At 47.8% G+C, this 57,671-nt stretch carries 44 protein-coding genes (1 of these 44 only partly in view); 9 read left to right on the top strand and 35 right to left on the bottom strand.

Going from position 1 to position 57,671, the window contains the following annotated elements; genetic code table 11:
- The 4 genes from G358_RS0111220 to xylA form a co-directional block, all read right to left on the bottom strand.
- Positions 1-829, bottom strand: partial view of an ABC transporter permease gene (locus tag G358_RS0111220; protein WP_019637316.1) — the 5' end (the start) only. 1,592 nt of this gene lie to the left of the window's left edge; only the first 829 of its 2,421 coding nucleotides appear in the window; it begins with the start codon at positions 827-829; the stop codon falls past the left edge of the window.
- 3 nt (positions 830-832) lie between these two features.
- Positions 833-1,609 (bottom strand): ABC transporter ATP-binding protein, encoded by a 777-nt coding sequence (locus G358_RS0111215; RefSeq protein ID WP_019637315.1) that lies wholly within the window; start codon positions 1,607-1,609, stop codon positions 833-835.
- Positions 1,610-2,021: 412 nt separating this feature from the next.
- Positions 2,022-3,521, bottom strand: a complete 1,500-nt coding sequence (xylB, locus tag G358_RS0111210) for a xylulokinase (RefSeq protein ID WP_019637314.1) — start codon at positions 3,519-3,521, stop codon at positions 2,022-2,024.
- Positions 3,522-3,935: 414 nt separating this feature from the next.
- Positions 3,936-5,252: a xylose isomerase gene (xylA, locus tag G358_RS0111205; protein WP_019637313.1), complete on the bottom strand. Its 1,317-nt coding sequence runs from the start codon at positions 5,250-5,252 to the stop codon at positions 3,936-3,938.
- Positions 5,253-5,478: 226 nt separating this feature from the next.
- On the opposite strand from xylA, the gene G358_RS0111200 reads away from it, so the two are divergent.
- Complete coding sequence (locus G358_RS0111200) at positions 5,479-6,678, top strand: ROK family transcriptional regulator (protein WP_019637312.1); 1,200 nt, start codon at positions 5,479-5,481, stop codon at positions 6,676-6,678.
- A 167-nt stretch (positions 6,679-6,845) separates the two neighbouring features.
- Here the strand turns inward: G358_RS0111200 and G358_RS0111195 are convergent, their stop codons facing one another.
- The 8 genes from G358_RS0111195 to G358_RS33040 form a co-directional block, all read right to left on the bottom strand.
- On the bottom strand, positions 6,846-8,144 hold the full coding sequence (locus G358_RS0111195; RefSeq protein ID WP_240480006.1) for an ABC transporter substrate-binding protein: 1,299 nt from the start codon (positions 8,142-8,144) through the stop codon (positions 6,846-6,848).
- Positions 8,145-8,222: 78 nt separating this feature from the next.
- Positions 8,223-10,436, bottom strand: coding sequence for an alpha-galactosidase (locus G358_RS0111190; protein ID WP_019637310.1), 2,214 nt, complete (start codon positions 10,434-10,436; stop codon positions 8,223-8,225).
- A 31-nt stretch (positions 10,437-10,467) separates the two neighbouring features.
- On the bottom strand, positions 10,468-11,295 hold the full coding sequence (locus tag G358_RS0111185; RefSeq protein ID WP_019637309.1) for a carbohydrate ABC transporter permease: 828 nt from the start codon (positions 11,293-11,295) through the stop codon (positions 10,468-10,470).
- Positions 11,296-11,311: 16 nt separating this feature from the next.
- Positions 11,312-12,223 (bottom strand): carbohydrate ABC transporter permease, encoded by a 912-nt coding sequence (locus G358_RS0111180; RefSeq protein ID WP_019637308.1) that lies wholly within the window; start codon positions 12,221-12,223, stop codon positions 11,312-11,314.
- 86 nt (positions 12,224-12,309) lie between these two features.
- Entirely contained in the window at positions 12,310-13,596 is a 1,287-nt protein-coding gene (locus tag G358_RS0111175; RefSeq protein WP_019637307.1) for an ABC transporter substrate-binding protein, read from the bottom strand.
- Positions 13,597-13,783: 187 nt separating this feature from the next.
- Positions 13,784-15,379: a response regulator transcription factor gene (locus tag G358_RS0111170; RefSeq protein ID WP_019637306.1), complete on the bottom strand. Its 1,596-nt coding sequence runs from the start codon at positions 15,377-15,379 to the stop codon at positions 13,784-13,786.
- Positions 15,351-17,183 carry a cache domain-containing sensor histidine kinase gene (locus G358_RS0111165; RefSeq protein WP_019637305.1) on the bottom strand — a complete coding sequence of 611 codons (1,833 nt, stop codon included), beginning with the start codon at positions 17,181-17,183 and terminating at the stop codon, positions 15,351-15,353. Before G358_RS0111165 ends, G358_RS0111170 begins: the two co-directional genes overlap by 29 nt.
- Positions 17,184-17,186: 3 nt before the next feature.
- Positions 17,187-17,357: a hypothetical protein gene (locus G358_RS33040; protein WP_019637304.1), complete on the bottom strand. Its 171-nt coding sequence runs from the start codon at positions 17,355-17,357 to the stop codon at positions 17,187-17,189.
- A 237-nt stretch (positions 17,358-17,594) separates the two neighbouring features.
- Here G358_RS33040 and G358_RS0111155 point away from each other — a divergent pair, with 237 nt between their 5' ends.
- The 3 genes from G358_RS0111155 to G358_RS0111145 are packed head-to-tail and all read left to right on the top strand — an operon-like array spanning position 17,595 to position 20,339.
- Positions 17,595-18,143: a sigma-70 family RNA polymerase sigma factor gene (locus tag G358_RS0111155; RefSeq protein WP_019637303.1), complete on the top strand. Its 549-nt coding sequence runs from the start codon at positions 17,595-17,597 to the stop codon at positions 18,141-18,143.
- Positions 18,130-19,335, top strand: a complete 1,206-nt coding sequence (locus G358_RS0111150) for a DUF4179 domain-containing protein (protein ID WP_019637302.1) — start codon at positions 18,130-18,132, stop codon at positions 19,333-19,335. Before G358_RS0111155 ends, G358_RS0111150 begins: the two co-directional genes overlap by 14 nt.
- A gap of 26 nt (positions 19,336-19,361) precedes the next feature.
- Entirely contained in the window at positions 19,362-20,339 is a 978-nt protein-coding gene (locus G358_RS0111145; protein WP_019637301.1) for a DUF4179 domain-containing protein, read from the top strand.
- A gap of 121 nt (positions 20,340-20,460) precedes the next feature.
- Here the strand turns inward: G358_RS0111145 and G358_RS0111140 are convergent, their stop codons facing one another.
- The 9 genes from G358_RS0111140 to G358_RS0111100 form a co-directional block, all read right to left on the bottom strand.
- Positions 20,461-22,710: a glycoside hydrolase family 95 protein gene (locus G358_RS0111140; protein ID WP_019637300.1), complete on the bottom strand. Its 2,250-nt coding sequence runs from the start codon at positions 22,708-22,710 to the stop codon at positions 20,461-20,463.
- Positions 22,711-22,820: 110 nt separating this feature from the next.
- A complete protein-coding gene (locus tag G358_RS0111135) occupies positions 22,821-24,824 on the bottom strand; it encodes a beta-L-arabinofuranosidase domain-containing protein (RefSeq protein ID WP_240480005.1) in 2,004 nt (667 codons plus the stop codon).
- On the bottom strand, positions 24,724-25,452 hold the full coding sequence (locus G358_RS0111130; protein WP_019637298.1) for a response regulator transcription factor: 729 nt from the start codon (positions 25,450-25,452) through the stop codon (positions 24,724-24,726). The genes G358_RS0111135 and G358_RS0111130 overlap by 101 nt, the downstream gene beginning before the upstream one ends.
- Positions 25,427-27,190: a sensor histidine kinase gene (locus G358_RS0111125; RefSeq protein WP_019637297.1), complete on the bottom strand. Its 1,764-nt coding sequence runs from the start codon at positions 27,188-27,190 to the stop codon at positions 25,427-25,429. The genes G358_RS0111130 and G358_RS0111125 overlap by 26 nt, the downstream gene beginning before the upstream one ends.
- A 104-nt stretch (positions 27,191-27,294) precedes the next feature.
- Entirely contained in the window at positions 27,295-28,719 is a 1,425-nt protein-coding gene (locus G358_RS0111120) for a family 43 glycosylhydrolase (RefSeq protein WP_019637296.1), read from the bottom strand.
- A 100-nt stretch (positions 28,720-28,819) separates the two neighbouring features.
- Complete coding sequence (locus G358_RS0111115) at positions 28,820-30,385, bottom strand: extracellular solute-binding protein (RefSeq protein ID WP_019637295.1); 1,566 nt, start codon at positions 30,383-30,385, stop codon at positions 28,820-28,822.
- A gap of 64 nt (positions 30,386-30,449) precedes the next feature.
- On the bottom strand, positions 30,450-31,331 hold the full coding sequence (locus tag G358_RS0111110; protein WP_019637294.1) for a carbohydrate ABC transporter permease: 882 nt from the start codon (positions 31,329-31,331) through the stop codon (positions 30,450-30,452).
- Positions 31,332-31,348: 17 nt separating this feature from the next.
- Entirely contained in the window at positions 31,349-32,329 is a 981-nt protein-coding gene (locus tag G358_RS0111105; protein WP_019637293.1) for an ABC transporter permease, read from the bottom strand.
- 234 nt (positions 32,330-32,563) lie between these two features.
- A complete protein-coding gene (locus G358_RS0111100) occupies positions 32,564-34,996 on the bottom strand; it encodes a glycoside hydrolase family 31 protein (RefSeq protein ID WP_019637292.1) in 2,433 nt (810 codons plus the stop codon).
- 120 nt (positions 34,997-35,116) lie between these two features.
- On the opposite strand from G358_RS0111100, the gene G358_RS0111095 reads away from it, so the two are divergent.
- Complete coding sequence (locus G358_RS0111095) at positions 35,117-36,010, top strand: helix-turn-helix transcriptional regulator (protein WP_019637291.1); 894 nt, start codon at positions 35,117-35,119, stop codon at positions 36,008-36,010.
- 305 nt (positions 36,011-36,315) lie between these two features.
- Here G358_RS0111095 and G358_RS0111090 read toward each other — a convergent pair whose 3' ends face one another.
- The 12 genes from G358_RS0111090 to G358_RS31675 all read right to left on the bottom strand — a co-directional run bounded on the left by G358_RS0111090 (position 36,316) and on the right by G358_RS31675 (position 52,667).
- Positions 36,316-37,122, bottom strand: coding sequence for a Nif3-like dinuclear metal center hexameric protein (locus tag G358_RS0111090; protein ID WP_019637290.1), 807 nt, complete (start codon positions 37,120-37,122; stop codon positions 36,316-36,318).
- Positions 37,123-37,169: 47 nt separating this feature from the next.
- Positions 37,170-38,063, bottom strand: a complete 894-nt coding sequence (locus tag G358_RS0111085) for a carbohydrate ABC transporter permease (RefSeq protein WP_019637289.1) — start codon at positions 38,061-38,063, stop codon at positions 37,170-37,172.
- 10 nt (positions 38,064-38,073) lie between these two features.
- Entirely contained in the window at positions 38,074-39,000 is a 927-nt protein-coding gene (locus G358_RS0111080) for an ABC transporter permease (RefSeq protein ID WP_019637288.1), read from the bottom strand.
- A gap of 70 nt (positions 39,001-39,070) precedes the next feature.
- Positions 39,071-40,621 (bottom strand): ABC transporter substrate-binding protein, encoded by a 1,551-nt coding sequence (locus G358_RS0111075; RefSeq protein WP_019637287.1) that lies wholly within the window; start codon positions 40,619-40,621, stop codon positions 39,071-39,073.
- 110 nt (positions 40,622-40,731) lie between these two features.
- The gene (locus G358_RS0111070) at positions 40,732-42,318 is read right to left on the bottom strand and encodes a helix-turn-helix domain-containing protein (RefSeq protein WP_019637286.1); all 1,587 of its coding nucleotides are present in this window, start codon (positions 42,316-42,318) and stop codon (positions 40,732-40,734) included.
- A gap of 14 nt (positions 42,319-42,332) precedes the next feature.
- On the bottom strand, positions 42,333-44,057 hold the full coding sequence (locus tag G358_RS0111065) for a sensor histidine kinase (RefSeq protein WP_019637285.1): 1,725 nt from the start codon (positions 44,055-44,057) through the stop codon (positions 42,333-42,335).
- A 101-nt stretch (positions 44,058-44,158) separates the two neighbouring features.
- Positions 44,159-44,971 carry an alpha/beta hydrolase gene (locus tag G358_RS0111060; protein WP_019637284.1) on the bottom strand — a complete coding sequence of 271 codons (813 nt, stop codon included), beginning with the start codon at positions 44,969-44,971 and terminating at the stop codon, positions 44,159-44,161.
- 82 nt (positions 44,972-45,053) lie between these two features.
- Positions 45,054-46,523 (bottom strand): sucrose phosphorylase, encoded by a 1,470-nt coding sequence (gene gtfA, locus G358_RS0111055; protein ID WP_019637283.1) that lies wholly within the window; start codon positions 46,521-46,523, stop codon positions 45,054-45,056.
- Positions 46,524-46,534: 11 nt separating this feature from the next.
- Complete coding sequence (locus tag G358_RS0111050) at positions 46,535-47,494, bottom strand: carbohydrate kinase family protein (RefSeq protein WP_019637282.1); 960 nt, start codon at positions 47,492-47,494, stop codon at positions 46,535-46,537.
- A gap of 17 nt (positions 47,495-47,511) precedes the next feature.
- Positions 47,512-48,477 (bottom strand): alpha/beta hydrolase, encoded by a 966-nt coding sequence (locus G358_RS0111045; protein WP_019637281.1) that lies wholly within the window; start codon positions 48,475-48,477, stop codon positions 47,512-47,514.
- An 87-nt stretch (positions 48,478-48,564) separates the two neighbouring features.
- Entirely contained in the window at positions 48,565-49,563 is a 999-nt protein-coding gene (locus tag G358_RS0111040; protein WP_019637280.1) for a LacI family DNA-binding transcriptional regulator, read from the bottom strand.
- 335 nt (positions 49,564-49,898) lie between these two features.
- Positions 49,899-52,667, bottom strand: a complete 2,769-nt coding sequence (locus G358_RS31675) for a sensor domain-containing protein (protein ID WP_019637279.1) — start codon at positions 52,665-52,667, stop codon at positions 49,899-49,901.
- A gap of 298 nt (positions 52,668-52,965) precedes the next feature.
- Here G358_RS31675 and G358_RS0111030 point away from each other — a divergent pair, with 298 nt between their 5' ends.
- Both G358_RS0111030 and G358_RS0111025 read left to right on the top strand, forming a co-directional pair.
- A complete protein-coding gene (locus G358_RS0111030) occupies positions 52,966-53,250 on the top strand; it encodes an ArsR/SmtB family transcription factor (RefSeq protein ID WP_019637278.1) in 285 nt (94 codons plus the stop codon).
- A gap of 3 nt (positions 53,251-53,253) precedes the next feature.
- A complete protein-coding gene (locus G358_RS0111025) occupies positions 53,254-54,912 on the top strand; it encodes an FAD-dependent oxidoreductase (RefSeq protein ID WP_019637277.1) in 1,659 nt (552 codons plus the stop codon).
- A gap of 134 nt (positions 54,913-55,046) precedes the next feature.
- Here the strand turns inward: G358_RS0111025 and G358_RS0111020 are convergent, their stop codons facing one another.
- Positions 55,047-55,877 carry a formate/nitrite transporter family protein gene (locus tag G358_RS0111020; RefSeq protein ID WP_019637276.1) on the bottom strand — a complete coding sequence of 277 codons (831 nt, stop codon included), beginning with the start codon at positions 55,875-55,877 and terminating at the stop codon, positions 55,047-55,049.
- Between the two features lie 237 nt (positions 55,878-56,114).
- Here G358_RS0111020 and G358_RS33445 point away from each other — a divergent pair, with 237 nt between their 5' ends.
- Positions 56,115-56,267: a hypothetical protein gene (locus G358_RS33445; RefSeq protein ID WP_019637275.1), complete on the top strand. Its 153-nt coding sequence runs from the start codon at positions 56,115-56,117 to the stop codon at positions 56,265-56,267.
- A 182-nt stretch (positions 56,268-56,449) separates the two neighbouring features.
- Positions 56,450-57,292: a hypothetical protein gene (locus G358_RS29965; RefSeq protein ID WP_019637274.1), complete on the top strand. Its 843-nt coding sequence runs from the start codon at positions 56,450-56,452 to the stop codon at positions 57,290-57,292.
- 168 nt (positions 57,293-57,460) lie between these two features.
- Here G358_RS29965 and G358_RS0111005 read toward each other — a convergent pair whose 3' ends face one another.
- Positions 57,461-57,655: a DUF4177 domain-containing protein gene (locus G358_RS0111005; RefSeq protein WP_019637273.1), complete on the bottom strand. Its 195-nt coding sequence runs from the start codon at positions 57,653-57,655 to the stop codon at positions 57,461-57,463.
- Between the last annotated feature and the right edge of the window lie 16 nt (positions 57,656-57,671).

Raw genomic sequence — 57,671 nt, 5'->3', positions numbered from 1 at the left:
GCGTGTACAAGGCGACGGAGATCATAACGACAGCTAAAAATATCATAATAAAGCTGATGACTTTGTTTGCGATCATATAATAGGAGGAAATGCTCTCAAAATCTTTTACGGATTCCAAATAAGGCGTGCCCAAAAAGCTCTCGAAACGCTCCCAATAAGCCCGGTGCTGGCTATAATCCTCGAAGCGCAGCCCGGTCATATACTTATCATTGCCCTCCAAGGCTGCCAAGCGGCTATTATAATCCTGGCCATTCAGCCAAACTCTGCCGCTCGTTGCAAACGGCGAGCAGTACGATATATCCACAACGACTGCGGCGACGTTCAGTTGAAAGGTCTCTTGATCTGTCTTGAATTCAATCTGATCGCCGACTTCGATCTGATTGGAATAAGCCAGCGAGGTCGGAATCCAGGCGGTTCCCGGTGCCGGTGCCGGCGTCTCCTCCCCCTGTACAAACAGCAGCGTGTCCACCGGAAACGGACTGTTCGGTGTGTCCATCATATATAAGTCGAGGTTCGGTATTTCTTCTCCGTCATGGGCCATGCTGGAGAGATAGCGGTAACGCATCGCTTCCGAAACGGCAACCCCGGTTTGCTCTGTCCACCATTGATGGACCTGGTTCGGGTCATGAATGCCGTTTTCAAGCAGCAGGATTTGATGGGCCCCGTTGGCCTTGACATGCATATCCTCATATACGCGGTTCGTGTTGTTGATGACTAATACGGCCGTGGACAGAAGCAGCGCGGAGAGCATCATGATGAGAGCCATGAAGCCGTTCTGCACTTTTTTATTTTTCAGATTCGACCAGCATAGTTTCCATATAGGATACATCAATTACCTCTCCTTCCCCGACATGAACATGAAAATTTGGTTTTCTCTTGCTTTCAATTGTTCCGGTGCATATTTGCCCAGTTCCAGTATCCCGTCAATCTTCCCGTCCTTCACCAAAATCAGGCGGTCAGCCCGGCAAGCTGCTTTAATATCATGAGTGACCATGACGATCGATTGGGAGTTCCGGTTCATCTCGGTCAAAATGTCTAAAATGCCTGTTCCCTGCTCCTGACTGAGCGCTCCCGTCGGCTCATCGGCAAAAATAACCTCCGGCGAGTTAATCAGCGCCCGGGCAATGGCAGCCCGCTGCTGTTGTCCGCCAGATACTTGAGACGGCAGGCGATCGGCTTGTTGGTCAATGCCCATCATGGCCAGCAGGGTCATCGCCCGCTTATTGATTTTACTTTTGCTTCGTCCCGCGACATAGCCTGGAAAAGCGACGTTTTCAAACAAGGTGAAGTCCGGAATCAGATTGATGGACTGGTAGACATAACCAATTTTGTTGGAGCGAAAATCGGTCAGTTCTTTTTCCGAATATTCGTCAATTCGCTGTCCTTTGAAATACACCTCACCGGAAGTTAAGCTGTCCAGGCCGCTTAGCAAATAAAGCAATGTGGATTTACCCGATCCCGAGCTGCCCATAATGACGGTGAAATCCCCCTCATACAGCTCCAGGTTCACGCTTTTTGCTGCGTGGAATTGCTCGGCTCCTGTCGAATAGGACTTGCATAAATCAATCGCCTCGATCATAACCGTCTTGGCGGCGTTTGCTGTAATCATGTCTATTCCTCCCTCAAAATACAAATTGTATTTTTGTTATGTTTTTTGGTTTGGGTTGGTCTTGCTTGATCTGGCTTGTCATGGTTGGCTTGATCTGGTTTGGCTTTGATTTGATATTTATTTGTTCTGTCATCATTGCTTTGTTCAGTACTGTACAATGTTTAATAGCAGGATATACATATATTAACATCCACTATTGAATAATGCAAGATACCTGTTATTGTTCCTTATAGGGGTTCGTTTGAAGGGAGAACGAGACGAAAGGGGGCATGATAAAAAAAGCCAACCCGAATATTCCGGCTGACCTGACAGTACGAAAAAGCCGAGCAAAGGAAGACTTGGTCCCCCTGCTCGGCTGCTTATGCTGTGGCTATGCAGTTAGTGCTATTACCGCTTTACTGTATCGCTAATATTATTGCTCTCTGAACTCCTGCAAGCCCTCGTTTAAGGAGCGGGTTGCCGAGTATACTTGCTGGTACAGCTTGAACAACCGTGCATATTTCTCGACATTCGCCGCATTTGGCTCGTACGTGGCGCGGTAGCCGATGAATTGGTCTGCGCAATCCTTCAGGCTGTCAAACCAGCCACTGCCAACTGCTGCCATCATCGCTGCGCCCATGGCCGGGCCCTGCTCATTGTTCAATGCGACGACCGGCGTGCCGAAAATATCTGCCTGCATTTGCAGCCATACCGGATTCTTGGCGCCGCCGCCGATCGAGATAATGCGCTCCACGTTAATTCCCGCTTGACGGAACAGCTCCAGCGATTCTGCCAGCGAGAACGTGATGCCCTCCATCACGGCGCGAGCGAGGTGCTCGCGGCGATGTGTACCGGACAGCCCAATGAAGCTGCCGCGGATGACGCTGTCCGCATGCGGCGTACGCTCGCCGACCAGATACGGCGTGAACAACAACCCTTCCGCTCCCGGAGCGATATCAGCGACTGGCTTGAGCAGTTCGTCGAAGCTCAGCTCCGGAGCCAGTGAATCCTTGAACCAGCTCATGCTGTAACCCGCCGCCAGTGTAACTCCCATCGCATAAAACGCTCCCGGGTGCGAATGGTTAAAGAAGTGAACTTTACCGGCAAAGTCTTTATTTTTATCTTCCTCATACGACAAAATAACGCCGGACGTACCGATACTGCACAGCGCATCGCCCTGACGAACGATCCCGGCACCAACAGCGCCGCAAGCGTTGTCCGCTCCGCCGCCAAATACCTTCGTGCTCGTGGAAAGCCCTGTCAGTTCAGCAAATTCCGGCAGCAATGTTCCGGTTTCTTCGGTGCTGCCGACCAGTGGAGGCGCAAAATTACTGGACAGCCCGAATGCCTCCAGAATTTCCTCGCTCCATTTCGCTTCAGGCACGTTCAGCATTAGCGTACCCGCCGCATCGGACAGTTCCATGTGTACGTTCCCCGTCATGCGGTAACGCAAATAGTCCTTTGGCAGCACGAAGCGAGCCGCTTTGGCGAACAACTCCGGCTCGTTCTCCTGCACCCACAGGACTTTCGGCAGCGTGAAGCCTTCCAATGCAGCGTTTCTCGTAATGTCCAGCAGCTTGTCGCCGAGCTTCGCTTCAATCTTCCGGCATTGCTTTGTCGTACGGGTATCATTCCACAGAATGGCATGGCGCAGTACTTCATTCTTATCGTCCAGCAGTACAAGCCCGTGCATTTGGCCGGAGAACGAAACGCCTTCGATATCCTCTGCCGCAACACCGCTGCTCTTCATCAGCTCTTTGAGGCAAGCGATTGTGCCTTTTACCCATTCTTCAGGATCTTGCTCACTGTACCCGGGACGCTCATGAATAAGCGGATAAGCTGCTGTAGCTTCGCCCTTAATTTCACCGTCTTTACCGACCAGCAGCGTCTTGACCGAACTGGTTCCCAGATCAATACCGATTACATATTTCATCCGTGACTCTCCCTTCACCAATTAGAAGTTTTTCTTATAATAAGTGTTCAAAAAGTAAATGTTTCAGCACCGAAGCGTATGCTTCCGATGTGCGTTTTTTCAAAACGCCTTAGGTCGAATGAAGCTAGAGACTGAGGAGCGGAGCCGCACGTTTTCGAAGAAAACGACTCCGAAAGCATAGGCTTGGCAAAACCTACGTGAGCACCTAAAATGTTTCGAAGGAAACATGCTTCGAAAGCATAGGCTCAGCTCGGCTGAATTCAAGATTCGATGTCGAATGAACCACCTGTGCTACTTCGTGATCAAAGATTGACTTTTTGAACTACTTCTCATATTCAAAAGGGGACGTCCAGCGTCCCCTTTATTATACATCTTATTTCGTATTGCTCTTATTTCGTTGCGATCTTAGTGATCTTATTTCGTAGCGAAAATATATTCGTTCAAGCGAGCTTTAACCAATTCCAGATGGCTGGATTTGTTGCGGATCTCGCTGTTTTGCAGCGCGTAAGCTTCCAGCGTCTTGAAGTTGGCTTTACCGGATACGATGTCGGCTCCGATTCCGCTCTTGAAGCTAGCATAACGCTCATCCAGCAAGTTGTCGAAGAATTTCTCCTCGATCAGTTTAGCAGCTACTTTAAGTCCTTTTGCAAATGTATCCATACCTGCGATGTGAGAGTAGAACAAGTCTTCTGGCTCGAAGGAGCTTCTTCTTACTTTCGCGTCGAAGTTCACGCCGCCGGCGCCAAGTCCGCCGTTCTCAAGAATTTCGTACATAGCAAGCGTAACTGCATACAGATCTGTCGGGAATTCATCCGTATCCCAGCCAAGCAGCAAGTCGCCTTGGTTGGCATCGATGGAACCCAGCATGTTGTTGAGGCGTGCAACGCGCAGCTCATGCTCGAACGTATGTCCAGCCAGCGTCGCGTGGTTCGCTTCAAGGTTCAGCTTGAAGTGTTCATGCAAGCCGTATTTTTGCAGGAATGCGATTGTTGTAGCCGCATCGAAGTCGTATTGGTGCTTGGAAGGCTCTTTCGGCTTAGGCTCGATCAGGAATTGACCTGTGTAGCCGATTTCTTTTGCATAATCCAGAGCCATTTGGAAAAATCTTGCCAGGTTGTCAAGCTCAAGACCCATATCCGTATTCAATAGAGACTCGTAACCTTCACGGCCGCCCCAGAATACATAGTTTTCAGAACCAAGCTCAAGACCTGTTTCCAAACCTTTTTTCACTTGTGCAGCTGCATAAGCGAATACGTCAGCATTAGAAGTCGTTGCTGCGCCGTGAACAAAACGCGGGTTAGAGAACATGTTCGCTGTGTTCCAAAGCAATTTCGTGCCTGTAGCTTTCATGCCTACTTTGATCTTAGCAACGATAACGTCGAGGTTTTCGTTTGTCTCTTTCAGGTTTGCGCCTTCAGGAGCGATGTCGCGGTCATGGAACGCGAAGTAAGGAGCACCTAGCTTCTCCAGAAATTCGAAGTTTACTTCCACGCGGTCCTTCGCAAGATCTAGACCTGTGCGAGTTTCCCATGGACGGATCATAGTTGCTTGACCGAACGGATCGCTTCCGTCCATCGTCAGGGTGTGCCAGTAAGCAACCGCAAAACGCAGATGGTCCTTCATCGTTTTGCCAAGAACGACTTCGTTCTCGTTATAATGTTTGAATGCCAGCGGATTGTTGGAGCCTGAACCTTCGTACTGGATTTTGTTAATGTTCTTGAAATAACTCATACTTGAATTCCTCCCAGTCTGATTTGGAATTACTTGTGGAAAGTAAGCCTTTACATCGTGATGATTATTAGTAGCATGACCCAAATTTAGACGAGGCATGCTGCTTGATATCTTTATCCTAACACGGCCGACTTAGTTTGTCTAGTAAACTAACTAAGTTATTGATTTAGCATCACCGTTATGTGTATGATGTAGTTATCTTTTATGTAGAATCGAGGGTATCATCATGAAAATTACGGGCGATCAGCAACTGATCAAGAAAATGAACAAAACGCTCGTCCTGGACACGGTCCGCCAGCAGCAGCCCTTGTCCCGTGCCGATATCGCTGCTACGCTCGGCCTGAATAAAGCTACTGTATCTTCGCTCGTTTCCGAGCTGATTGAGAGCCAGCTGGTGACCGAGAGCGGACCTGGCGAATCGAGCGGCGGGCGGAAGCCTACGCTGCTGTTGTTCAATCGCGGCGCCGGATATGCCATCGGGATCGATATCCGCGTCAATGATCTGTTTGCGGTGCTCGTAGATCTGGAAGGGAACGTTATCCGGGAACGAACGGTTCCCCTGAAGGATTCGTCGCCCGATCATACGATGGACCAAATCCGCAAAATGATGCACTGGCTCAGCAAGAGGGCGCCTGAATCGCCTTACGGCATCGTTGGCATTGGAATCGGCGTTCCGGGTCTTGTCGATGAGAAAAGCCGGATCGTCTCTGCCCCGAACCTGGGCTGGAACAATGTCGCTGTGCAAAATTTGCTCATATCCGAATTTGGCGAGAATATTCATATAGACAATGAAGCCAACGCGGGAGCGATTGGCGAGAAGCTGTACGGAGCCGGACGCGATGCCGCCAATCTGATTTATATCAGCATCGGCGTCGGAATCGGCTCCGGCATGATCGTCGGCGGCGAACTGTACCGGGGCACGTCCAACTTCTCCGGCGAAGTAGGTCACATGACGGTGACCGAGAATGGCCCGCTCTGCCGCTGCGGAAACCGCGGCTGCTGGGAGACGCTCGCTTCGGAGAAGGCGCTGCTTGACCGTGCAGCCCAGCGCTGGAAGGATAGCTCGGCCGCTTCCGAAGAAGAGGGGCTGGATCGTCTGCTGAAACTAGCCCGAGCAGGCGACCTGGATGCGCTCTCCCTGCTGGAAGAGACAGGGAAGCACCTGGGTGTCGGCTTAGCCAACCTCGTCAACATTCTCAATCCTGAACTGATCGTGATCGGCAACCGCCTGTCCATGGCCGGAGATCTGCTTCAGGAGCCTATGCTGCACACGCTGGAGAGCCGCAGTCTCTCCTATCATATGAAGAAGACGCAGGTCGCCTTCGCCGAGCTGGGCATTCGCAGCACTGCCCTTGGCGCGGCCTCGATGCCAATCACTTCTTTTTTGGCCGATCCGGATGTCACTTCGCAGAAAACCCAGCCATAGATTCAAAAAGCCCTGACCAGGGCACAGATCCCGGTCAGGCTTTCTTTTTGGATTAATCCAAAGATCGATTTATTTTGTTGCCAAAATACCATGAAAATTTGCCATTAGCAGGTACGCCAGCTGCTTAATTAGCTGCAATGATTCGAAAAGAGCTCACCATCCTGTGGTCATCGAGCCTCATCTATCACCTGTTGTATTTCTTTCAAGGCATCTTCAAACGTATGAGTTCCTGTTAGATATTTATTTACGCCCTCCAAAATTTTCACTTGCAATGATTCAGTGGATACGGTGTGCGGCCAATATGTAGCAGCCTCCCCCCGCTCTACAGCCTCTGCTATTCTCTTCACAATGGGATGGTCTACTTTAGCGCCTGTAACTGATGGAACAGCTAATACTCCCTTAGCCAGCTTCTCCTGAGTCTCACGATTGTTCATAAACTCCACAAATTTCCGCGCCTCTTCAGGATGCTCCGTGTTGGCATGAATAACCCGGTACGTACCGATGTTGATATTTAAAACCGCCTTTTCATCACCAGGCACAACCATAAAATCGATTTCATAATTGGAATTTCGCTCCATAATACTTCGATAGGACCAGGTTCCAGTTACCATCATACCGGCTTTGCCTTGCACAATCAGATCCTTGGACTGCTCCTGCTTCATATTTAGCCAGTCTTCCGGCACAAATCCCCTGTCGATCAGCTCTTTATGCTTCCGAATGGCATCCACAAAAATAGGATCCGTAATCTGGATCTCCCCATTCTCCAGCTTGCGAGTCCATTGTGCATCCGCACCATTATTAGACATCATAGAGCCCCAAAAAAATTGCGCCGTGTGCCATTCCGCATCCATTGCTACAGGTATAATTCCTTCTTGCTTCAGTTTCTCACAGACAGTAATAAACTCAACCCAGGTTTGCGGAACCTGTAAGTTCAATTGCTCAAACAAAGTCTTATTGTAGAGAAGACCGTCACTCTGCATCACCTCTGGAACCGCATAAACCTTGCCATCAATCGTCACAGGCTCTAGCGTACCCGGCAAAAACTGCTGCAGAAAATCCTTATCCGTCAGCTCCATGTACAGGTTCGGATTCAACTGTCTAAATTCCTCGAACAAACTAGGGGACCACGTATCGAACACATCCAGCTTCTCTCCGCCCAACAAGCGGATTTTGATACCTGCTGTGTAGCCTGCGTTCTGAATATAATCAGCCTCTATATGAATATGAGGGTTCTGATCTTCAAACTCCTTAATCGCATCATAATACACCTTGCTTGCCTGAGCAGGGTCCAGCAAATAACTGGAATAACGAAGCGTCACCTGCTCATTAGCTGCTGCCTCACTGTATCCTGCCGGCTCCTGGGGAAGGCTGCTGCCAGAAGAAGCGCAGGCTGACAGTATTCCCCATAGTGCCAACACACCTACCATTCCTAGTCCTCGCAATGTCCACAGGCGTCGATGACCCATGCTCTCTATCACCTTCTCCATTTATATATCCCTGATATAGATTGAGTATAATCTATTTTTAGCGAAATACTATGAGATTTACGCTTCGACACGCTGCAAATGGAACAAGGTGGAGCTAAAGTCTGCACCGTTCGCGCACAGCTCATTTTTCTTGATGACAAGTCCGGCATACATCAGCTCATCCCCGTAATGCAGCCTGCCCGGATTGCCGTTGACCTGATACAGCGTGTCTGGCTGCAATCCCATCAGCTTCAGTCTCTTCCACCCCTCGTTCACACCGTTCAGAACCTGATAGTATCCTACTAGCGCTTCATTCATAGCCTTATCTACAACCATCCAGGCTGTTGCCTGTCCTTGGAAAGGACTTTTTAACCTATAAAAAAGGCCCTGATGAATCAGTCTGCGATGCCGTTTAGCCAGTTTGATTTGCTCAGCAACCACCTCTGCCTCCTCCGCTGTCAACAGATTCAAATCCAGCTCATAGCCAAACGCGCCAAAATAGGCAACATTGGCTCTGGTTTCCAACGGAGTAACTCTTCCAACCTGCTGATTAGGCACTTCAGATACATGAGCCCCCATACTGCTTAATGGATAGAGCATAGACGTGCCGTACTGGATTTTCAATCTTTCCATGGCATCCGTATCATCACTTGTCCACGTCTGCGGGGCATAATACAGAATACCCGGATCAAATCTCGCTCCACCGCTTGAGCACGATTCAAACAAGATGTGTGGAAATTCTGAGGTCAGTCTCTCGTACAGATCGTACACGCCCAATATATATTGATGGAATACCTTCCCTTGCTCTCCTGCGGATAAGCCCAGCGAATAACATTCCGTAATATAACGGTTCATATCCCACTTCACATAAGAAATGGCAGCCTCACGAAGAACCTTCGACATGGATGTATAAATATAATCCACTACTTCCTTGCGCGAGAAATCCAGTACAAATTGATTTCGCGATGGCGAGGCCGCGCGTTCGGGAGTATGCAAAATCCAGTCCGGGTGCATCCGATACAGATCGCTGTCCTTATTCACCATCTCTGGCTCAAACCAGAGACCGAATTTCATTCCCATCGCTTCTATTTTTGCCGCTAGCCCTCGAATACCACCCGGCAATTTCTGAGTATTGTCAACCCAATCGCCGAGACCAGCCCGATCGTGATTTCGAGCACCAAACCAGCCGTCGTCCAGCACGAACAACTCCACGCCAAGCTCTCTGGCTCTGCCTGCCAATTGTAAAATCTTAGCCTCATCAAAATCAAACGAGGTAGCCTCCCAGTTGTTAATGAGAATCGGACGTTCCCGGTCACGCCATTGTCCACGGGCAAGACGTGTTCGGAATAGCTGATGGAAGGTCTGGCTCATTCCGTTCAGACCTTGATTGGAATGAACCAGAACAGCCTCTGGAGTCTGAAAGACCTCGCCCGGAGCCAACGGCCATTCAAATTGATCAGGATGAATCCCTAGTAGAACTCTGGTTGCATCATGTGTATCCACCTCAACCTGCGCCAGGAAGTTTCCGCTATAGACGAGACTGAAGCCGTACACCTCTCCAGAAAACTCGTCAGTCCCTGGCCGCTTCAAGGCTAGAAATGGATTATGCTCAGCGCTGCTTGCTCCGCGCAGGCTGTAGATGCCCTGTACCCCCTGCTCCAGCTTGCGGATCTTCACATGGCGCTCCCGGCTCCATGCCCCTGCCAGATGAAGCATCTCGAACTCCGGATCAGGCAAATCCATGCAAGCACTTAAGGCGCGAGTTATATTCCAGGTAGATGTGCCACGATTGCGGAACAGCACATGCCGAGTGATAACGGGCAAATGACTGAATATTGTATAGCTGAGTATTAATTCTGCATCAATTACTTCATCGTACAAGGTGATTTCCAGCGTTTCGGCCTCAGTATCATTTTCCACATAAGTGGCCGGAAGCCCCGGGAGCTTCTTCTTCCCCTGGAACACCTGATGTCCCTGATACTGGAAATGGGTAATCCGGCTTCCATTCTCCTGCTTAATTTCCACCGCCGGGTAGCGAAAATCCGTTGCGCCATACGCAGGATATTCCTGCTTTGTATACTGCAAGGACAATTGGTAATCGTCCTCAAATACATAAGCAGCGAGTGCCTTTAGGCCCCCCTCTAGCAAATGGCCGAAGTCATCCTGATCCGTTATCGCTCGGCCAAAATATAAATTTCCAATCTGCTTGTTAGCTAATATGTTCATAACATAGCTAATGTGACCATTCGTCAAATGGAACTCGCCGGATTTTTCATGATAAATAATAGCCACTTTCCTTCTCCCTTCTTCCGTCTAATACCTGTTACAATTTGCCGCCAGAGGTTGCAATCCCCTCAACAAACTGCTTCTGGAACATAATATATATCGCAAGCATCGGCCACACAGCCAGTACGGAAGCAGCCATCAGCTCAGGATAGTCAATGGAATAGGCGCTTTGAATTTTGGCTAGTGCCGAGGACAACGTGGCTGCATTGGAGCTTGTATTGACAATCATCGGCCACATCATGTCCTTAAAAGCAAACAATGCGGTAAAGATTCCGAGAGCCATCAGACCAGAGCGCGTTAAGGGCAGCATGACCTTCAGGAAGGTCTGTCCGATGTTGCAGCCATCCAATCTCGCCGCCTCCTCCAGTTCCTTGGGCAAACCCATGAAAAACTGCCGCAGCAGAAATGTACCGAAGGCACTGACCAAGCCAGGAAACACAAGAGCGAATAACGTATTTCTCATTCCCAGAGCATCCACCATTAAATATTGTGGAATAATGAAGATTTGAGTTGGAACCATCATTTGGAAGAGCACCAAGCCAAAGAAGAAGTTCTTCCCCGGAAAATTTAAACGGGCAAATGCATAAGCTGCCATCGCACTGAACAAAAGCGAGCAAGCTACTCGTATAGCCATCATTGCAAATGTATTTATATATAAGCGAAGAAAATTATTCTGCTGAATAACTTCAACGTAATTCTCCCATTTCCACACGGTCGGAAAGAAGATAAATGGATTAAGCGAAGTAGATTCGCCAACCGTCTTAACTGAGGTTAGCAGCATCCAGACAAAAGGCATAATCATGATAGCTGCGCCAACGATTAGAAATAGATGCTTAACGCCGGTTGCAATTTTATTGTGTGTCATTAATTTCAGCTCCTCCTTACATATAGTTGACCCATTTCTTCTGAGCCTTCATTTGGAACACGGTAATAATCATAATAATGACAAGCAGGAGCATGACAATCGCTGAGCCATAACCCTTGTTGGAATATTTAAATGAGTTGTTGTAGAACAGATATACGAGAGAAACCGTATTCTCATAAGCTGGATTCGTAACGTCAATCATCATGTAGATCACATCAAATACTTGCATTGACTGAATCATAGAGGTAACAAGCACAAAGAACAGCGTCGGTGTCACAAGCGGCAGCGTAATAACAAAGAACTGTCTCCATTTACCCGCACCATCAATTTCGGAGGCTTCATAATAATCTCTCGGAATCTCTTGAAGGCCAGCCAGAAGCAGAACCATGTTATAGCCTATGACGCTCCAGATGCCGATAATAGCAATAGAGATCATTGCCACATTCGGATTGTTGACCCAGTTCACCGCAGGCAGGCCCAGTTGTCCCAAGCCATAATTTATCAATCCAAATTGTGTATTGTACAGCCATTTCCATACCATGGTTACTGCGGCTGGCGCAGCCACCATCGGGATGAAATAAATGGTACGGTATAATGACTTTCCTCGGATCTTTCCGTTTAACAGCACAGCCAGAAGCATAGCCAAGGCGATGCTAACGGGGACAACCAGCAAAGTATACAATAGCGTGTTGGCCACCGCGTGCCACACCTGTGCATCGCTAAACATTTTGATATAATTGTCGAAACCTATGAATACATTGCTTTTGCCAAAATCTCCACTCTTAAAGAAGCTCATGTACACCGTCTGAAATATCGGTATGATATTCAGTACCACAAGCCCAATAATGGTAGGAGCAATAAAAAACCAGGCCCAGTACCATTCATTCCTGATTCTTCTGGATGCCTTGCTTTGCAGGACTCTCTCCATATTTATTTCACACTCCTGTTTAGATAGGCAGCAGCCACATGCCCAAGGGATGCAACTGCTGCCTTTTAAATTAAGGAATTGAAATGTTACTTCTCTTCCGCCAGACTTTCATTCATAATTTTGGCTGCATTTTTAGCTGCTTCTTCCACAGTGGTCTCCCCCATGAATGCAGGCTTTAATGCCTCATACGCTTTATCTTCCCATACCGCTGTGGAATTTGAATAAGGACGAATCACGCCATATTGAACCATATCCACAAAGGCTTTAATATTGTACGTCTTATTGGAGGACAGCCACAGATCAGCAGAGCCTTCATAAGCAGAAATCGCGATGCCTAATTCAGCCTGTCTGTCCTGACCTTCCTTGGAGCCCAAATATTCAACCAGCTTCCAGGCTTCCTCTGGGTGCTTCGTATTGAATGCTACCGCATTTCCCAAACCATTGTAGATTGAGGCCTGTCTTTCCTGCTTAGGAAGCACGGCAACATCGAAATTCTCCGCCATAGCTTCATTATCTGTAAATCCGGACAAGTTCCATGAACCGAAGAAGCCCATAGCCGCAACCCCGTTTTGCACCATTTCCGCGCGTCCGCCGTCGCCGTATACTTCAGGAGACAAGCCCTCATGAATCAATTTAATGTAGAACTCCAACGCCTCAATCGTCTTAGGATCATCATAGCCAGATTTCTTATCATCGGTAATGATCGTGCCGCCATTTTGATAAACAAAGTTATAATACCCTTCCTGGTTATGCAGCGGGGCAAGAATGCCGTATGTTCCGTCCTTCGTCAACGTCTTCGCCGCATTGTAGAGATCGTCCCATGTCCAGGTTTCATCCGGATAGCTTAAACCTGCTGCATCAAACATCGTCTTGTTATACCACAGTCCGATCGTATCGAAATCCTTAGGCACAGCATATTGCTTGCCTTCATAGTTATAAATCTTCACCAAGCCATCAGGATATTTGCTAACATCCACCTGGTTGCTGGAGCTGATTTTATCTGTCAAATCCAGAAGCATTCCGTTAGAGGCATAACGGTAAATTTCATTGGAGTGCATCCAGAACACATCCGGCAAAGAGCCCCCAGTCGCTCCTGCTTCAAGCATGGTCCAGTAATCTGACCATCCGGTTACTTCGACATTAACCTTAATCCCCGGATTCTTATCCTCAAATTCATCAAGCAGCGTTCTCAAGCTCTTCGCTTGAGTAGAGTCCCACATGGCGTAGGTCAGTGTTACTTCTTTTCCTTTCGAGCCTTGTTGGTCCGTATCCCCGCTATTACTCTGTCCCTCGGATTTTCCACTTCCGCCACAAGCCGTCAATGCCAGCAGCAATGTCAGCATCAACAACAGCGGCAACGCTTTTCTTCTCATGTCTCCATTCCCCTTTATGCAAGTAGTAGTCTTTATCCTCACCTTGTATAGTAGAGTAATCATTGTGCTTTCAAAATTAACGTTTTTTACTTCTATAGATTCTTTTTTGAGTTATTGAACAAAAAAAAGAAGCACACGCCCTAAGCCATGCACTTCTTTTACTTTTATAATTCTTTTTTTTACTTATTTATAATTTAGCTCCAAATTCTTCTGGACTTACGCCTACAATTTTTTTGAAGATTTTACTGAAATAGGCCGTATTACGATAGCCGACCTGATCGGCAACCTCGTACACCTTATAGCCGCCCTCGCGCAGCAATTGCTGCGCCTTCTCAATCCGCACTCTGGTCAAGTAGGCAACGAAATTCACTCCGGTTTCCTGTTTGAACACACGACTAAGGTAGGATGCATTAACATTGATCTGCCGAGATACCGTTTGCAAGGAAATATCCTCCGCATATTGGTTCCGTATAATCGTACAAACCTGATCTGCATAGCTATGTGCGCCCCGTCCTGGCATACGATTGTGCTCGATGCATTGCTCCATAAATTGCACAATCAACAGATGCATGCCCTCCAGCTTTTCCTCAAGCAGCAGTTGCTCATAAGGGGTTCTCCCCTCGCTCCACCATTCCGGTGTCCCTGGAAAACAAGTTGTTATCAGCGATAACAAGTGCAGATAGGCTTTTCTGATCCCCTCCTCGGAGACTCCTTCTTGCTTCAAGCGCTGCTTCAACAAGCTCAAGTACTGCTTGCTCTCCTCTCCGCCCTTCTCAACAAGGTCCCGCAGTTGCTGCTCCTCGCCTCGGCTGAGCCGGAAGCTGCTCTTGCTCGCAGCAGCTATGCCTGAGGCATAGTAATGCACACGGCTGGCTTCCTCATAGAACAGTTGTTTGAGGGCAGCATCTGCCTCCATATAAGCCTTCTTCAAATCGAAGAATTCATTCACCTGTCCACTAACACCGATATAAAGCCCAATATTCAGGAAATCCTTCATTGCTATCATAATTCGATCCAGCATTCGGCCCAGATCAAGCGCAAATTTGTCAGCATCCTCACCATGAATATTCATTACAATGACATATTCGGCCGAGTTCAAGGTCACAATCTCCTTATACCACTTGCGAGGCAGCAGTTCCTCAAGAATATTCACTATCGAATAGCGCAGCAATTTCTCATCCTGCTCCACATACTTCCTGCGCAAATCTTCAAAACGCTCCACTTTCATCTTGAGTAGAATCAACGGAGCCTGGACGAGATTGACACGGAATGTTTCACAGCGATGCAACAATTCCTCCTCGTTCAAAAAACCGCTGAACAGCTCTTTAAACAGCTTCTCCTTCAAGTAGCTCACGCTTTCCTTCAGCTCGGACAGCTCCGAAGCTTCTTGCCAGGCCGAAGAAGCCCTGGATGACCTTTGCTTAACCGTTTCCAGCACTTCAAGCAACATCTGCATTTTAATATCGCCTTTAATTAGATAATCGGCGGCTCCCAGGCGCAAGGCTTCCTTGGCATAGTGAAATTCATCCAGGCAACTTAGTATGACATACTGGCAATGGTTCAGCATTTGCGAGGCTTGTCGAATCAATTCAAGCCCATCCATGACAGGCATCTTAATATCTGTAATAATCAGATCAGGCGGCTGCTGGCGAATCATTAGGAGCGCTTCCTTTCCATTGGCGGCCTCTCCGATAATTTGAAATCCGTGCTCTTCCCAATTCAGCATGGACTTTAGACCAATTCGCATCAATAGCTCATCGTCCACGATCATCACCTTCATCATTCAAATCCGCCTCCTTTCTTTTGGGAATCGTAATGACAAATGATGAGCCCCTGCCCCCTATGCTTTGGAAGGATACACCACTTCCAACCCCAAACACCCGTCGTATCCGGTTATGGACATTGCTTAGGCCAATACTTTCTTCTCCCTTCAATCCAAGCAATTGCTGCTTGAGTTCCTCAGCCGCCTCCTGCTCCATCCCTTTGCCATTATCGGTCACAACAATGGCAATATCCGATTCGCCGGTCGTTTGGACCGATATCGTAATCGTCCCCTCGTCTTCAAGCTCGGCAATACCATGAAAAATCGCATTCTCCACAAGGGGCTGAATGCTAAGCTTTGGTATCGGATAATCCAGCAGCGACTCATCCAATTCATAGACAACGACTATTTTATTGTAATAACGCACCTTCTGTATCGTAATATAATGACCGACATACTCCAATTCCTCACGGATCGAAACCTTCCCATCATCATTTTTGCTGGCATAGCGCAAAATCGAAATCAACGCTTCGGTCATTTCGACAATTTTGTCAGAGCGCTGCATAGAGGCAATCCATTTCACCGAATTTAATGTGTTATACAGAAAATGAGGATTAATCTGCGCTTGAAGAGCACGAATTTCCGCCTCCGTCTTCTCCTCCTGCTCCTGATAGATTCGCTCCACCAACTGCTTCAGCTCAGACGACATCTGCTCGAAGCGGACGGACAGCAAGCCGATTTCATCGTTAGAGCCAACATCCGGCAAATTGTCAAACTTGCCTTGCTCTACCAAGGTCATATTTTTCATCAGACGCTTAATGGGTCTAGTAATCAGATTAGACAAGTAAAACGAGCTGATGAGCGCGAAAATCACCAGAATAACCACAATGTAGATCAGATTCCGCTTCAGAATATTTCCTTCTACTGCCAGCTCATCCACTGGCATATACAAATAGCTTTTCCACTCATGCTGCTCAAAGGGCGTTTGTATCAAAATATAGTCCCTGCCATCTAAAGTCACAATTTGCCGCTCTGTATTTGTTGACATGCTGCTATCCAGTGGAAAGGAGGCGCTGAACGGCTGTCCGATCAAGTCATGATTGCTATTGAAGATAATCCGGTCCTGATCATCCACGATCGTAAAGGAGCTCCGAATTTCCTTCTGCAATCGGCTGTTTAGGCGGTCAATGAAGTCAATATCAAGGCTGATGACCATAACCCCCATCAGCTTGCCATCTTCCATATCAAATATTTTACGAATATTGAAGATCGCCCAGTTGCCCTCTTGCTGCGTCTGCTTGTCCAAACGGGTTGACAAATCCATTGTAATAGCTTCCGAATGCAGAAACTCCTGGAACCATTCCTCATTTACAGGGTAATACGTATAATCAATAGGCTTATAGGAGCGGATATAAATGTCCTCTCCCCCGTTTAGATTATAAATATATATGGAGAAGGCACGGTCCTTCATAATGATATAATTCATTAATAGCTGAGCCACCTGATTTTCATTCGCCTTTGAACTGTCGCGCAAATAATTTTGCACGGGATAATTTTCCTGCGATACTGCGGACACATAACTATTGATTCCGTAACTGGATACTAACGAAATTTCCTTAACATCCTTGAGGAATTCTTCAATCCGAATATTCGCTTGCCTTGAAATGTCCTGCATTAAATCGGTATACCTTCGCTCCAGCAGCTGTTGGGAAGAAATATATGAGTTAATAAACATAGTCAGAATCGGAACAAGGATAACCAGCAGGAACAGCACATTGATTTTCGTCTTGATACTGACAAAACGAGTAGCTTTCTGTTTTAGCATCAATTAGTTCACCATCGCCAATGCCAGCCCCTTATCATCTGGTGCAATCGTTATATTCAGCAAATTCTCCCCTGAAATCAAGGCCATAATCTGCTGTGAAGTCTGACTGACCCTGTCATTCAAGCCGCTGTATTGTTCACCGGGCAGTACAACACAATAACTAAAACGTTCCACACTGACTCCTCCGTTCCTATTTTTGCAACTCAGCAAATGACCCTAAACTGAATTGTATGGCTTTTCCATCAGAACAACAAGAGTGTCACAAAGTTTATAGAAGCTCCTGCCCCATGCGGTAATTTCGGTATGCAGCCAGTCCAGTCAGCAATCGAAAAAAATCGGTCACAGCCTGTAACCTTTCCGCCCACTCCCCGATCTAATTGTATAGAGGGCCCTCAAAAGGAGTTGAAATTGTTGCAGCAAGATATAGTACTGGACGTCAAGCGAGCGCAGCAAGGTGACCGGGAAGCGTTCATCCGGCTTTTCCGGATGCTCGAGCCTCAGTTGTACAGCTTGGCCAAGTCGATTGTCAGACGTGACGAAGACTGTGCGGACGCATTTCAGGAAACCACGCTTAAAGCGTACAAAGGCTTATCCACATTACGACAGCCAAAATATTTTAAAACCTGGGTTATCCGGATTCTAATCAATGAATGCAATCAACTGCTGCGTATTCGCAGTAAAACGGTAGTTATGGCCGAACCCCCGGAAGCGGAGCCACCGTTCCATTACTACGAGGACAGCAGCAAGCTGGATCTGCATGAGGCCGTGGACAATCTGGACGAGGCATTGCGCATCGTCGTTCATTTGTTTTATTTTCAAGACTTGTCAATTAAGCAAATTTCGAGTGTGCTGGACATTTCCGAAGGAGCCGTCCGAACGCGTCTGCACCGGGCTCGCGGGATATTAGCCGATGAAATAAAGCGGAAACAGGAGGGGAAGCTGACTTATGAAAATATATGATCTCGATAAAAAACTTCGGGAAATCGGCAGAGAAGAACTAAACGAAGTACCGGAGATCATTCGTCAACGTCAGGATCAAGTTTACGCTTCCCTGCCCCATCATCCGATAGAGAACAAAACCGGGCATAACATTCGCAGCCGGATCATGCGCAAATTTATCGTCGCGACAGCCGCTGCCGTCATCCTTGTCTTTATCGGGGGACTCAGCGGTGTAATGATGTCGCCAGCGTTGGCAAATTCATTGAAAAACCTGCCGCTCATCAGCAATATCTTCAAACTGGTTGACGATTTGGGACTACAAACAGCGGAGGAGCAAGGTCTGGTCGAGGATACGAAAGCTAGTGTAACCCATGAAGGAGTTACTCTGCATGTGCCCCAGGTGATTTTTGACGGACTTCGCCTCTCTCTGGCGGTTCAGCGAGAAGGAGATCATTTTCCTAGCGCTATTCTGGATTCCGAGGTCGTCGGAGAAGGCGAGAATGCGAAGGTGATCCACCAAAGAGGCGAAATCAAAGATTTCAAAATGTTCATTAACGGGAAACCTACCCACGAATATAAGGGTAATCAGCGCATCGGTTTGAGCGGGCTGCCGACAGAAGATCCTCATTCAGCGATCTTCCAGATGACTGCCCATTCCGGCCCGGGAGAATCGGCATATTTTTTGCCAGATCATTTTACACTGACAGCTCAATTTTGGCTGGAGGGTACCAAGGAGCCATTTGTATTCGAGCTGCCTGTTCGTAAGCAGACGAAGGCAACGAGTTTCTCCCCTAAAGAAACGAGAAGCTGGAATAATGTTGCCGTCACACTGGACGAAATTCAATTTACCCCCCTGACAACGAAGGTGACTTTAAATCTGGAGCCAGAGGATGGATCGAGAGAAGTTTATCAGAACTTAATATTCGAGCTATGGGATGGGCAAGGAAATCCCGTGAATATTGTCGGCGGCATGGGTACTTTCGGGGAAGCTGGAGAAAGCCGGAGTGAACTGTTATTTGACCGCTTCAAGGAAGCTCCAAGTACAGTCACACTGAAAGCATTTGTCCCACAAATGGCCGACCCTTCAGCCAAAACGGGCCAGTTCAAGCTTGATCAGAATGGAGAACCTGTCAAACACTATCTGAAAGAACTTGAAATGAGCGTACAAGTAAACCAGAACGAAATAGAGAAACTGTACAACCTGTCCAAATAATAAAACTATCTATGGAGGAGTTAAAAATGAAAAAGGTATATAAAGTGATGACAACAGCAGCTCTAGCAAGTTTGGTTTTGGGTGGAGCGGCTTTGGGAACAGCGACAGCGAATGTATCAGATCCAACCCTGCCTGCTCCTAAGAACGTAGCGGCACAAACGTCGGCGCAAAATCCTAGTGTAACCCACAACGGCATTACCCTGAGCGTAAGTAAGGCATTGTATGACGGCAACTATATCGGTATTACCGTAAATCGAAGCGGCGGGGGATTGACTTCAGGAATAACCGAAGGGCATTTTGATGAACAGGCCGAGGATTATGTGTGGGCAAAAGGAGCCATTAAGGACATTCAAATTTTCATGAATGGCAAAAACATTTATGACATGGGCGATGGAAAGCTGCATAAAAGGCCTAGCCTCGGTTGGGCGCCAGGCTCCAATCCGGATACAGCGGAAATTAAGATTGTTGATCCAGCCTGGCTGGGGGATCATCTCAACGAGCTCGCTTTTTCAAATAAATTCAAGCTTACCGTCAAGATTACGCTGGAAGGTGTAGACAAACCGTACACATTAGAAATGCCGATGCAGCAAAGCGCAGAGAAAGCGACGGCCTTGAAGCCAAATTTGACCAAAAAACACGGAAATCTAAGCGTCACCTTAAGCAAGCTTAATCTGACCTCGGATTCTTCCCGTATTCAATTGATTGAGAAAGGCTTAGAAAAAGACAAGCATTCGGGCATCATTTATGAGTTCGTAGATGATGAAGGCAACATTATTGAACAAATTTCCGGCTTTGGAACAAACGACAACAACAAAAATGGGCATTGGTACCACAATTTCGTGATCGATGCCCTGAGTAAAAACACCGAGTCGATCACGGTCAAAGCTTTCACTCCTGAAATGGAAACACCAGGAGCAGCATCAGGCAGCTTTAAACGAGATGCAAACGGAAAATTGGTAAAAAATTATATTCAAGATCTCGAAATGACCGTAAAGGTAAAGTAACCCTCTTTAAGAACTTGCCCCGCGCCTTGTAATTCGGCGCGGGGCAAGTATTTTTTGGCTTATTTCACCGTCCGCCTGATGTGGAGCTGTTTATCTTTCTTTTAAAGGATACGGCATGTAACTATGATTGCCCAAACGTATAGGAGCCGCCGGCCTCACCGTCAAACGAAATAGTGCCGATACCAGGGCCCTCCAACCGGCAGGACCCGGCAACTGCACAGCTTACGACAACCTCCGTTAGAAGGCCCTCCGCCCAGGAAAAATCGACGGTGAACCCGCCCCGGGCCCGCAGCCCTTTGACCCTCCCTTCGCTCCACCCTTCAGGCAAAGCGGGGAGCAGTCGGACCGTCCCGTTGTGGCTCTGCAGCAGCATCTCGGCAATGCCCGCCGTTCCGCCGAAATTCCCGTCGATTTGAAACGGCGGATGGTTGTCAAAAAGGTTGGGCAGCGTGGAATGACTAAGCAGTTCCTTCACATTGTCGTAAGCCTTAGATCCATCCTGCAGCCTGGCCCAGAAATTGATGATCCACGCCCGGCTCCAGCCGGTGTGACCGCCGCCATTCGCCAGCCTGCGCTCCAGCGTCGTCCGGGCGGCTTCGGCCAGCCCCGGCGTGCGCTCTACACAAAAAGCTTCGCCCGGGAATAACGCGAATAGATGAGATATATGGCGGTGTCCCGGCTCCATCTCCTCATAATCCTCCATCCACTCCTGGATCTGGCCGTATTTGCCGATCTGCGGCTTGGGGAGCCGCTTCAGGGCAGTGGCAAGCTCCTCCCGGAATACCTCGTCCCGTCCGATGATCTCTGCACTGCGGATGCAGGCGCTAAATAACGCCTCTATAATCTGAAAATCCATAGAAGCCCCAGCACACAGCACGCCTGTCTCCCCGTTGGGAAGCTTATAGCTGTTCTCGGGAGAGACGGACGGGCAAGTAATCAAACGGCCCTCCCCGTCCTCGATCAAATAGTCGAGAAGGAACTGCGCCGCTTCCTTCATCGTCTCATACGCCCGATTCAAGAAATAACGATCCTGATTGAACCGGTAATGCTCCCACAAGTGGAGGCATAACCAGGCAGCACCCATCGGCCAGTAGGAAGCAGGGAGATACATATCCTGCGGAGCCGTATCCGCCCAAATATCCGTGTTGTGGTGCGCCGTGAAGCCCCGGCAGCCGTACATCACCCTGGCCGTTACCCGGCCTGGCTCCCGCATCCGCTCGATCAAATCGAATAACGGCTCGTGGCACTCGGTCAAATTGCAGTTTTCCGCCAGCCAATAATTCATTTGCGCATTGATATTGATCGTAAATTTGCTGTCCCACGGCGGCAAAAAGCTGTCATTCCATATACCCTGCAAATTTGCAGGCAAGGAGCCTGGTCTGCTGGAGGAAATAAGCAAATAGCGGCCATATTGAAAATAGGTTGCTAGGAGGCCATGATCCTCTTCTCCTTTCCGGATTAGCGCTAGCCGTTCATTGGTCGGGAGTGTGTTTTTATCCGGGCTGTCTGGCAGCTCCAGGGCGACCCGCCCATACAGCTCCTGGTAGTCGGCAATGTGACGAGCCCGCTGCTCGTTATAAGGAGACTTGCTTATCGCCTCCACCTGCCGCTTGCCGTAAAGCTCAGGATCGGGATACCGGAAGGTGGTGCCCGCAACGAGCAGCAGCGTAACAGCATCCGCTCCGTTCACCAACAAATGCTCACCAAGAGTACGGCTGTCGCCGCCTTCCGGGATCGCCTTCAATACGGCGCAAAAAGAGCTGCCCCCCTTCCCCCCGCATTTCCCGCGCATAACCAGCCCGTTTTGCTCCCATTTCTCCGACTTCTCCAGGTACCTCCAGTTCTGCCGGTTAAACCGGGCTTTGAAAGATATCGCTTTCTTCTTGTCGGCGGAAATTCGGATAACGATCGCCTGGTCCGGATGGCTGGCGAACATCTCGCGGGTGTACCGTACCTCGCCGATGCGATAGCTGACACGGGATACGCCGTGCTCCAGATCAAGCTCCCGGATGTAGTCTTCCGCAGGCTGCCCGTGATCGGCAAACGATAGCAGCAGATCGCCAAGCGGTAAATAGTGGCGCTGCGCTTCGGGAAGCCCCGTCATCGTCAGTGCCGCTAATTCCTCCGCCTCCCGCAGCCGGCCCTCCATAATCAGCTTGCGAATTTCGGGCAAATGGGGCAGCGCGTCCTCGTTGTTTCGGTCGCGCGGACCGCCATACCATACGGAATCTTCGTTAAGCTGCAGCTTCTCATCAGCCGTGCCTCCAAATATCATCGCCCCAAGACGCCCGTTCCCAATCGGCAAAGCTTCGTTCCATTCATCAGCCGGTTTCCTATACCACAAACGATGCTTTTGTCCCCTAGTAATCATGCTTCTCCTCCAATCTGCTAACTTATGATTGCAATAATATTTCGAAGCTGCCGGTCCATATCCAAGCCAGAATCAATGGAGATTCAGGAATTAACCAGCCGCAAACGCATTTATGCTTCTTCATACGCCGAGCTGCCATCCTTGGCAAAGGAGAAGCAGCTATTCTGCAACGAATCTCCTTTTAAATCCAAGTAAACGGTATATTGTTCCTCCTCTACTCTAAATAGCGGTATGAATCTGGCCTGATTACCTTGAAGACTATCCACAACAAATTCCAATCTATCCTGCGGGCGTCTAACGAATTTTTCATGGATAGTATGATTTGAAATGTCCTGCAACAACGAATCTTGTCCAAGCTTCGCCAGCAGTATACTTCCATACATGACCGCCGCCAGACGTTCTGAGCCTTGGAGCGGTACCAAATGGAGGGAAGCATCGATTTCAATTTCGATCGTATCCTGATCATAAAAAACACGGTGAATAACGATATACCCGTTTTCTTTCTTAAGATCGACAGGAACGGCGTTGATTTTCACAGCCTTGACAGCTTTTTCCTTGAACATTATTCTAAACTCTTCCGCCTCGCCCACATTAACTACGAGCGTAGACACAAGTGCATCGGGGAATTCTGTATGCTGAGTGATTTTGGCGTTTTTCTCCTCCCACACTACCGTTGACGATATAAAAGCATTAAGCAGTAAAGTGTCCCCGCAATGAAACCAGATGTTTTTTTGCAGCTCGCTCATCGCCTCGATACCGGAGGCAGTACAGCACCAGAAGGAGTCATATAGACTACTGAACTTTTTGGCCGCACGGCTTCCCATCGGTTGATGATACTGCGAGAGCCCCGACTTATCGCTTGCGCTATTTAATATGGCGTTATACTTCAGAATTTCCAAATGATCCAGATATTCCACGGAACAGTTCCATTGAAACAGCCGCTCAAGGATTCTCTCTGTGTTATGTGCGCAACAGCTCTCGCTTTCGCCGCCTGTCAACGCATCTTCCAGTTTTCCATAGCCTCCCCAGTGTTCTGACTTTTCGGAAACTCCTCCCTTGATGTAAGCAGCAGCTTTTGAGCTATTGTTGCCATTCGCAAAAGTTCTGCCCAGCAAAAAATTGTAAAAATTCAAGGCCGCTGTCTTATATTTTTCCTCCCCGCTAATGTCATACCGGTGCATCGCAGCAATAATCATAGGAAGATGCGTGTTGGCGTGAAGATTCTCAAGTACGTCCTTACCGTCCGCCAGATAATCAATTAAATAATCTCTGTCAAAAATATGGGCCAGCTCAAGGATTATGTCATCACCTGTTATGCCATACAAGGTGTAGAGGGCGTCACCAATACCTCCAAACTCATTCGCCGGATTAACCTTTGTACAACGGAGAATACCATCGATTTTCCAGAAGGACAGCTCCTCAAAGCGCCTGTGAATGTAATAGGCTAGCTTTACGGCAAGTTCCAGCGATTTGGAGTTGCGAAGATAAATATAACAATCAACCAGACCCTGAATAATTTTATGCAGGGTATAGTAGGGCGCCCATACACTCCTGTTTTCTTCGGATTCCAGAACATCCAGTTTTTCTTCTTCAAATGCACTTAAATATCCGTTTGGCTTTGCGCATAATTCCATTATATTAACGATCTCATTTGCTTTTGCCTGCAACAAATCATCCTGATCAGCAAATGCAAATTTAGAACAGGCAGACAGAAAATGCCCTGCAAAATGTCCTCTGAGACCACACCTTGCATCTTCCCAACCGCCCAAAGGCTCCGCACGGGATGGAATCCCCGCATTGATTTTAAACGTATGCATAAGTCGGTTAATATCAAACTCATGAATATACTTTTTGACGAGTTGTCTGCGGAACGCAAAGTATTTATCGGTCAGCCTTACTTCATCTAAGCCAAAGTTGGTAAACAAACCGGACACCTCAATTCCAACGATATTCTGCCCATTGAAAGCTGGCTGGGATGTTTTCCCCATGTTGCGGATGAATTCTTGCCTCGTTTCACGCTTGTTCTTCCTCCGCCTGCCCGCTATTCCGGTAAGCGCCTGGCGTGGTGCCCGTATATTTCTTGAATACTTTTGTAAAATAATGCTTATTGTCATAGCCGACCTGCTGCCCAATCGCACTGACGGGAAGATCGCTCTGCGTCATCAGCAGCTTCTGTGCCTCCTGAATCCGCATGGCATTCAGGTAGTTTACGAAGGTGTCGCCTGTTTCCTTCTTAAACAAACTGCAGATGTAATTCGGATGAAGATTCATCAAGTCAGCAAGATGATCCAAGGAAAGATCCTTCCGGAAGTTGGCTTGCATGTAAGTGAGAATACGCCGTGCATGCCGGTTGTATTCCGATTCACATACAGACGGCAGCTCTTCTTTGATACTTTCGAGCAGTAAAGCGATTTCATCCTTATCGATCGGCTTTAGCAAATAGTCAACCACGCCGGCACGCAGCGCTCTGCGAACATACTCAAACTCATCATAGCCAGTCAGGATGATAAACCGGTCACACCATCCACCCAGCCTAGCTTCCCCGATGAGCTCGAATCCGTTCTTCTCGGGCATATTGAGGTCCGTGATTGTAATATCCGGCATATAGTCCTTCATGGTTTCAAGTGCCTCAAAAGCATTCGATGCTTCACGAAGTTCGGTTCCTACAGGGGCGACTTCCCTTACAACCTTTACCAAACCATTCAGGATTAACGGTTCATCGTCCACAATCAATACCCTCATCGTCAACTTCCATCCTTTTCATGATGATGATACATAGGCACGTTCCCATGCCCTGTTCGCTTGTAATCTCCAACCGGGATGCTCCGCCGAAGTAGGCTTTAATCCTTTCGTTAACATTAATTAGCCCTACACCGCCTTCAGATTCTGCCTCCCTTGCCCCAGCGTGTCCCAAAAGCCGCGATTGTATGGCAAGAAGCTTCTCCGGGGGGATGCCGTTTCCATTGTCAGAAACGGTGATTCGGATTTCCTGTTCTGACTCCACGGCCTGAAGACGAATATGAACAGGACGGATAACGGCAGATACGCCATGTATAATACTGTTCTCAATGAGCGGCTGCAGTATAAAGCGGGGGCAATCTATGCATTCCGCATCGGCGGCAACGTCAATTTCATAGGTCAGTCTGCTTTGAAGCCTCATCTTATGAATGTTGAGATAGAAGGTGATCATTTCGATCTCTCTTGCAAGAACAGTTTCATCCTGCTCTGACGAAAGGCTGTAGCGCATCAGCTTTCCGAACCAGAAGGAAATATCGGCGACTTCCTTGTCGTTGTTGGATTCAGCCACCATTCGGATCGTTTCGAGTGTATTATAAAGAAAATGCGGCTTAATCTGGGCCTGCAGCACTTTGTAAGCGGCTTCTTTGTTTCGCAGCTCGGCGCGATGAACATTGTTGATCAGTTCATCCATTCGCTGGATCATTGAATTGTAAGTTGTGGTCAAGAAACCGATTTCGTCTTTTTCGTTCAGCCTGTCGTTTTTGATGATGTGCTGTCTCAGATTGTCATCGTTTAAAGTACGCATATGTCTGGCTAGCCTAAGGATACGCTTCGTGATGGTGGAGGCCAATACATAATATACAATGGATAATCCCACCAATAGCAGGACGATGATCGTCACCAGGACGACCTCTCTCTGCTTGATGGAATGGAATACATCTCCAACCTGCCCGGTCACGATTACGCGAACGCCGAGCTCCTCGAGATCCAACTGATTCACAATAGCCTTTCGATCAATAAAAAATGTATTCCCCTGCAATTGCAGTCCCCGCAGCGTCTTCTCACCAGGTTCTCCCCCCGCCTCGTTGGCAATCAAAGGCTGGCCCTGCTCAGACAGAAGGAAGGCCTTCCAATTTCCTTCTACCCCTGCGGCCTCGTAGAATTTCTTGATCAGGCTGCTGCTGACTCGTATTTCGAGAAGTCCAATTTGTTCTGTGATTTGGGTGTTGTAAATATACTGGTAATAAATCAAATCCGGGTCCGTCACCTCAGAATCGGCACGAACCCAGACGCCACGGCCGGGCTTTAAAGACCGGACAACTTCCTCCATTTGCGGGTCAAGCAGTTCCCAATCCATGAAATGCTCCGTTATGGGGAAGGCCTCGTCCTTCATCTTGTAGATAACGAGAGACTCGATCTCCGGATGAACAAACAAGGATTGAGCATATAACGGCCGGATGTAGCGAATAAACGCATAGACGCTTTCTGCATCGGACTGATATACACCATCCAGATAATCGGTAATGTACGGATTGTATTGCAGCATCCGGTGCACTGACTGGATTCGGGCGAAATCCGTTTTCATGTTCGCATAGGCCTGCTCCAGAATTTTCTGCCGGCTTTCTACGAATTGTTTCGTCAGATTACCGTAGATTTGCAGATAGTAATGGTAACCGAAGGCGATGACCGGGATAAGGATGAGAATCACATATCCCAGAATGATCTTACGCATGATGCTCATAGCCATTCTCCCTTCGCTTACTAGAACATATATTGTTACCTTACCATGAGCCGACAATATCTGGTAGATGTGCGAACGTCCCTAGGCGATTATTCGCCCTTACCTTATTCCAATGTAAACGAAGCCAGGCTTGCGCCTCCCATGCCCGTATACGTAAAATATAATGCTTGGATGCCATCGGGAATGACCAATTCGGCAGAGTACTCTTTCCATATATTCGTGAAGCCAACCGGGATCCTTCCGAGAACCGGACCATCCCATGCCGTTTTTACTTCAAAGGCACCACTGCAATACCCGCGCACTTTGATTGTAACCTTCCGGATTCCACTGCATTGAAAGTATTTGAATCCAGCTGTAGCTGAATCCGTCATATTGGCAATGTATCCGATTTCCTCATCTCCGTCTTTTCCATCCTGGGTTATTTTCGGAAAACGGCTATCCATCCATGCCCCTGAAGCGCCAAAACCTCCTGTATACAGCTCATCGTCTTTACAGAACAGATTACAGGCCAGATATGCAGGATATTCTCCGCGCCCTGCGAGCGGTCCTCCATTCGAACCACAGGAGGTCATCTCCACCTGAGGAATCGTTCCGTCCTCCAGAAATGAAATCTGTTCGATACAGCCCTGCCGATTGAAAGCTGTACCGTTGGTATGTCTATGGTAAAAAATATACCACTGCCCATTAATTTCAACGGCGCTGCCATGGTTATTTCCACCATAATACATAGGTTTTTCAGCCGGTTTATAGGAATCAATATGAAGATCATTATTGCTTACAATGACCCCCTGGTATACGAAGCCTCTCGTCGGAAATTGGCTAGTCGCGTAGCACAATTCATGCATGACAACCGACGAATAGATCAGGTAATAAGTATCGCCTCGCTTCCTGATGGATGGCGCCTCGAAAAACTCATGTCCTTCAAACCCGCTGCCCTTGCTGTACGGTTCACTTGGCGCAACAAACACCGGTTCTTCCACAATGGTGAGCATATCTGGACCAAGCACCGTAGCCATGGCACCTTTTCGTGATTTGTCTCCGATGGCACAAAAGCCGGTATACAGATAAGTTCGTCCCTCTTCTGTCATCACGGCCGGATCAAATTGAGGCTCATCGCCCTCTCTTTCTCCCAGACGTATTCCATTGGGATATCGAACGTAGCCGTAGAACTCATATTTGCCAGCCGGAGAATCACAGACAGCAACCGAAACAATGGGAACCTTGTCAAGAACATAATACAGATAATACCTCCCATCCGGTCCAACTGTGACATCCGGTGCATACAGACACATGCTGCCATCCGGATTAAGCGGATCATCTGTTTTTTTGTAGATCACACCTTCATACCGCCAGTCAGCCAAATCCGCTGCGGGTGCTGACCAGCATACATAGTCGTTTAAACAAAAAGCATGTCCGTTATATCGATCATGCGAGCCATAAACATAAACTCTGCCGTTAAAAACATACGGTTCTCCATCAGGAATGTATTCCCATGATGGAAGGTAAGGATTTAACCCTTGTTTTGTCATATTAATGATGTTCACTCCTTGTCCTCTCGATTTCTAAAGAACTGCATACTATAAGCAAAGTCCGGTAAAGACGCAGGGCGTCTCTACCGGATTATCCCACTTATTCAAACAGTCCCTTCTTCTTCTGATATGTTGCGTTTGCCCAATCGACCAGCTTCTGCAACTCCATCTTCTCGGCGGTCTTCACCATGTTCTCGTAGTTCGCAACGGCTTCCTCTTCCGATTTCGCCAAGTAGATTTTAACCTTCTCATTTTTGATCATCTCGTCAATCTTAGTCTTGATTGTCTTCTCTTGGCTATCCGGTTGCGTCTGGATCAAGCCGATCTCCGGCTTATAGACCGTGATTTCTTTCCTTTCCATTAAAGCCTGTGTCTTCTGCGTGCCAGGAACGTATCCCTGCATGCCTTCCATGACTCCATCGTTGTATAGATACCACCACTTGATGCCGTTGCTGTTAATGAAATCGGCGTCGGACGGATCGTATTTCAGATCCGGATACCCTTCTTCGTTCCATGTCCAATGCTCGCCCTCGACACCAAACATAGTCAGTTTTCTGCCTTCATCACTTGCCAGGTATTCAATGAATTTGATGGAAGCTTCAGGGTCCTTGTTTTTCTTGGTGATAAACGTACCGGCGAAGCCAAGCCCTGTACTGACCACCTTCGCTTCATCAGACAAACCGCTGGGCAGCATTTTGAACGTGAATGATTCTCCGTTATTTTTAATTTTGATGTTGTCCGTGTCTGCCGTGCTGACTGTATGGCTGTGAGCGAACGCCTTCCCGCTAGTCGCGTATTGATCGTCAATCTGATCGTTCGTGTAAGCAAAATTTTCTGCCAAAATATACCCGTTGCGATACAGGCTATTCATAAACTTGAAAAATTCCAGCATCTCTGGCTGTTTAATGGCATAATCCACTTTTCCATCTCGCTCGTACCAGCCATCTAACAGAGCTTCAACGCCTAACTGCTGCAGAAAATATTGCTCAATCCAATCTTTATCCATAGTAAGAGGAATCATATCAGGGTACTTTTCTTTGACCATGCCTAGAACCTTCGCGAAATCTTCCACCGAATTTATTGGCGGATTGCCGAGTTCCTCCAGGATATCTTCCCGTACAGCAATGCCGGGATTGCCGTCACTGCCAATCGCGTATTTGTTTTGGCTCATCTCCTCGTGTGTCGCAAAGGAATTTCGGACGGTATAGAAATTGCCGTCATCCATCGTATGAATTGCAATTCTCGTCTTATCGATTTTGAAATCCGGCGCATATTCCTCAATCAGCTCATTCCAGGGATAGGACAGCCTCGAGTCCGACATTCGATCAATGTTGGCGTAGGTGAAGACAAGGTCCGGAAGATCTCCGGAGGAAATCATTAACGGAAGCTGCTTATCATCCGTTGCGATAGTAACTTTCAGTTTGACACCGGTTTTTTCCGTAATTTTCTCTGCCACCGGTCCCTTCCATTCCTTAACCGGATACCAAGGCGCATCGATAAACAACGAGAGCTCCTTAATCTCTCCGCTCTTCCCCAGTTCTTTATTTCCGGTTCCAGCGCTTTCCTTCTGACCCGTATTGTCCTTGCCGCATGCCGACAGCAATGTCAGCACGAGCACAACAATCAGCGATAACAGCAATACCTTCTTACTCCTCTTTCTCTTCATATAACCCCTCCATGGATGATAATGTTTTATATTAAAGTAATCACTTTAATATCATGGGAATTGATCAACCTTTTACGGAACCTAGCATGATTCCTTGAATGAAATATTTTTGCAGGAACGGGTATACGCACACAATGGGTGCAATGGAAATAACCATGGCCGCGACTTGAAGCGAATAGCTCGTGACGCCTGCCGACGCGCTGTTCGCAACGGCGATCGCGTCCATCGGTGCATTGCTCTTATTGATGACTTCCATCATCCGGAACGCAAGCGTCCTTAAACTTTCCGATTGGACGAAGTAAGCGGAGTCCAGCCAGGAATTCCATTGGCCAACCCCCATAAAAAGCGCCATGGTAGCGATTAGCGGCATCGAGACGGGAAGAATAACCCGGTAGAAAATGACGAGCTCGTTCGCTCCGTCCATGTGCGCGGATTCCTTCAGTTCCCCTGGAATTTCACGAAAGAACGAGATGGCGATCAGTAAAAAAAAGGTGCTTAACATGGAAGGTATGATATAAACACCAAACGTATTGAGCAGCCCGATCGAACGCAGCACCACATAGTAAGGGATCAGCCCCCCCGAGAAGTACATCGCAAAAATGATGATCGTGAAATACGTTTTATGGAACAGCAGGTTGCGGTGCGAGAGTCCGTAAGCAACAAGGCAGGTTAATAGGACACCCAGCACAGTTCCCGTTACCGTCCTTAAAATAGTCACCAGAAAAGCTTGATACCAGTGCGGGTCACTCAGAAACTGGGTATAGTTCTCCAACGTGAAGGTTCGGGGCCATAAATATATCCCCCCAAGAAGCGAATCGGTCCCCTTGTTGAGCGAGAGGATCAGAACGTAATAGAACGGATAAAACATAGACAACATGATTACGAATAATATGACTGTGATCAATGTATCCATAATCCGGTCCTTTTGTCGTTGACTTAGCGTCATTACCGGCCTCTCCTTTCCTAGAATAAGCTTGATCCCGACGTACGCTTGGCGATGAAATTGCTGGAGAAGATCAGCACGACCGAGATAACGGACTGGATCAAGTCAATAGCCGCCGCATAAGAGAACCGGCCGTCCCTTAAGCCGACCTTAAATGCGTAAGTCTGCACGATCTCCGAGGTCGGATTGTTAATGCTGTTCCCGAACAAGTAAGCCTGTTCGAAATTTGAGCCTACCAATCCTCCGCCCAGGATGCTTCCAATTGTGAGGATCAGCACCACGACGATCGTCCCTTTCATACCTTGAAACGTTATATGACGAATGCGCGCCAGCCTTCCGGCACCGTCAATTTGCGCTGCCTCGTACAGGGTTGGATCGATCCCAGCGATAGCTGCCAGGAAAATGATCGTCCACCAGCCCATCTCCTTCCACACGGCACTTCCGACAGCCAGCCCCCAGAAATAATTAGGGTTCGTAAGGATATCGAGCGGTTTGTCAATGATGCCTAGAGTCATTAGCGCTTTGTTCACAAGTCCGATATCGGCGGACAGAAAAGAGAAGGCGATGCCAACGACAACAACCCACGAGATAAAATGCGGTAAATAGCTAACGGTTTGGACAATCCGCTTAAACCGGATATTTTTAGCCTCGTTTAACAAAATCGCCAGCAATATTGGAGCCGGAAAAGCAAAAATGACTTTAAGAAAGCTCAAGACCAGCGTATTCCGAACAATAGTGCTGAACTGATAGTCGTTCACGAACTCGTCGAAATGTTTGAGTCCAACCCAATCGCTTGTAAAAATCCCCTTAATGCCGGAGGAAATGGAATATTCCTTAAACGCCATAATTATGCCGAACATCGGCGTATAGGAGAAAATAAGCAAAAAGACCATACCGAGTCCAACAAAGAGATGGAGGATTTTTTGCTTTTTAAACCGCTTCCAAAGCAATGCTTTCCGGCTCATTACGGCTGGGCCTGTAATTCGTGTATCAAGATCCATACATGTCCCTCCTTGTTTTTAAGTTTATCTCCTAGGAGAAGCCGCGGTAAGCCAACATTCTTAAGAAAGCGTTGTCATTTCTTAATATCACTCGGTTAAGCCTGCCTCTGCCTCCAGGCTTGCCGTGTATAAAAAAGGCTGGAGACTCTCAATCGCCATAGGCGGATAGGAACTCCAACCTTTAAATCGCAAATCTCACGTGAATGGATAGTAGACAATCATCCCAACGGAAAATTAAAGTGAACTTTCAAAATCACTTTCCTGAACAACTACAGGGCTGCCCTGATAAGAAATGATGCATTGACCGGGTTTGCCCGCGATTTCCACAACGAATTGTCTCGCTGCCGGCATGCTGTCGTAACTGCCGTTCCTCTGCCCTAGCGTCAGTGTCCGGTCTTCTTCGCACCATTTCATTTCAATCATAGAGTAGGAACCCTTCTCGTAGTTATACGTATCCCCTTCATCTTCATAAAAGGTGAACTCGGCATCCCTGCCGGAGTAAACTATCAAGCGAATAAGCGCTCCCGGCTGTTCGTTCGCGTATTGAATATCCGGGCCATGAGGAACAATGGAGCCGGCACGTACAAAGAGAGGAAGCGTATCCAGATCAGCTTTGGCCTCAATCGTCTTGCTGCCGTCCATCCGTTCACCGCTCCAATAATCGTACCATTCGCCTTCCGGCAGGTAGACACTGCGCGTTTTGCTGACGCCATGAAGCTCGCGGGATTCGGGCTCGTAATACATGGCCTTTATGACAGGCGCAACAAGGAATGCCGGCCCGAACAAAAACTGGTCATCAATATTGTGCACGCGCACATCTTCCCTGTAATCAAAAGCCAGCGCCCGAAACATCGTATAGCTGCGATGTGTAACGGCCCCTGCAAGCGAATAGATGTAAGGCATCAGCCTGTACCGAAGCTTCAAATACTTTACCAACGTATCGTAAATCGGCTCTCCAGGTTCGCCGAACCGCCAGATTTCCCTTGGCGTGTCCGTCCCATGGGAACGAAACATCGGAAGAAAGGCCCCAAGCTGAAACCAGCGGACGTACAGCTCGCGGTAGCCCAGATCCGCAACTCCTCCGTCATAATCTCCGTTCCAGAACCAAAGATCTTTGTTGTTGTGAACAAAAAACGCGCCGATATCCAAGGTCCAATAGGGAGATCCAGTCATACAAAAATTAAGGCCATCGGCAATCTGCTTTTTAAGCGTCTCCCAATTGGCCGCTATATCACCCGACCATGTTATCGTGCCGTAGCGATGCTGCCCAGCGTAGGCAGAGCGCGTCAAATTCACGACCCGTTTATCGGCGGTGACGGCTCGCTGTCCTTCATAGATGCCTTGGGAATGCAGCAGCGAGTATGCATTAATATACTCCGGGTCGAGATAAAGTTTGGCCTCCGCCGTGTTCATCAGCATGCGCTGTTCAGGCTCCGGCTTCACTGCCCCTTTCCAGTCAGCTTCAAAAGGTTCGGTACAGTCGCACCACCATGCGTCTATCCCGTGGGAGAACAGTCCAGCATTGGCCTGCTCCCAATACAACCGTCGTGCTTCTTTCTTGAAAGCGTCATAAGTAGCCTGATTGCCGAGCAAGAAGCCATGCTCATTCATTTCTCGATGATTGTCTCCGCCCTCTCTCATGATGGGCCATATCGATACCATAAGCTTTGCGTTAAGTGCATGTAACCTGCGCATCATCCCGGAGGGGTCCGGAAAGCGCTGCGGATCCAGCGTCTTTTGCCCCCACAGCTCGCCTGTCCATGACTGCCAGTCCAATACGATACCATCAAGGGGAAGAGCACGGTTCCGATGTTCCTCTACTGTGGCAATCAATTCCTCCTGAGAAACATAACGCTCCTTCGATTGCACATAGCCGTAGGCCCATTTCGGAAGCATCGGCGCCTCTCCCGTTAAGTAACGAATCCCGGCTATGATCTGATCGAATTCAGGACCGTAAATAAAATAGTATTCCATTTCATCGTCAACATCTGTCCAGATGTACGAGCCGAAGGAATCGTCATGAAAGCTCATATACGAATAAGAGTCGACCAAAATTCCGTAGCCTCGCGTCGATAAAAGGGCCGGGACGACCGCCTTCATATTTTGCTGATATAAATACTGGTGTTTGCCCCGAAGATTCATCATGCCCTCTTCATGAGAGCCAAGCCCGTACAGCGCCTCGTCCGGCTGCCATTCGAACTCCAATTTCGTATGGCAGGCCTGCCTGTCGAGGACGCAGTCTTCCCCAACTGCTCTTGCGCGAAGACCATCGGCTCCACGATCCGTCTCAACCTTGCTTGCCGAAGCGTCGAAGGTCGTACGATAAACGTCGATGCGCTCCAGCGTTTTGCCGCCTCTAGGCGGTTCCTTCGCCAGCAGCTTGCCGTTCGCATCCCAATAACTGAATGTGCAAGTCGATTTGTCCACCCGAATCGAGAGTAAATCAGTCGATAATTCCAAATACACAGGGTGATCGGCCATCGTCCACTGTATGTCCCCTCTCTCCGGACGGTTAACAATCATAAGACTCGGTTTATCGCTAAATTGGGATTCCAGTGTATAACGAATTCTGGCAATACCCGGTGTGCAAAACTCGATGTGCATAAGCCCGTTGGAGGTGTGCAATGTAATGCCGTTTGATTCCGTTTGAAATTGAGTCAGCTGCAAAATTATCGCTACCCTTCCTGTTGGATTTGATCTAATATCATGATATTATCGTTCATGGCGCAGTATCTACCATGTTATTACGCATTTCTATCACAATATTACGTTTTCCAGGAGGACACCATGTATGAACATCGTTACCGGGAGAGCAAACCGCACGGCGTGCCCGAATTTCCATTGTACATTTACCATGTGGAGCATCCTGCCGACGTCAAATCCATTCTCCCCATCCATTGGCATAATGAGATAGAGATCATTTATTTGGCCAAGGGAAATGCCTTCTTCCGCATCGAGAATCGTGAGTATGCAATTCAAGCGGGGGAAGCACTCATCGTTCATCCGGGAGAGCTTCATTCGGGAACTAACGTTGATAGTGACGAAATTTGCTATTACTCTATCGTGTTCAGATTATCCTGGTTGTCTTCGCTCCAATCGGATCGTATACAGAAACTATTTTTAGAACCGCTCCTGCTGGGAACTGCTAGACTTCCCGCCTTGTTGTCCCTATCTAACGAAACCCATTCCACATTACTGGACTGCATACGGCAGCTCCTGATCACCTACGAGCACCGGTCACCAGCATTTGAAATGAGCTTGAAAGGCCTCCTGCTGCTGCTGATCGCGGATATTTTCAAATACGGGCTGATCGAGAAAAACGATGAACTGAGAAATCACCATGGGCATGAGTTGGACCAGAAAATCAAACAAGTACTAACTTACATGGAGGAAAATTCCTTTGAAAAACTGGGGTTGGATGAGTTAGCTTCCGTGGCTTCCCTTAGCCGCTCCCATTTTTGCAAATTTTTTAAATCGCAAACCGGGATGCGGCCGATGGAATATTTGAATTTTATCCGGATCAATAAGGCCGCCAATTTACTCCGTACCGGATCGTACAACGTTTTGGAAGCTGCACTGGAGTCCGGTTACCAGCATGTCAGTTATTTTTCCAAATGGTTCAAGCTGTATATGAATATGACTCCATCGGAATACAAGTCCCGTTATTCTTCCGGTCTTTAGACCTTGCATCCCACTTGAAAAATTCACCAATCATACTGCATATTCCCTAGGCAATGCCTCCTTCTTAGTCATTTCGTCAATTGGAAGCGCTGCCAATTATTTAGTTACTCTAACATTAAAACTTTGAACGGTTTGATTCAATGATGTATTCTAATTTATTTTTGATATATTCTAATATAAAAAAACACCTTCCAGTTGTTTTTCATATCCTGCGACATGATTTACATCCTTGAAGGTGTTATGGTTTTTCTCAAGTTCTCTGCCCCATTCAATTCTAAATCGGGTCGTGTATCAAGACGATAACATTACAAATAACGGAACGGCTCTCTCGCATCAACAAAGCTTACGCGAATATCGCCAACGAGCGGCTGAAGCCAACTAGCCATATGCTTCATCCCCCACTCCTCGCTGCGCTCATGGCCGACAATCAGCATCGCCTTGTTCATCCCCAGCATGGCGGCGTCATTAACATAAGCGCATAACGTCCACTCGGTTATTTCGCCGCAGATCATCACGTCCAGGTTCTGCTCTCTCATCAGTTGCATCGGCATATACTCTTTGCCGAGCCCCAGGCTTCCGCCGCCGACTAAAATCCCGATTCGGGAGCAGGCTGCATCAGGGTTTCCGACGACGCGCAACACATCCATAGCCAATTTCTGTTTAAGAAATTGTGCCAGTTCTCCCACCGTCGTTTGCTCAATCACGTAAACCCAGGGCTGACCCTCGTCCGATTGATATTGTTCCCAGCCGATTTCTTTAAGCAGCCCTTCATAAATTCGGTCCGGCTGCGCCATATGCATATGATCATGATACCGCCAAATCGCGATCCCATGATCGTCAATCATTTTTTTCTTGGCCAAATACACAGGATCTTCTCCGACCCAGTCGAGATTATCCGCCCCGGTATAATAGGTAGGCTCATGGGTAATGATCATATTGGCTCCTTGCGATATCGCCTCTTTGATCACATCTACGGTAGCCATGAAGCTCGTAACGATCCCTGTCACCTTCATATCCGGACTGCCGGATACGAGTTGGTCGCAGGTTTGCTCCAGTCTTTTCCCGCCGCAGGAGTCCGTCAGAATTCGCTCGATCACATCTTGTACCTTCATGCACTCGTTCTCCTTTTCAATACATTAGCTTACATTGCGCTCGCCTGTTAACCTTTGACGGCCCCGATTACGACCCCTTTGGTCAAATATTTCTGAAGGAACGGCAGCACAAGCGCAACCGGCAGTATCCCGATCACCGCCATGGACATGCGGATTGCCGTGCTGGGAAGCTCTAGCGCACCAGCGCCGATTACATTGCTGGCCTGCCCGGATTTGAGAAACTGGATGTTGTTCATCAAATTGATCAGCATATTTTGAATGCCGTAATATTTCGGCGTCGTAATGTAATATAGCGCGTTGATCCAATCGTTCCAATAGGCCAAGCCCATAAACAGCCCTACGGTCGCCATCACCGGCACCGACAGCGGCAGCATGATCCGAAAGAATGTCCGCAATTCGGAGGCCCCATCGATCTGAGCAGCCTCAATCAACTCCCCGGGCACATTGTTTTTGTAATAGTTGCGGATCAGCAGTACATAAAATCCGTTGGTCAGCAAATTAGGCACGATCAAGGCCGCCAAAGTATCCTTTATATGAAAATATTTTGTCCACATGATGTAGGAAGGGACGATTCCCCCGCTAAACAGCATGGTAAAAAAGATGATGAAGGCCAATACGTTGTGATATTTGAAGTCCTTTCTGGACATCGGATACGCCAGCATACTCGAAATAAGAAGCCCGAAGCCTGTTCCCAGAATCGTTACAAGGAAGGAAACACCGTAGGCTCTAAGAAAAGTAGCCGACGATGAAATCATATAAAGATAGGCATCCAGACTTATCTTCTCGGGAAAAAAGCTGTACCCGTTCCGAATCAGGGCCGACTCATCCGTAAATGAGGCAACAACGATAAGAATAAAGGGCAAGAAGGCAAGCACACTCCACAAGCCCATCACAACTGCGGAAAACCCGAAAAAAGTCCGTTCACCTCTGGATTGAATCATGATGTTCCTCCTAAAACAACGCGTTATCCGCGTTTACCTTTTTGACGATCGCATTCGCCAGCATGACAAGGATGAAGCCGACTAACGACTGATACAGGCCGGCCGCAGCGGACATGCCGATGTCATTCACCTGCATAAGCGCACGATAGACGTACGTATCGATCGTTTGTGTTGTGCTGTACAAAGCTCCCGAATTCAATGGAACTTGATAAAACAAGCCGAAATCCGAATTGAAAATTCTGCCGATCGACATTAACGTCAGAATGACGATGGTAGGCTTCAGAAGCGGCAGCGTAATCGTCCAAATTTGCTTGAGCTTGCCCGCGCCGTCGATCTTGGCGGCCTCATAAATGCTCTTGTCAATCCCTGCGATAAAGGCGATGTACACGATCGACCCATACCCTGCGGTTTTCCACAATTGAATAAACACGAGCAGATAAGGCCAGTATTTAGGCTCCGAATACCAATTGATCTCCGGCAAACCAAGAGGCGCAAGAATCGAGTTGTTAATGAACCCGCTGTCCGCGTTCAGAAACGCAAAAACGAGATACGAAAGGACGACCATCGAGATCAGGTTCGGCAGCACGAGGCTCGTATGAAAGACCTTGGCAAAAGCTTTGCTAAGCAGCTCCGACATGAGGATGGCGATGATGATCGACACAATCGTCCCCAATACGATAAAGGCGGTATTGTATAACAGCGTGTTTCTCGTCATGACCCAGGCATCGCTCGTTTGAAACAGAAACTTGAAATTGTCGAATCCGATCCAATCGCTGCGAAAGATACCTTTGGCATAGTTAATATCCTTGAAGGCGATAAAGATCCCGATCATCGGAATATAACTATTTACGATAAAATACAGCAGTCCCGGAACGGCCAGAAGCAGGAGCGGCAGCGTCTTTTTCGGCCCTTTCGATTTTGTCGTCGTGGTTGTCATATCGATGTTCTCCTCCATGCTGCGAAGTGGACCCGCATGAGGTCCACTCCGCAAAACAGTTGTTCGTTCCTTATTGGCTGTTCTGTGCAGCAATCCATTGGTCCAGCTGCTCCTGCTTGCTCTTGATAATCGCCTCTGCTCCCGCATCGTTCAAGGCCTGCACAAACTTCGGAATCGTTGTTTCCGGGTCCAATGCCCCGCACACGAGGCCAGGCAAATATTGATTCACTACGTTCGTTACCGCACTCATCTGTGTTTTCACTTCGCTAGGATCAAAGATGAAGCCAAAGAACGGAGATTTCTTCGTTTCCTTGTTCTCCTGCAGCTTCAGCTCTACATCCGACCAATTCACGCCTTCAAGCTGGTACTGCAATGATTCGGAGCCTACAATCCCCGTACTCAACATGGCGGTATAAGCAACGGTAGAAGCATCCTTGCCGTCCGGATATTTCACATGATGCTCGCCCACCTTGACATAATCCTCGCCTTCGATCCCGTACAGGACCGTATTAATCAGCTCTTCATCGGTGTAAAGCAGGTTCAGGAATTTCACGGCTCCTTCCGGAGCTTTCGTAGTACTGGACACCATCCAGCTGACCATATTTACCGCACCCGTCTCGAAATAATAGGGAGCGATGCGCTTCATCTCCAGGTTTTTGCCCGTCTGCGCGCTTAAGGCCTTCGCTGCTTCCAGACCGCTGTATGAAGCCATATAGGAGAAGCCGCGCCCGGATGAAATCATATCCGAGAAGGCGATAGAGGTTGTAGCTGCATCCTTCTCCAAATATCCCTTATTGAACCATTCCCTCATCATAGTGACACCGCTTTTGAACTCCTCCGTTTCGTAAAAGTTCAATACCTGCGAGTCATCGCCAATCACGGCGCCGATTCCGGTCGTATCCGACAAGAAGTCCGCCTCATACATCCCTTTTAACAGTAAAATAAGGCCGGGATCGCTCGGGTTCACATTCACAGGACCGAATGGAATCACTTCCGGGTATTTTTGCTTGACCGCCTCAAAAATTTGCGGCAGATCTTCAACCGAGTTAATGTCGTCCGCGCTGAAGCCGACCTCCTTCAGCATGTCCGCATTGTAAACGAAATTTGTCGGAATCGACACGCCTTTGTTCACCGGAATCCCGTAAATATGTCCGTTTAAGGTAGTCGACTTCAGCATGTCAGGGCCGAAGTCCTGCTCGAGAATGGCAAGCAATTCTTTTCCATGCTCCTCAAGCAAATCTTCCAGCGGATACAGCTGACTTTTCGAGACATAGCTCGTAAACTGTCCGAGCGTCGTAAAGACATCCATCTGCTCACCGCTCTGGAGAGCCAGGTTGACTTTTTGGGCGTAGTCGGCCGGACCGAATATTTTAAAATCCACTTCTACCCCGATTTTTGGAACCGTTATGGCATTGATGGCATCCGTTACTCTGCCGATGTCGCTAGGAATGCGGTTGAACGACGGCATGGCAAATACGATTTTTTCGGCCTTGGCCTTTGTACTATCGCCAGCCCCTTGCGAATTGGCATTAGAGTCGGCTGCACTGCCGCATCCCCCTAAAATCGAACCGAGCATCATGATCGTCAGCAGTAATGACACTAACCCCTTTTTTGTTCTCATACTGGATCCTTGCCTCCTGTCACTTTGATTTCAATCTCAGCTTATCTCTTTCTGATCCGCATGACTTTAAATAATACGGCGTGTTTTTTCAAAAATAAGAGGTTATTCATTTATTTATGTTTAGACCGGTAAGCGTTCGGCGGCTCTCCCGTCAACTTCTTGAATACTGTGGAAAAATAGGATATATTATCAAACCCGGCATTCATTGCGATCGTACCAATGCTGGCGCTGCTTTCAATCAGCATCCGTTTGGCCGATTCAATTCTGTACTCGTTCAAGTATTCCTTGATCGTCAGGCCTGTTTCGTTCTTGAATACTTTGGCCAAATAATCCGGCGTCAAAAATACGCTCGCCGCAACATCTTCCCGGCTCAAATCCTGGTTATAGTTCTGGTGGATAAACCGCTTGGCCCGTTCAACGACCCCTTCAGAGCGCAGCGTTACTTTAAGGGTTTCGATTGCGACCTCCGTCATCATGTGCGCCCATTTCATGAAATCGAACACGCTGCTATCAGATCTTTGGTACAACCGCTGAGCGACATCGTCGGAGAATAGTTTGTGTGCCTGGATTTGATTGTCGGCAAGCAGTGCATAAACTACCTGAAGGAAATCCTCGCGAATCGAATGCAGCGTGGCAGGATCCAGCTTGTTTTGTGCTGCGAGCTGCTCCAGCTCTTTTTTTAGCCGATTGACGATTTGCACCTTCTCCTTCTGAACAAAAAGCTCTGTAAAATGCCGAGTATCCAACATATACTGTTCGGACGTATCGTAATTGAATTGATCGCTTTGAAAATGGAGGCTCCCTCTGAAAATGAGGTTGGATACGTCCATACTCTCCAGTTCGTCCCTGGTACGGGCCAGCTCCGCAATACTATATTCCTCGCTGATATAACACGTCATGCTGCATTTGAAATACTGCCTGCACAGCCGAATCAAATTCTCGCCGTCCGCTTTCACTTTGTTCCTTTCCGTGCCGGCTTCAAAAATCACGGCTGTGTATATCCGGTTGCCTGCCGGATAGGAGATCACCCGGCCATGGTTTGGACGTTCAAGCATCATTTCCGAGCAAAAATTGGATAAGGCATAAAGGAGAGTGCTGACATCCCAACGGTTGTCGAAATCGTGCCGATCTACACTTCCCAGAAATAACTGGTATTTCAGCTCGGACGATACAGCTATATCTCGCTTCCGTATTTCGGCCTGTATCAGATCCAGACGCGGGGATATAGCGGCGGTCAGCACATCTTTCCAGAAGCTTTTCTCCACAAGATCTCTGTTTTTCAACCATGTGAGCCCAAGTTTGCGATATTCGCCCAGCATTCTCCTCCGCTTAAGCGATTCGATCGACCTGTGCAGAGCCGCCTCCAATTTCGGCTTGTCGAGCGGCTTGGTCAGGTACGAATCCGCGTTGTACGATATGGCGGTGGAGGCAAATTCAAAGCTCTCATGACAGGTAAAGAAAATAAAGGCGCCATCATACCCCTGATCTCGAACCCATTTGATCATATCGATCCCGGTATCTCGGGGCATTTCAATATCGCATATAATGAGGTCGGGCTCCTCCCCCTCATAAATCATTTTGGCTTCCTGGACGCTATGCGCCAGCATCACCCGGGAGATTCCGTACTCGTTCCAGCGAATAATATCGCGGAGTACCTCAATCGTAGGTATGTCATCATCTATCAACATGCAGCGCATTGACTCTCCCTCCTTTATGCAATCATCTCTGCATCGTGCTGAACCGGAATTCGCAATTCGACCTTGGCGCCGGACCGCTCCGCATTCGAAAGATGGAGCAAATCGTCTCGTTTATAAATCAGTTGGAGCGTTCTGCGAATGTTCGCGATCCCGACTTGCCCATCCGAATCCTTCCCCTCCTGTCCAGAGGGCTCTGTTGCTTGGAGCAATGCCGGAGGAAACCCGCTCCCGTTGTCTTCCACTACAATTTTAACGAACAGCTCTCCATCGATCGTTACGACGTTAGCCTGAATAAAAATGGATAGCATTTCGCCATAGGTCAACGCATGTTTAAAAATGTTTTCCGCGAAGGTTTGAATCAGAAATTGGGGGATCTCGATCTGTTCCGCCTTAGCGTCAATGTCCGTCATATAGAAAATTTGATCGGGATAGCGGATCTCCTGCATTCGGATATAGTTCTCGATGTGCCTGATCTCTTCCTGAATCGGGACCAGCGTGAGCGCTCCCTTAAACATGTATCGCAAATGCCGGGACAGCAGGCTGAGCAGCTCCCGGATCTCCTCGTTTTTGTTTTGATAGGTTAGACTGGAAATGGTCGAAATCGCATTAAGAAAAAAGTGCGGCCTGATTTGCATTTGTAAATATTTCAGCTCCGTGCGGCTCTTTTCTATTTTTTCCTCGTAAGTGCGAATCTTTAAAGCCGTAATTTCGTTAACCATGGAATGAAAGGAATGGAATAGCTTCGTAAACTCCAGAGAATAACGTTCGGATGGAATCGGTAGTTCCCGCTGGCCTTTCTCCACCTCCTTGGCTGCTCTGACCAGTTCAAGAATCGGCTGTAAAATATCCCTTGCCAGCAGCCTCAAAACAAGGGGAATCACGATAACGGAAAGGACACCGAGCGAAATAATCAGCCATTGGATCAGCTTCAATCCCGAAAAAACATTTTGCTTTGCAGTGATATTTACAATCTGTCCGAACTCGGCGACCGGCTCCGATATAAAAAGATAGCTGTCTCCATACCTGTTCCTTAGTTCCGGCATACTCACTGCGGCGCTATCATTTTCAAGAGCCGTGGACGCGAGGACCATTCCGCTGCGGTCGCTCAGGACATAATAGCTAAAGTCGCTCCCTTCCCTGTCCGCGATGGATAACAGGTTGTTTGCTTTCACAAAGGTACCGAAGGTAACGCCGTTGTACATAATGAACTTGAACAAATAATGCTCTTCCTCAATTTTAAAATCCGTCCACTGGTCCATTTCCGCCTGAGGAACAGGCTGGAAGGCATGGACATTCACAAAATCGGCCAGGATCAGCTTGTCCACCGATTGAAACCGGTTTCCAAACTGGATCAGCGCAGCTCCATCACCTGGGAGCTTGATGAACATTCCGTCGCTGGAATAGTTGTTGGACATTTTGGCCTTTAATGCATTCATTAACCGCATATTTTTGAAATAGTCGCTGTTTCCACCCGTGCCAGAGTGATCCGTGGCGATGTCGATGTTGTTTTCAAACACCTCCGTCAAATCTTTGGCGTAAATGTTTAAGTTGTTATGGATGTTCTCTGCATAGATCGTTAGCGTGTTCCGCGCATTATTGAAAAAATGGTTACGCACCACTTCCAGCGAGTAAATATTGCTAAGAAGAAGCACCGATAACAGAATGACGAGAATAATCGTCAACGGAACCGAAAATTTGAAAATGATACTGTTCGTTTTGAATATGCCTCCGCCCTTCATTGCGCAACCTCTTCCATTGTTATTATCGGATCGGCCATAGTAAAAAAACCCTACAAGAACGAAACGCTCTGTAGGGCAGCATTACATAAAGATAGGCTGATCTAAGCTGTTTGGTCATTCCCCAGAGCCCATTCTATGGCATGCACGATATATTCACTCCAAAAATCCCAGGTGTGGGCGCCGGCGCTCTCCACATAAGTGAGCGGAGCACCCTCCCGAACCAAGAAATCGCGGAATTGCTGGTTTACATCCAGTAAGAAGTCTTCGTTACCACAGGCCATATAGATCAGAGGAATAGGCGCACCTGATTCCTTCAAGCGTCTAACAAGCGCTTCCGGATCTTTATCGCTTCCGAGGAGATGCTCCAAATTGCCGAATACCCGCGTGAAATATTTATAGTCTCCAACACCATCACTGAAACTAGGAGCTGCGTTAGCAATTTTGTAAGGAAGAATCGCCGATGACAGCGCAATGATTCGACCGAACTGGCTTGCATATTTCAATCCGTTGCGGATGGCTCCGTAGCCGCCCATAGACAATCCACCGATGAAAGTGTCTTCCCGTTCGGCGGAAAGCGGAAACAACGTTCGCGTGAACTCTACCAGTTCCTTGCCTATGAATTCACCATAAAGCGCCCCCATATCCTGGTCATCCACATAGAAGTGATTTTCCCCGGAAGGCATGATGACGGCGATTTTATGTTGATCCGAAAGCTCGCGAATCCTCGAAAAGCTTAACCAGTCTCCGTAACTGCCGGAATACCCGTGAAGCAGATATAACGTTTTGAGCGGCTTGATCTCGTTCTCCTCTTCGGTTTGCCCGGGAATGACCGGGGAATCTAACGGCAATAGAGCGTTAAATGTTACTTCTCTACGCAGACACTTCGAGAAAAAGTTAACTTGTAAAGTTGCCAATTTGCTAACGCCTCCTTACTCCAAGTAGATGAATATCAGAAAATAAGTTCTCTAATATTAGCTCAAACACGAATACATGAACTCAGATAACATACTCTACTGTATTGTCCAAGTCATCAACGTATTCGATCACAGACCGGTAGCTTTTCAGCTGCACCGTCAGCTTGCAGCTTTTCTGCTCCTTCTGCCAGTAGAGGCGAATCTCATCATCCGGCGAATCCAGCACGCTGAACTCCCCGTTGAACGCATCATACGAATTGCGGAAACGAATGAGCTTCAACAGCCGCTGTACGACATCTTTTTCCAAAGCCTGCTCGATTTCCTCAACGCTATAATTGTGACGATTGATTTCGCGCCCTTCACCGGTCTCTTGAACCCGCTCCATATCGTTTTCACCAGCCAGTAATCCGACATAATAAACCTGAGGAATTCCCGGTGCAAAAAATTGGATCGCCCTAGCCGCCATATAGGCGTCATCATTACAGTTAAGGACACTATAATAGGTGCAGCGAATTTGATGGACGTCAAATCCATCCTCTGCCTTATGCTCATCCGACAGAATCAGGCTTAAATTAGAGCCTCTCTCCAGGCAGACGTCAACAAGCTTTCTTGCTTCTTTGGTGTCGATGAGGTCATCCATGTCCGGTTTGACCGGAATGCCGTCGTGACAGTCCAGCATCGTGAACTGCTTGTGCGGCCGGATTTTCAAATATTGGCCCAACTCTGCGCCCGACCGGTTAATCAATGCTTCCAGAACCCGATAAGGCAAAATGAAGTCATAGATCCAGCAGCCATGCTCCGCAAGCTTGAATTGCGTGCTGTAATGCGCATGCACTTCCGGCAGCAGTTCGATGTTATACGAGTCAGCGAGGACCTTCACCCAATCAAGGAATTGATAAATTTCCGGCTCGACGAAAAAACAGCTCGTTCCCAGCTTCTTGATCACATATCCGACGGCGTCCAGCCTTACAATTTTAACATTCTGCTTTTTAAAGTTTTCAAAGAAGGCCTCAAAAAGCTGCCGGGTCTGCGGCGAATGAATATCGAGATCGACCTGCTCCGAAGGATCCGTCTTGCCAAACGTCGTCCATACCTTCTCTTCCTTCGCGCTATCGCCTATGTTGAATGTCGAGTAAGGCAGCGGCCTGCGCAGGAACATCTTATCGATGTCATCCTGAACCGGTTCACCGTCCTCCCAAATCTTATCCAGCGTTAGAAATAGGTCAGCATACTCGGAATCTCGCCCCTTGGCTAGAAAATCTTGAAAATACGGGGACTGTCTGGATATGTGGTTAACCATCAAATCGAGCAAAACATCGAATTTTTCCCCAATCTCCCGAATCTCGTCCCACGTGCCAAAGCTCGGCTCGATTTCCAGATAGGTCAATGGGGCAAAGCCCCGGTCCCCAGAGGAAGGAAACGGAGGAAGAATATGAATTCCGCCCTCGAAAATATCCTCAAAGTGTTTTGTTAACATATGATTCAGCGTCTTCAAATCTCCGCCCATGGAATCGGGATACGTGATGAGTTGCACCTTATTTTTTATTGTCATTCCCAAGCCTCCTATAAACCATATTGTTCTTTAATAACCTCAAGTTTCGGCAAGTGCACTACTGCCCCCGTATATCTCAACTTATACGCACTTACAGCAAATCCAAGGTAAAGCGCCTCCCTGATCGTATCACCCTTGATCAAAGCGGCATAAAAACCAGACCAAAATGCATCTCCAGCCCCTGTCGTGTCTACAACTTCGGTAGCTAAAGAGTCAAATGCAATCGTCTCTTTACCATTGGAAACGATGGCCCCATCCTTGCCCAAAGTCATAATCACCAGCTTGGCCCCCAGCTCCAGAAATTTCTCCAATTGCTTGGCAGGCTCATCTTTGCCAAACAAGCGTTCCGCATCGTCCTCCGACGGCTTGATGACATCCACCTTGGAAATGATCGATTTGACGTATTGAATTCCATCTTCGCCCCGCTGCCAAATCATCGGATGATAATTCGGATCAAAGCCAATGAACAGACCTTGAGAGCGGGCCTCTTCGAGCACTTTTTCCAGTGTGTGACGCGCCGGAGTTCGGGAAATAGGCCAGCAAGAAAAATGAACTATTTTGGAATGTTGAATCCTTTGCTTTAGCGACTCGTCATAAGTTATTTGATAATCTGCATCGCGATAAAAAATGGGTATCGGGGTCGTTTTGCTTTTCGTAACCACCACCATACTCGTGGAAGCATCTAGTCTCTGTATGCCATTTGTGTCCATTCCTTCTTGTTGCAATCGTCGCAGCAGGAATGTTCCAAATCCATCATTTCCTACCGCGGAGACGATTTCGGAACGAATACCCAACCGATTGACATTCATCGCGATGTTGGAGGGAGCTCCTCCGGAAAACTTGGTATATCCATCGCATTCGAATCTGCCATCATCGTATTCATTGGAAATCATATCAATAAGCAATTCCCCTACCGCTAGTAAATCATTGGGTTTATCTCCGAGCGGAATGATATCGTCTAATTCAAACATGCGTTTCCCTCCGATATTTATAATGAACTTAAGGGAAAAGATGATTTGGTGGCGTTAAATGCCCTAGCCAGTGCCTGAATATACCCATCTTTTGTACGCCTGCTGATTTCCGCGTCCGGAACTGTATATTCGAAGGCATGATAGCCTCCTGGATAGAGTTGAAATTCCACATCAATGCCAGCTTGGGCTAGCCGTGCGACATATTGGATCGTCTCGTCACGAAATGGATCTAGCTGCCCTACGCACGTATAGGTCGGAGGCAAGCCTTCGAAGCTTGTCGCCCAAAACGGGGCGGCATACGGCGATATTTTCTCCTCATCTTTTTCCTCATCACCAAGATACATTTTCCATGCTTCCAAATTATTGTGTCTATTCCACACAGCAGGATGGGTAATCTCATAACTCGAAGGCGTCTCGTTGCGATGGTCTATCATCGGGTATAGCGGCATTTGGAAGCAAATTGCCGGACCTCCTTTATCACGTGCCATTAGGGTTAATGCCGCCGTCAAGCCCCCACCAGCACTAGCACCGGCGACCGCGATCCGGGAGGTGTCGATGCTCAATTCTTCTGCTGCTTGAACCATCCAGACCAATGTCGCATAACAATCATTGATTCCCGCCGGAAATGGATGCTCCGGGGCAAGCCGATAATCCGGGCATACCACGACACAACCGGTCTTCTCTGCAAAGCTGATACATATGATGTCATCTATATCCGGATGCCCCATGACATATCCGCCGCCATGAAGCCAGAGAAGTGCAGGCAATTTCTCGCTAGTTCTCTGAATCGGCTCATATATATTCACAAGCATTTCCTGATGATCCGCCCCGGATATCCAACGTTTCTCAATGCGAACATGCTCGGATTGTACGGGCTTCAGAGGTTGTTCTCTCATCGTTTGCAAACCTTCAGGCAGCCTGAAAACAGGAACACTTTCCAAGCCCGCCCGCAACTCCGGAGCCACTCTGCTTACAAATCCCATATTCCCATTCCTCCCAATTCACATATAAAAACCCGACAGTTACGGCCGTAAAAATACTCTTCACTCTTCAACCTTTGTAATTCTGCCTCAGTTACTTAACGTCGTCTCTCTTTCAATCAAAGAAACCGGAAACTTATTCATTTGCGGTACGACTTCTCCGTTAATCTGCTTAACGATCAAATCAATACTGCATTCGCTCATTTCCCGGATAGGCTGCCTGATCGTACTAAGTCGCGGTGATACTAACGAAGCTACCTTTACATCATCGTATCCAATGATTTTTATTTCGTCTGGAACGCTCCTTTTTAATCGATGGCAGGCTTGAAGCACCTCGGCGGCAACAAAATCACTGCTGGCAAATATACCATCTACTTCTGGATATTGCTGCAAAAAACGAACGATTTCATTCTCGTGTTCGGAATCCTCCTCTCCATTAGCCTCCAATTGAAAAAGAATAGGCTTTGTCCCAGCCATAAGAAATTCTTCTTCAAATCCTTTCGCTCTGGCGGAAGCCAATAAAGCCTGATGATGCGGCCCGTCAATTCCTCGACAAAGATAGGCTGGATTTTGGCAGCCATTGCCCAGAAGCAGTCTTGCCGCTAGTTTTCCGCCCATGAAGTTATCAGAGGTTACAATGGGAATGTCATCAGCGATGGTGCGGTCAAACGAAATAATCGGCAAGTTCAGATTCAAATAATGCTGGACGTCCAACACCGCGCTTCCCATAATAATGGCATCCACTTGGTTCTTCTTCAGCATATCAATATATTGACGTTCTTTAGCTACATTGCGATTGGAGTTGCACAGTAACAACTTGTAGCCCTGTTGATCAGCATAATACTCAAGATGATAGGTCAATTCGCTAAAAAAGGGATGCGATACGTCAGGAATAATAAGTCCAATCATATTCGATTTTCTTCTGAACAAGGCCCGAGCCATTTCATTGGGTTGATAATTAAGCTCCTTAATAGCCTGATTTACTTTATCTCTTGTTTTTTGGCTAATATATCCCCGATTATTGAGCACCCGGGAAACCGTCGTGACGGAAACTCCTGCCTTTTTAGCCACATCTTCAATTTTAGGCATGCAATGACCACCTTTTGTTTCAAAAACCTTTTAAATTGTATCCTTTTCCTTGACCCATCCCTTTGGCCCGCACAACATAACGAGTAATAGCATCATTGTTTTGATGAATGCGCATTCACTATCAATTCATTTTTATGATAAACGATTGACATACTGTATGTCAACCGGTTGTCATATAGGTCTTCCGCTAACCCAAACCATCTCTGAAGATCAAAGGGCTGTCCAGAAAGTTAGTTTTTACTGACTCTCTGAACAGCCCCTCTTTGGATCGTTTTTTTAGTGTCCACTATTAGAGGACTTGACCATCTGCCCTCTTTTTTATAGCAAAATACGAACTAAGCCAAATTCACATCATACACTTTATTGCCTTGGATGAGCGATAATGCTTCTGCCTCTGGCAAAGGCCTGCTTATGTAAAATCCTTGGATATGATCGTACTTGGACTGTTTGACGTATTGCAGCTGCTTCACGGTTTCAACACCTTCGGCAACGACGTTCAGCCCCATCCTCCGGCCGAGCATCACCATCACCCGGGCAAGCGAACGATCATCTCCCTGATCCGATATTTGCGTAATATATGTCCGGTCAACCTTCAGCGTAGTCAACGGCATTTGCTGTAAATAGCTAAGAGAGGAATAGCCGGTTCCAAAATCGTCCAAGGCGATATGAATCCCCGCGGATTGCAGCTGCTCCAGCTTAAAGATCAGCATGGAAAGCGATTCCATAGAAGCGGATTCCGTAATCTCCAGCTCCAAATGCTCGGGGAGCAGCCCTGTTTCCTCTAAAGTACGAAGCACCATGTTCACAAAGTTATCCTGAGCCAGCTGTACGATAGATATATTTACTGCCACACGCAGCTTGCCGTACATTTCAGACTGCAGCTTTGCCGCAAATTTGCACGCCTCGGCCAGCACCCACTCGCCAATAGGAACGATTAACCGGCTATTCTCGGCAATGCGAATGAACGTGCGAGGCGGGAGAAAGCCCAGAACCGGGCTATTCCAGCGAATTAATGCTTCAAAGCCGACAATTCGGCCGGTCCGCAGACTGATTTTAGGCTGGTAATGCAAAATAAACTCCTCATTCTCAATGCCGCGGCCAAGCTGCATTTCCAGCTCAACCCGCTCGTTGAACGTCTGAAGAAACGCCGGATCAAAGCGGACATATTTCCCCTTCCCCGCTTCCTTGGCGTTATACATGGCAACATCCGCATTCCGCAGTATTTCTTCTGTATTGCTGCCATCCTTCGGATAGTATGAAATACCGATGCTCACCGAAACTTGCAAATCGCTCTCATTGATCCTAAACGGCTCTTTGAAGCCGGCGATCACTCTTTGGGCCGTTACTGCCGCTTCCTCTTCGTGCTGTATATCTTGCATAAAAATAACAAACTCATCGCCGCCGAGCCTAAACAACATGCCATCGTCTCCAATCAGTTTGGAGAGCCTTGTGCTGGCTTCAATCAGCAGCAGGTCACCGAATTTGTGCCCCATTGTGTCATTGACGTACTTAAAATTATCGGTGTCGACAAAAAATATCGCTGCCTTTCCAGCCGATTTGGAAAAATAAGCATCCAATTCCTTCAGCATATATAAGCGGTTTGGCAGTCCGCATAAAGTATCATAATAAGCAAGGTGATGCAATCTTTGCTGGGACATCTTCAGTTCCTGAATATCTTCTACAGAGCCAGCCATCCGATAAGCTTGTCCTTCGCTATCAAACAGCACCTTTCCCCGGGTTAGAAACCAACGGTACTCCCCGCTCTTTAAGCGCAGGCGATGCTCGCACTCAAACAGCTCGACCTGCCCCTCTGTAGCTGCCCTCATCGCTTCCTGCAAAGCGCTGACATCTTCTGGATGCACCAAATCGTCCAAAATATCACTGGGCACATGATCATCCTTCGAATAGCCCAGCAATTCGAACCAGCGTGGAGAATAGAACTTTCTATTCCGGATCAGATCAATTTCCCATATCCCGCTGTTGGAAGCTTCAATGACCAGCCGGTGCTGCTCTTCGTTGCGCTGAAGCATCTCCTGATTCTCAACCAATTTATCGTAATTATCCAGCAATTGCTCTTGGGTTCTCTGCAGTTCCGCACATGTCTTTTCAAGCTCCCGGCAGCTTTCTTCCAGCTTCAGCTCATACTGTTTCCGCTCTGTAACATCGATCATCGAGCCGGCAAAGCGCACGACGCGGCCCTCACCGTTTCTTTGCGTGATCCCCCTGGCCTGCATCCACAAATATTCGCCGTTCTTCTTCCTGATCCGGTATTCACTTTCGTACACCGGCGTGTATCCGTTTAAATAGGCCTGCCGGGCATACGAGGTGGCCTGCCAATCGTCAGGATGAATGATTCTTTGAAGCCCAGCCAAGCTCTGTTCTATTTCCGACCGCTCATAGCCTAGCAGATCATACAGCCGGTCCGACACGAAATATTCACCTGTTGCCGGATCTGTATCCCAAATTACCGCTCCGGAGCCACGGGTGGCTAAGCGGAATCGCTCTTCGCTGACTCTCAGCTTTTCCTGGTTAACAACAAGTTCGTCAAACTGCCGCTGCATTTCTTCTTGGGCAGCTGCCAACTGCTGATAAGTGGCCTCCAGCTCCTGATAACTGCCCTGCAGCTTATCCTGGGACATTTTGCGCTCATGAATATCAAGACCGATCAACACAATACGCTCCGGCTCCAAGGAGCCGGAGTATTCTCCAATCGCAGATGTCTTGAACAAAAAGGTCCTCGCCTTCTCCAACCCGTGGATCGTCAGCAGAACTTCTTTATTATTTACAAACTTCATGGCCAGCGCATCATCCAATAAAGATACGATTTCTGGATAGCAACTTTGAATCTCGGCAATTTCATCATACTTGCGGTCTGTCAGCTCGCTCTCCTTTACTCCTGTCAACCTTTCGGCATAGCTGTTGAAACGCAGGGTCGACTTCTCTCTATTCACGGACCAGATAAATAAATTCGTGTGGTCCAGCACATTCTTGAAAAATGTCTCCTCAGACATCAGGGCAGTTCTCAAGCGGTAAGAATACACCAGCATAACGATACTGCCTAGTATAGCTGTTCCGAGCAAAATCATGATCAATATTTCTTGCACCCGGGCTCCTCCTTCATACGGACAAAGTAGCGATGACTAATTAAGAAAAGGAAGGTTATTAGATAGAAGCGTCGTATAGTGGCTAATTTAGTTCAATTCCGGCTATCCCCTATATTGTTTAATATTAACATATGGTTCGCGGAACAAGCAGGTTTTTTTACCTATCCTTTTCTCTAGTCCCTGTGCTCATAATCACTTGACTTGCAGACCATATTGTAATATCGTAATATTACGATACTATGATATTATGATGTTATTGTGAGACATAATTTTATGATGACTTTTGAGGGAGGAGCTTATGGACAATAACTTCAACGCTTATGAAGAAGCTGCTGAGATGCTCAAAGCGCTCGCCCATCCGGTTCGCCTTTGCATCGTCCGCGGACTGCTGAAGAATGGCCCCTGCAACGTTTCCTACATGCAGGAATGCCTGGAAATTCCGCAATCGACCGTTTCCCAGCATCTGCAAAAGCTTAGGAGCAGCGGGATCGTCAAAGCACAAAGGCAGCGCCACGAAATTTATTACACGATTGAGAACGAAACGGTCAGAAGGATAGTTCAGACCCTATTCGAGGAGGAATAACGGATGAAGAGAAAAGTATTGATTGTTGGCGGCGTGGCCGGCGGAGCCTCCGCGGCGGCCCGGCTTCGCCGGCTGGACGAGGACGCGCATATCGTGCTGTTCGAGCGCGATCCGTATATTTCTTTTGCCAACTGCGGATTGCCGTATTATATCGGGGACACCATTAAGGAGCGTTCCAAGCTGATCGTTCAAACTCCGGAAGCGATGCGCCAGCGGTTTAATATTGACGTGCGCACGGGCAATGAGGTGCTGTCTCTCGATCCCGCTGCCCGGACGCTTCGTGTTCGCAGTATCGAGCGCGGTGAGTATGAAGAATCTTATGATTCGGTTATATTGTCGCCGGGAGCCAAGCCGGTCCGGCCTGCGCTGCCAGGCATCGATCATCCGCAAATTTTTACACTGCGCAACATTCCGGATACCGACCGAATCAAAGAACAGGTTACGGAAGCAGGGCGCCGCTCGGCTGTCGTCATTGGCGGCGGATTCATCGGTGTGGAAATGGCGGAAAATTTAAAGGAAATCGGCCTGGAGGTTACCCTTATCGAGGCCGGTCCGCAAATTTTAGCTCCTTTCGACATTGAAATGGCCAATCGATTGGCCAAGGAGATGGAGCAGCACGGCGTTCGGCTTCGCCTGGGCGACAGCGTAGCTTCTTTTGAGGATGCGGATGGAGCGGTGAAGGTTCTGCTGGCAAGCGGCGCCGAAATTCAAGCCGACATCGTCATTCTGTCTATTGGCGTTGCGCCAGATACAGGTTTCCTTAAATCGAGCGGCATCGCGCTCGGATCCAAAGGGCATATTCTGGTCAACGCTCATATGGAAACTAGCCTGGACAACGTTTACGCTGTCGGTGACGCTGTAGAGACAACTGACTTCATCAGCGGAACACCTGCGGCTGTGCCTTTGGCCGGTCCTGCCAACAAACAGGGCAGAATTGCCGCGGATAACGTATGCGGACTAGCAACAGCTTATGATGGAGCGCAAGGAACTTCTATCATTAAAGTGTTCGGCCTGACGGGAGCGGCAACAGGCCATAACGAGAAGACGCTGCAGCGCCTTGGCACGCCGTATCATGCAATATTTGTGCACCCAAGCTCGCACGCCACCTACTATCCCGGAGCTTCGCCAATTACGATTAAGCTGTTATTCAGCCCGGATGGAGCTGTGCTCGGCGCCCAGGCCGTTGGACAGAGCGGGGTAGACAAACGGCTGGACGTGCTTGCTTCTGCAATTCGCTTCAAGGGAAGCGTTGCGGATTTGACCGAGCTGGAGCTGACCTATGCGCCTCCGTATTCCTCAGCGAAAGATCCGGTCAATATGGCTGGATACGCGGCTGAAAATGTGCTTACCGGCAAAACTCATGTATTTTTACCAAGGGAGCTTGAGGACCGGGTACAAAACAACACCCTGCTTGTTGATGTCAGAACAGCGACAGAGCATGCGCGGGGACATATCCCCGGCTCCATCAACATCCCTGTCGATGAGCTGCGCGACCGGCTGAATGAGCTCGATGCGGATAAAGAAATTTGGCTTTATTGCCAGGTCGGTCTGCGCGGATATACCGCTGCTCGCATCTTGAACCAAAATGGATTCCGCACCCGCAACCTGACCGGCGGCTATGTCACCTATCAGATGAGTACGTATAAACCCGCACAGAAATAAAAAACGTCTGAAGACGTATAAATTCGACAATTTTAACAACAGGGCTGTCCCAAGCAGTTCAAACTGCTTTGGAGACAGCCCCTCCTTTTTCATCGAAACATAATCCTAAAAGACAGTTGTCATTTTTTCCGGCATTATTTTTTGTTGCTATGACTCCCCCTGCTCTCCAGCAAATCGCGATTCTCCTCCGCATCCAAGTAAGGCTTGTTCACAAAATAATACATCACGGCCATGAACACGATACCACCGATGAGATTGCCGATCGTTACCGGAACTAAATTGTGCAGAACACCGGCAAACGAAATCGTACCGGACTGGTTCAACACGAGAGCAATCGCAAAAGTACACATGTTGGCGATGCTGTGCTCATAACCGGAAATAAAGAAGCAGAACACGAACAGCATCATTGCGAACATTTTGGCTCCGTCGCCCTTTAATGACATCGGGATAAAAAAAGCAAGACAGACGAGCCAGTTACATAAAATAGCCCGGAAAAACAATTCGGACGTAGATGTCGTCATCTTGCTCTCCACAACATTTAACAGAAAGCTGTTCACAGACGAATCGGTAAACAGCCCCGTCAGGAAAATAAGCAGGGCAAACGCAGCCGCGCCCATAATGTTCCCGATATAGCTGCACACCCACAATTTGATCGTATCGATCCACTTCAGCCGTTTTCTCAAGGCCGCATAGGAGTAATAGAACGTATTGCCTGTAAAAAGGTCTCCGCCCCCATAAGCGATCAGTATAATGGCCGCCCCAAACGTAATTGCTGCCATCGGATATGTTAGAGGTGAAGACTGCATATAAAAAAAGTTGCCGGTCTTAAACGCAACAATGACCCCGAATCCGATAAACATACTGGCGAGCATGGACCTGGAGATGTAACGAATCAGACTCTGTTTGAAAATTCCGTACTTTTTGAGCGCCAGCTCCTCCACTTTATATAACGATTCTGTTTCCATAGCGCCTCCCGAAAAATGATCTCTACTCATTGTCCATATATCCCGGTCCTTGTCAAGGTAATGTCTGGGATGAACTACCACGGTATAACAACATATCCTCGGTTGGTTATTTACTTTTCCGCTTGAATTGTGCATAATGAGACTATAACATATGATAATGATTATCATTATTGCTTTATCGATGTGTCGTTTTATGATTAAATTCCGATTTACGTTAACATAAGGAGAGTAGAAATTATGAATATGTCTGCACGCAAAGCGGCCCTGCAAGTCGACGATTACTTGGATCTGCTGAACCTGGCTGGACGTTTAGGTGATTTGAAATGGCAGAAGGAAATTTTACGCAAGCTTGAATATATGCAAAATAGAGTGACGGAGCTGAACCGTTAAATTCATTGACATTAAACGCCATTTATGTGTATATTGGACAAAAGCAATCGTTAATAAACAGCTTACGATGGAAGCACCCGTAAGAATAGGCGCCAGGCCTATCTTGCAGGTGCTTTTTTTTCGTTGGCCGATGATTTGGCATCGTGACGTTTGCTTATAAACGAAAAAGGAGATGTGTGATTATGAAATTTCGCAGTGTGAGAATTCGCCGTTGGAGCATCATACTTGCCGCCGTAGTATTTATGCAGTGCATTATAGCTTCCCTTCCTTCCCTGCCCACTGTCAAGGCAGCTGCGCTGGAATTCACGGACTCACTGAAAGCTTCTTTGGAGAAGACGGCGGAAGCGGCCAAAGGCAGCGCCGGAACTGCGCTGATTAAGCAGTATAACAACCTGGCAGTCTTGCACAAAAAAATGGAGGCACAGGATACGAAGACAACGAGCCTGCGGCACAGCAACGAAGCCCGACTCAGCACTGTCCGTAAACAAATCAACAGCCTCGATGCCGACAAAATCCTTAAATTGGACAACCAGGCCAAGTCTGCTCGAAGCAAACTTCAGCCCTTGCTCGATATGCATAGTTCCTTGAATAAGCAGGCTGCCGCTGTCAAATCCATGAAGGACAAAACCCTTTACAAGACGCTGAAGCAGCAGGCCGACGCGATGAAGCCAGCCATCGATCTTGCCCGTCTTCATATCCGCAATAGAGAAGCCGAGCTGAAGACGGCCAAAAACGAGAAGACAAAAAAAGCGAAGGAAATCCGTACTATTTTGGCGGAGATCGACGCGGTCAAAATTAAACTTAAGACTGAACGAAGTGCTATCAGTACCAAGAACAAAAACCTGTCCACCGAATGGAAAAACTTTAAGGCAGCCCTAAAAAATAAAGATGCCGGCAGAGCCTCGGATACGCTCAATCGGCTGATCAACCTGTCCAATCAATTGCTTGCCCATAAACAGAACATGTACAACCTGGAAACTAAAATATCAGACATTATTAAACGAGCGGCAGCCCGATTGCCATAGCTGATCAATGGCTTTTGCCGCAAATTCAATTTTTAGTTCAACATCCTTTTTATTGTATAATTAATCTATAGATTTGATGTAAGTGAGATCTGCTGAACGTTGGAATATGAAGATTTAAAGGGGATCTGTTACTTACTACGATTTGGGCAGCCCGCGCTTAATTAATAATTATTGAACTGGCCTTTCAAAAATCAATTCATAATAGGTTCCCGCAGCAACACCTGAAGTTATAAAGTCAGGAGAGAAAATTTGTACAAATCTCCAGCCTTCTTTAGCATAGCTTTGAATCACTTCCCGGTAATCTTCGATAGGTTTACCAGATATTCTTTTGAATTCTATTTTTACAAATTTATATTCATACATAGCAGTTTCCCCTTTC

It is taken from the genome of Paenibacillus fonticola DSM 21315, from assembly GCF_000381905.1.
Classification (GTDB): Bacteria; Bacillota; Bacilli; order Paenibacillales; family Paenibacillaceae; genus Fontibacillus; species Fontibacillus fonticola.
The sequence above is the reverse complement of the archived record's forward strand: the minus strand, read 5'-3'. Positions and strand labels throughout refer to the sequence as shown.

What these genes read in the sequence shown, in the direction of transcription:
- G358_RS0111105 (WP_019637293.1), bottom strand. Translation starts at nt 32,329, where the DNA reads ATGGATCTTGATACACGAATTACAGGCCCAGCCGTAATGAGCCGGAAA.
- G358_RS0111115 (WP_019637295.1), bottom strand. Translation starts at nt 30,385, where the DNA reads ATGAAGAGAAAGAGGAGTAAGAAGGTATTGCTGTTATCGCTGATTGTT.
- G358_RS0111170 (WP_019637306.1), bottom strand. Translation starts at nt 15,379, where the DNA reads ATGATGAAGGTGATGATCGTGGACGATGAGCTATTGATGCGAATTGGT.
- G358_RS0111050 (WP_019637282.1), bottom strand. Translation starts at nt 47,494, where the DNA reads ATGTTTGAATTAGACGATATCATTCCGCTCGGAGATAAACCCAATGAT.
- G358_RS0111090 (WP_019637290.1), bottom strand. Translation starts at nt 37,122, where the DNA reads ATGAAGGTACAAGATGTGATCGAGCGAATTCTGACGGACTCCTGCGGC.
- G358_RS0111185 (WP_019637309.1), bottom strand. Translation starts at nt 11,295, where the DNA reads ATGACACACAATAAAATTGCAACCGGCGTTAAGCATCTATTTCTAATC.
- G358_RS0111130 (WP_019637298.1), bottom strand. Translation starts at nt 25,452, where the DNA reads ATGAGGGTATTGATTGTGGACGATGAACCGTTAATCCTGAATGGTTTG.
- G358_RS0111215 (WP_019637315.1), bottom strand. Translation starts at nt 1,609, where the DNA reads ATGATTACAGCAAACGCCGCCAAGACGGTTATGATCGAGGCGATTGAT.
- G358_RS29965 (WP_019637274.1), top strand. Translation starts at nt 56,450, where the DNA reads ATGAAATTTCGCAGTGTGAGAATTCGCCGTTGGAGCATCATACTTGCC.
- G358_RS0111110 (WP_019637294.1), bottom strand. Translation starts at nt 31,331, where the DNA reads ATGACGCTAAGTCAACGACAAAAGGACCGGATTATGGATACATTGATC.
- G358_RS0111040 (WP_019637280.1), bottom strand. Translation starts at nt 49,563, where the DNA reads ATGCCTAAAATTGAAGATGTGGCTAAAAAGGCAGGAGTTTCCGTCACG.
- G358_RS0111075 (WP_019637287.1), bottom strand. Translation starts at nt 40,621, where the DNA reads ATGAGAACAAAAAAGGGGTTAGTGTCATTACTGCTGACGATCATGATG.
- G358_RS0111145 (WP_019637301.1), top strand. Translation starts at nt 19,362, where the DNA reads ATGAAAAAGGTATATAAAGTGATGACAACAGCAGCTCTAGCAAGTTTG.
- G358_RS0111070 (WP_019637286.1), bottom strand. Translation starts at nt 42,318, where the DNA reads ATGCGCTGCATGTTGATAGATGATGACATACCTACGATTGAGGTACTC.
- G358_RS0111120 (WP_019637296.1), bottom strand. Translation starts at nt 28,719, where the DNA reads ATGACAAAACAAGGGTTAAATCCTTACCTTCCATCATGGGAATACATT.
- G358_RS0111080 (WP_019637288.1), bottom strand. Translation starts at nt 39,000, where the DNA reads ATGACAACCACGACGACAAAATCGAAAGGGCCGAAAAAGACGCTGCCG.
- G358_RS0111005 (WP_019637273.1), bottom strand. Translation starts at nt 57,655, where the DNA reads ATGTATGAATATAAATTTGTAAAAATAGAATTCAAAAGAATATCTGGT.
- G358_RS0111045 (WP_019637281.1), bottom strand. Translation starts at nt 48,477, where the DNA reads ATGGGATTTGTAAGCAGAGTGGCTCCGGAGTTGCGGGCGGGCTTGGAA.
- G358_RS0111125 (WP_019637297.1), bottom strand. Translation starts at nt 27,190, where the DNA reads ATGAGCATCATGCGTAAGATCATTCTGGGATATGTGATTCTCATCCTT.
- gtfA (WP_019637283.1), bottom strand. Translation starts at nt 46,523, where the DNA reads ATGACAATAAAAAATAAGGTGCAACTCATCACGTATCCCGATTCCATG.
- G358_RS0111085 (WP_019637289.1), bottom strand. Translation starts at nt 38,063, where the DNA reads ATGATTCAATCCAGAGGTGAACGGACTTTTTTCGGGTTTTCCGCAGTT.
- G358_RS0111095 (WP_019637291.1), top strand. Translation starts at nt 35,117, where the DNA reads ATGTATGAACATCGTTACCGGGAGAGCAAACCGCACGGCGTGCCCGAA.
- G358_RS0111195 (WP_240480006.1), bottom strand. Translation starts at nt 8,144, where the DNA reads ATGGGTCATCGACGCCTGTGGACATTGCGAGGACTAGGAATGGTAGGT.
- G358_RS0111135 (WP_240480005.1), bottom strand. Translation starts at nt 24,824, where the DNA reads ATGACAATAAGCATTATTTTACAAAAGTATTCAAGAAATATACGGGCA.
- G358_RS0111065 (WP_019637285.1), bottom strand. Translation starts at nt 44,057, where the DNA reads ATGAAGGGCGGAGGCATATTCAAAACGAACAGTATCATTTTCAAATTT.
- xylA (WP_019637313.1), bottom strand. Translation starts at nt 5,252, where the DNA reads ATGAGTTATTTCAAGAACATTAACAAAATCCAGTACGAAGGTTCAGGC.
- G358_RS0111150 (WP_019637302.1), top strand. Translation starts at nt 18,130, where the DNA reads ATGAAAATATATGATCTCGATAAAAAACTTCGGGAAATCGGCAGAGAA.
- G358_RS0111030 (WP_019637278.1), top strand. Translation starts at nt 52,966, where the DNA reads ATGGACAATAACTTCAACGCTTATGAAGAAGCTGCTGAGATGCTCAAA.
- G358_RS0111175 (WP_019637307.1), bottom strand. Translation starts at nt 13,596, where the DNA reads ATGAGAAGAAAAGCGTTGCCGCTGTTGTTGATGCTGACATTGCTGCTG.
- G358_RS0111200 (WP_019637312.1), top strand. Translation starts at nt 5,479, where the DNA reads ATGAAAATTACGGGCGATCAGCAACTGATCAAGAAAATGAACAAAACG.
- G358_RS0111020 (WP_019637276.1), bottom strand. Translation starts at nt 55,877, where the DNA reads ATGGAAACAGAATCGTTATATAAAGTGGAGGAGCTGGCGCTCAAAAAG.
- xylB (WP_019637314.1), bottom strand. Translation starts at nt 3,521, where the DNA reads ATGAAATATGTAATCGGTATTGATCTGGGAACCAGTTCGGTCAAGACG.
- G358_RS0111025 (WP_019637277.1), top strand. Translation starts at nt 53,254, where the DNA reads ATGAAGAGAAAAGTATTGATTGTTGGCGGCGTGGCCGGCGGAGCCTCC.
- G358_RS0111165 (WP_019637305.1), bottom strand. Translation starts at nt 17,183, where the DNA reads ATGCTAAAACAGAAAGCTACTCGTTTTGTCAGTATCAAGACGAAAATC.
- G358_RS33445 (WP_019637275.1), top strand. Translation starts at nt 56,115, where the DNA reads ATGAATATGTCTGCACGCAAAGCGGCCCTGCAAGTCGACGATTACTTG.
- G358_RS0111140 (WP_019637300.1), bottom strand. Translation starts at nt 22,710, where the DNA reads ATGATTACTAGGGGACAAAAGCATCGTTTGTGGTATAGGAAACCGGCT.
- G358_RS0111180 (WP_019637308.1), bottom strand. Translation starts at nt 12,223, where the DNA reads ATGGAGAGAGTCCTGCAAAGCAAGGCATCCAGAAGAATCAGGAATGAA.